A 57671-nucleotide genomic window follows, 5' to 3' on the forward strand; every position below is an offset into this window, starting at 1 on the left:
CCACCCTGGAGGCACTGACCGCCGCCCGCGCGCTGGGCGAGCCCTCGGCGGTCGTGGTCGGCGCCCCGGGTGCGGCCGAAGGTGCCAGGGACGTGCTGGCCGAGTACGGCGCGGCGAGGGTCTACGTCGCCGAATCGCCGGAGATCGACGAGTACCTGATCGCGCCCAAGGCCGAGGTGCTCGCGACGCTGGTGGCCGAGAGGTCCCCGGCGGCGGTGGTCATCCCCTCCTCGCCGGAGGGCAAGGAGATCGCCGGGCGGCTGGCGGTCAAGACCGGCTCGGGCTTCCTGACCGACGTGGTCGACATCGCTGCTGACGGCACCGCGACCCAGGTCGCCTTCGCCGGGGCGACGATCGTGCACTCGAAGGTGACCGTCGGCATCCCCATCTACACGGTGCGCGGCAACTCGGTCACCCCCACCCCGGCGCCGGCTGCCGCAGACGTGGAGCAGGTGCCGGTGCAGATCTCCGAGCAGGCCAAGGCCACCCGGGTGGTCGACCGGGTGGTGGAGCAGAAGAGCAGCCGCCCGGTGCTCACCGAGGCGGCGATCGTGGTCTCCGGTGGCCGCGGGGTGGCCTCGGCGGAGAACTTCTCGATCATCGAGGCCCTCGCCGACTCCCTGGGCGCGGCGGTCGGCGCCTCCCGCGCCGCGGTCGACTCCGGCTACTACCCGCACACCTTCCAGGTGGGGCAGACCGGCAAGACCGTCTCTCCGCAGCTCTACATCGCGGTGGGCATCTCCGGGGCGATCCAGCACCGGGCGGGTATGCAGACCTCGAAGATGATCGTGGCGGTCAACAAGGATCCCGAGGCGCCGATCTTCGAGCTGGCCGACTTCGGCGTGGTCGGCGACCTGAACACCGTCGTCCCCCAGGCCACCGAGCAGATCCAGGCCCGCAAGGGCTGAGCGAGGCGCCCGGCACGGTCCGCTGCCGTCGAGCGCCGTCCCCTCCCGGGGCGGCGCTCGACGGCTGTCCGGACCGGGAAGCCGCCGGGCCGTGCGGTGGTTGGCGCGGAGGTGGACGTGGACGGCTCCTCCGACCGGCCGGCGGCAGCGGGCGCCGGCGGGCGCGCGACTACATTGGCGAGGTGGCCGAGCTCGCGAGGTCACGCGGGAACACAGCATGACGGTCACGTGGCCGACGAGCGCCAGCGAGGAGGGCCGGTGACCGAGCTCGCGAGGTCACCCAGGGGCGCAGCACCCCAGGTCACGTGGCCGACGAGCGCCAGCAGGAGGGCCGGTGACCGAGCTCGCGAGGTCACCCAGGGGCGCAGCACCCCAGGTCACGTGGCCGACGAGCGCCAGCGAGGAGGGCCGGTGACCGAGCTCGCGAGGTCACCCAGGGGCGCAGCACCCCAGGTCACGTGGCCGACGAGCGCCAGCGAGGAGGGCAGGTGACCTACCTCGACCACGCGGCGACCACGCCGGTGCTCCCCGAGGTGGTGGCTGCGATGACCGAGCAGCTGGGCCGCGTGGGGAACGCCTCGTCGCTGCACGCCAGCGGCCGCGCCGCGCGCCGCGTCGCCGAGCAGTCGCGGGAGCGGCTGGCCGAGGCGCTCGGCGCCCGTCCGTCGGAGGTGCTGTTCACCGCCGGGGGGACCGAGGGCGACAACCTCGCCGTGAAGGGGCTCTTCTGGGCCCGTCGCGAGGTCGACTCGCGCCGACGGCGCATCGTGGCGAGCCCCGCCGAGCACCACGCCGTCCTGGACAGCGTCGAGTGGCTGGCCAAGCACGAGGGGGCCGACATCACCTGGCTCGCGGTCGAGCCGACCGGCCGGGTGGCCCCCGAGGCGCTGCGGACGGCCCTCGGCACGGCCGAGGACGTCGCGCTGGCCAGCGTCATGTGGGCCAACAACGAGGTCGGCACGGTCAGCGACCTGGCCGCCCTCGCCGAGGTCGCGCACGCCGTCGGCGTCCCGCTGCACACCGACGCCGTCCAGGCCGTCGGGCAGGTGCCGGTCGACTTCGGGGCCAGCGGGGTCGACGCGCTGAGCATGACCGGGCACAAGCTCGGCGGCCCGATGGCCGCCGGGGTGCTGCTGCTGCGCCGTGACACCGAGTGCATGCCGCTGCTGCACGGCGGCGGGCAGGAGCGTGACGTGCGCTCGGGGACGTTGGACGTCGCCGCGATCGTCGGGCTGCAGGTGGCCACGTGCACCGCCGTCGGCAGCCGGGAGGAACGCGCCGCGCGGCTGGCCGCGCTGCGCGACCGGCTGGTGGCGGGCGTGATGGCGCAGGTGCCGGACGTGCAGCTCAACGGTGCCCCGTTGGACGACGTCGTCGCCGGCGGGCCCGGCCGGCTGCCCGGCAACGCGCACCTGTCGTTCCCCGGTGCCGAGGGGGACGCGCTGCTCATGCTGCTCGACGCCCGCGGTGTGGAGTGCTCCACCGGGTCGGCCTGCAGCGCCGGCGTCGCCCGGCCCAGCCACGTGCTGCTCGCCGTCGGCGCCGATCCGGACCGCGCCCGCAGCTCGCTGCGGTTCTCCTTCGGGCACACCTCGGTCGAGGAGGACGTCGACGCGGTGCTCGACGTGATCGGCCCGGTGGTGGAGCGGGCCCGTCGTGCGGGGCTGGGCCGGGGCGACAAGGAGTGAGCACGGCAGCGAGGGGGGGCACCTCCCGCTTGCGGGGGACTGCGAGCGAGGAGCGCAACGACCGCGGAGCCCGGTGGAGGGCTGGCCGATGAGGCTGCTCGCCGCGATGAGCGGTGGCGTGGACTCGGCCGTGGCCGCGGCGCTGGCCGTCGACGCCGGGCACGACGTCACCGGCGTCCACCTCGCCCTCTCCCCGGACCGGCAGACCCTGCGCAGCGGCGCCCGCGGGTGCTGCAGCGTCGAGGACGCGCACGACGCCCGCCGGGTCGCCGACGAGCTCGGCATCCCGTTCTACGTCTGGGACCTGGCCGAGCGGTTCACCGAGGACGTCGTCGACGACTTCGTCGCCGAGTACGCCGCCGGGCGCACCCCCAACCCGTGCCTGCGCTGCAACGAGCGGGTCAAGTTCGCCGCGGTGCTGGACCGGGCGCAGGCCCTGGGCTTCGACGCCGTCGTCACCGGCCACCACGCGCGGCTGGTAGACGGCGAGCTGCGGCGCTCCGTGGACGCGGGCAAGGACCAGTCCTACGTGCTCGCCGTCCTGACCGCGCAGCAGCTGGCGGGTGCGGTCTTCCCGCTGGGGTCGATGACCAAGCAGCGGGTGCGCCAGATCGCCGCCGAGCGCGGGTTCGCCGTGGCGACCAAGGCCGACTCCCACGACATCTGCTTCATCCCCGACGGCGACACCCGCGGCTTCCTGGCCCGGCGCCTGGGAGAGCGGCCCGGGCCGGTCGTCGACGCGGCCACCGGCGCGACGGTGGGGGAGCACGCCGGCACGTACGGGTTCACCGTCGGGCAGCGCCGCGGTCTCGGCGCCGCGGTCGGCGACTCCCGACCGCGCTACGTGCTGGGCATCGAGCCGGTGACCCGCACGGTGACCATCGGCACCGCCGACCTCGCCGGGGTCGGCGAGGTCCGCACCGCCGCGCCCACCTGGACCGGCCCGGCGCCGCAGCTGCCGGCGCGCGCCGAGGTGCAGCTGCGCGCCCACGGCACGCCGGTGCCGTGCGAGGTCACGGCCGGGGACGGCGGCGGCCTGCGCCTGCTGCTCGACGAGCAGCAGCGCGGTGTGGCGCCGGGGCAGTCGGCGGTGCTCTACGCCCCCGACGCCGAACGCGGTGACCTGGTGCTCGGCCAGGGCACGGTGGTCGCCGCGAGCCGGCGCGTTCCCGCCTGAGAGAGGACCTCCTCCTCCCCACCCCTCGCAGGCTCGGGGACGCCCTGGAGGGGGCCGGTGCGACGCGACTACCGTCGCCGTCGTGGTCTCGCCGATCCACCCCTCCTCGCCGGTCGACCCGACCCCGCAGGAGGACACGCCCACGCCGACACCGTGGGGGCCGGCCACCGGCGTGGGCTCGTTGCCCGGCACCGACCCGGCCGAGGCACTGCGGCTGGTCACCGGCGAGCTGCCGGACTTCCCGCACCTGCCCGAGCTGCCCGCCCGCGGCGCCGGAGCCGACCTCATCGGCCGCACCGCCGCGCTGCTGGTCGACCTGGCCGTGGAGCTGACCCCCGCCGGCTGGCGGCTGGTCCCGCGGTCGGGCATGGACCAGCGCCGGGCCGCGGAGTTCCTCGCCCGCGACCTCGACGCCCTGTACGACGTCGCCGACGCCTACGAGGGGCTGTTCAAGGTGCAGGCCGCCGGGCCGTGGACGCTCGCGGCCGGGCTGGAGCGCACCCGGGGCGACCGCGCCGTCGTCGACGCCGGCGCCCGCCGCGACCTCGCGCAGTCGCTGACCGAGGGGCTCGCCGCGCACGTCGCCGCCGTGACCGCGCGGGTGCCCGGCGCGCGGGTGGTCGTGCAGCTCGACGAGCCCTCGGTGCCCGCCGTCCTGCAGGGCGCGCTGCCCACCGCCAGCGGCTGGGGGAAGCTGCCGGCGGTCGAGGCGTCGGTCGTCGAGCAGGAGCTGGCCGGCGTCGTGCGGGCGCTGCCCGCGCCGGTGGTGGTGCACTGCTGCACGAACCGCGCCCCGCTGGAGCTCTTCCGCTCGGCGGGGACGGACGCGGTGTCCTTCGACCTGGGGCTGGTGCAGGACCTCGACGCGATCGGCGCCGCCGTCGAGGCCGGCACCCACCTGCTGCCCGGCGTCGTCCCCGGCACCGACGCCGCCCTCCCGGCGCCGAAGGGGACCGCCTCGCGGGTGCAGGCGTGGTGGCGGGAGCTGGGCTTCGCGGCCGAGCAGCTCGCCGGGGAGGTGACCCTCACCCCGGCCTGCGGGCTGGCCGGCGCCACGGCCGGCTACGCCCGGACGGCGATGACCCACGTGCGCGAGGCGGCCCGCTACCTGCTGCCGGACTGACCCCCGACCGGGGGAAGGCCAGTTCGGCTGTCGGAACCGCCGGATACCGTTCCGCCGTGACCACCGAAGCCGACCTGGACGAGCCCCTGACCGACGCCCCGCAGGTGGCCGCCCCGGCCGACCGGGAGGACGTCACCGAGGTCTCCGACGAGGCGCGCACCCGGCACCGCGACCTCGCCGAGGAGCTCGACCGCTACGCGTTCGCCTACTACGTGCAGGACGCCCCGCTGGTCAGCGACGGGCAGTACGACTCGCTCATGGGCGAGCTCAAGGAGCTCGAGGCCGCCCATCCGGCCCTGGTGACCCCCGAGTCGCCGAGCCAGAAGGTCAACGGTGGCTACACCGCGACCTTCGCCCCGGTCCGGCACCTGGAGCGGATGCAGAGCCTGGACAACGCCTTCTCCGGCGACGAGCTCTCCGCCTGGGCGGCACGGGTGGAGCGGGAGGTGGGCTCCGGCGTCTGCTACCTGTGCGAGCTCAAGGTGGACGGCGTGGCGGTGGCCCTGCTGTACGAGGGCGGCCGGCTGGTCCGCGCGGCCACCCGCGGCGACGGCGTGACGGGGGAGGACGTCACGGCCAACGTCCGCACGATGGACGACGTCCCGCAGCAGCTGACCGGCGACGACGTCCCCCCGCTGCTCGAGGTGCGTGGGGAGATCTACTTCCCGGTCGCCGCCTTCGCCGAGCTGAACGCGGGGCTCGTCGAGGGCGGCAAGCCGCCGTTCGCCAACCCCCGCAACGCCGCCGCGGGCTCCCTCCGGCAGAAGGACCCCAAGGTCACCGCGTCCCGTCCGCTGCGCCTGGTGGTGCACGGCCTCGGAGCGCGGGAGGGGTTCACCCCCGAGCGGCAGTCCGAGGCCTACCGGCGGCTGCGGGAGCTCGGCCTGCCGGTCAGCGACCGGTTCGAGGTGGTCGACGACCTGGACGGGGTGTGGGCCTACATCGAGCGCTACCGCGAGCAGCGGCACTCGGTGGAGCACGAGATCGACGGCGTGGTGGTCAAGGTCGACGAGATCGCCCTGCAGCGCCGGCTGGGCTCGACCTCGCGGGCGCCGCGCTGGGCGATCGCCTTCAAGTACCCGCCGGAGGAGGCCACCACCAAGCTGCTCGACATCCGGGTCAACGTCGGGCGCACCGGCCGGGTGACGCCGTTCGCGTTCATGGAGCCGGTGAAGGTCGCCGGGTCGACGGTGCAGTTGGCCACGCTGCACAACGCCAGCGAGGTCGAGCGCAAGGGCGTGCTCATCGGCGACACCGTCGTCATCCGCAAGGCCGGCGACGTGATCCCCGAGGTGCTCGGCCCGGTGGTGGCCGCCCGCACCGGTGACGAACGGCGGTTCGTCATGCCCACCCACTGCCCCGAGTGCGGCACCGAGCTGCGGCCGGAGAAGGAGGGCGACGCCGACATCCGCTGCCCGAACGCCCGGTCCTGCCCGGCGCAGCTGCGGGAGCGGGTGTTCCACGTCGCCGGTCGCGGAGCCTTCGACATCGAGGCGCTCGGCTACGAGACGGCGATCGCGCTGCTGCAGGCCCACCTGATCGAGGACGAGGGGGACCTCTTCTCCCTCGACGAGGAGAAGCTCTCCCGGTCGGCGTTCTTCACGAAGAAGGACGCCGCCCTGACGGCCAACGCCCACAAGCTGTTGGCCAACCTGCAGACCCGCAAGGCCGTCCCGCTCTGGCGGGTGCTGGTCGCCCTCTCCATCCGGCACGTCGGGCCGACCGCGGCCCAGGCGCTGACCCGGGACTTCCGCTCGCTCGACCGGATCGCCGAGGCCTCCGAGGAGGAGCTGGCCGCCGCCGACGGCGTGGGCCCGACGATCGCCCGGTCGGTGAAGGACTGGTTCACCGTCGACTGGCACTGCGGCGTCGTGGAGAAGTGGCGGGCGGACGGGGTGCGGATGGCTGACGACGGTGAGGACGCCGGTCCCGGCCCGCTGACCGGGGTCACCGTCGTCGTCACCGGGTCGCTGCGCGACTTCAGCCGCGACCAGGCGATCGCCGCGATCCAGGAGCGTGGCGGGAAGGTGACCGGCTCGGTGAGCAAGAAGACCGGCTTCGTCGTCGTGGGTGACGACCCGGGCAGCAAGTACGACAAGGCGGTGCAGGTCAAGGCGCCGATCCTGGACGATGACGGCTTCCGGGTGCTGCTGGAGGAGGGCCCCGACGCCGCCCGCGCCGTGGCCACCGTCGGTGACGGCAGCAAGCTGGACGCGGCGGCCTCCGGTGGCCCAGCTCCCGACGGTGCGCCGACCGCCGGCGACGCCTGAAGGACCCTGAAGGGGGCCAGCGGAGTCAGCCCGGCCGCCGCCAGACCGACACGTGCGAGCGGCTCTCGTTCGTGAACGACCGGCGGTCCCAGCCGCCCCACCGCGCCTCGAGCTCCATCCCGGCCATCAGGTCGAGCTCGGCCGGCACACGTAGCGGAACGGGATCGAGGTGACGCGCCACCGCCCGTCAGTGAACACCTGGTGGTGGGAGACCAGGCCCTGCCCGGCGACGTCGTACTCGTCGAACCCCAGCGGCGTGGGTGACACGTGGAAGGGACGGGCGGACTCCCCGGGCGGCAGCCGCCGGAGGTCAGGGACGCCGACCTCGATGACGAACCGCCCACTGGGCTCCAGGTGCCTCGCGACGTCGGCGAAGCCGGCGACCTGCTTCTCCTGGGTCGTCAGGTTCAGGCTCGTGTCGAACACGAAGTAGGCGAGGGAGAAGGTCGCCCCCACCACGATGGCGGCGAAGTCGCCCGTCGTGACGGGGATCCGCTCGGCCCCGGCTTGGCCCGCAGCTGCGCCACCATGTCGGGGGACAGGTCGATGCTGTGCACGTGGATGCCGCGGTCGCGCAGCGGCAGTGCGATCCGGCCGGTTCCGATGCCGAGCTCCAGCGCGGCACCGCCGTCTGCCAGCTCGGCCAGCAGGTCCACCGCCGGACCGACTGCCGCCGGTTCGAACATCTCGGCTGCCGACTCGTCGTAGTGTTCCGCGATCCACCCAGCGAAGTGGTCGACGGCCATGTGGCCACTGTGCCGATGACCGGGCTCAGGTCGCCACGGGTTTCCGGTGCTCCGCCTGCCGTCCGGCTGTCATCGGCATGTCCAGCACCCACGTCTCAGTACGGCGGGGGTTCGGTGACGGCGGTCAGGCCGGTGGGTGTGGTGACCGTGAGCGTGCCGTCGGGGGCGAGGTCGTGTCGCCAGCCTGGTGCCTGGTGCTTCCCGCGGTGGTCGCCGGTGCAGTAGCCGGCGAGGTTGGCCGCGCGGGTCTCCCCGCCTGCTGCGTAGGGCCGGTTGTGGTCGAGCTCCCCGGCCTTGGGCACGCGGCGGCGGCACCCTGGAAACCGACAGCGCCGATCACGGGCACGGCCGTGGCGGTCCAGCGCCGCACCGGGCCGGTAGCCGTCGGTGGCCTGGGCCGCGTGCAGTCCGGGTCGGCCGGTCAGGTCGTGGGTGCAGGTCTCCGGATGGCGGCGGCAGGGGCGGGCGCCGCAGTGGGCGACCCGGCGCAGGCCGGGCAGCTCGGTGAGGGCCAGCATCGCGCCGGTGACGGCGTCGGCCAACACGATCCGGGGCCGGTCGGCCAGCCCACCCCCGGCGGTGGCGGTGAGCAGGTCGGCGAGGTCCTCGCGCTGGGTGTCTGCCGCGGCGGCGAGTGCGCCGAGGGCGTCGGTGGCGGCATCCACCTGCCCGGCAGGGCTGGCCCGCCACGCGGCCTCGTCGCCGGCCTCTGCCTGCTGCGCCGTGCGCACCGAGCGTCGGGCGTGGCCGAGCGCCATGCGGGCGGCGTGCACCGCCGCACCAGCGTCGTCCACGGCCCGATCGGCGGCCGCCCACCAGCCGCCCGCGGAGGAGGTCGCGGGCTCATCCGGCGGCGCCGCCCCGCCGACCGCTGCGGCCGGCGGCCTCGCCTCGCATGCGCCCGGCCCGCTGTCAGGGCCGCGGCCGTCCCCGCCATCGAGGTCGTCGAGGTCGTTGAGGTCGGGTTCTGGGCCGGTGTCCCACGGTGGCTGGTCGGCGGCGTTGCCGGGAGCGGGGTGGTCGCCGAAGCCGCGGCGCACCAACTCGGCCAGCCACCGGTCGAACTCCGCCGCGTCCAGCTCGGCGGCGGCCCGCTCGACCGGGGCGCCCTCGACATCGACCGGCTCGCCGTCGGTGGCCGTGGTGTCGTCGGCAACGTCGACGAGTGGCGTGGGGTCCAGGCCGGCGAAGGCGCGGGCCAGCTGGCGGACCATCTCCGCCGGCACCAGTTCCCCGTCCACCTCACCTGGGGCGTCACCGCCGAGCATCGTGGCCACCGAGGCGACGATGGTCAGCAGCACCCGCACCGGCGGCAGGTCGGTCTCACCCGGTCGCAGCACCAGGTCCAGCAGGGCGTCGACCATCTTCTGCCCGCGGGTGCGCACCGGCTCGCCGGGCTCGTTGACGATCGCCTCGGCGCACTGCACCAGCGCCGCGTACAGCGCCTTGGCCTCCGGCATGGTGCACACCACCGTCACCGCCGCCATGCCGTCGGCCCGTTCGGGGCGGATCGAGATGCCGCGTTCTTTGAGAGCCTGGGCCAGCCGCCGAGCGGCAGCGGTGGCGTCGCGCTGGGCCACCATCCGGCGGGCTTTGTCCCCGAGTTGGCTGGGCGTGGTCACCTGAGCACGCCGGGCCGCCCAGGCGAGCAGATCGGCCTCGATCTCGCCGCGCAGCACCTCGTCCTCGACGGCGGCGACCTTGTCGATCAGGTGCCACAGGTGCCCGGCGTGCAGCACCCCCGTCTCGAGGGCGACGAGGGTCGCGGGCAGCCGGTGCACCAGCGTCAGGGACCGCTGCAGCAGCTGCTCAGCTGCCGGCTGGGTGAGGTTGAGCGCGATCGCCAGCTCCGGCGTCGCCCACTCGCTGACCGGCCGCAGCACGTCCGCCCGCGCCGCCCACCGCTCGGCGCTCATCGCGCCGCGCTCACCCTGGGCCCGGTCGACCGAGGCCGGGCGGGTCGCGACGAACGCCGCCACCGCCCGGGCGCGCAGCGCGGTCTGCCGGGCGATCTCCCGATCGGCGGCCTGCACCGCCCCCAGCGGCCCCGACGCCCACCCCACCGTGGGCGCAGGTGCCTGCCGTGTCCCGGCCTGCGCCCCGTCGTCCATGAATTCGATCATGAGTTCGAACGACCGGCTGTGCAAGCCATCTGGAGGAGAATGCGCAGGTCATCGGCCTGAGGCAGGCGAAGGGCGCCGAGATGGACGACCGTGCGATCAGACGGGTGGCAGGTGCGCGACGCTGGCTGCGATGCCGGTCAGGTGGACGAGGCGCAGCAGCTCCGAGCGCCGGTAGGCCGGCCCGCCGGAGCGGCCGAGCACCACCGCGGTCTGCGGGCTGCCGAAGGAGGCGGCCATCATCTCGATGGCCATCTCCCGCCAGCGCTCGGGCAGCCAGTCCTCCTCGCTGGGCAGCAGCCGCGGCGCCGGCAGCGGCAGCCAGGGCAGCGTCATCCCGTCGAAGGTGGGCGCCGCGTCGGATGCGGCCAGCACCTCGCACGGCTGCTCCGCCGTCCCCCGGAGGACGACGGCCCAGCCGCTGTGGAAGACCCGCGGCAGCTCGGCGGCGAGCAGCTTCACCGCGAGGGTGGGCGAGACCGGTGTGGCCGCCCGGGCCAGCGCTTCGAGCAGCTCGAGCTCCCGGTGGGTGTCGAGGGGACCGGCGAAGGGCCGCAGCGACTCCACCTCCACGCCCGGCACCGCGGTGGCGGCGGTGATCAGGCTGTCGGGGAGGCGACCGGGTGGGAGGTCCACCACGATGTCGTCGACGGCGACGCCGCCGCCGCGCTCCAGGACGTCCACGGAGACGATGTCGATGCCGGCGGTGCCCAGCGAGGTGGCGACCGCGCCGAGGATGCCGGGCCGGTCGGGTACGACCAGCCGCAGGAGATGGGACACGGTTCCTCCGGGTTCGGGGTACGGGCCGATCTCCGTCGATCGCAGGCGACGCCAGCTTCTCGCATCGACCGCTCGCCGGTCGAGCCGTCCCCGCAGCACGGTGTGGACCTTCTCCGGCCGACCGGCGCCGCCGAGGCGCAACGTACAGTGGCCGGGTTGCAGACGTGGTGACGAGCGCCTCTCCGGCGCCGCGGAAGTGGAGTCCCGCCCCAGCATGAGCACCCCCGTCCCGAAGGACCCACCCGCCCGCCAGGACACCGCCGGACCGGGGCGTGACGGCACCGCCGGGCCCGGGCGTGACGGCACTGCCGGGCTCGGACGCGACGACGTCGCGCACCTGGCGCGACTGGCCCGGCTGGCGCTCAGCGACGAGGAGCTCGACCACTTCGCCGGCCAGCTCTCCGCCGTGCTCGACGCGGTGGCGCAGGTCGGCAAGGCCGACGTCGCCGACGTCCCGCCGACCACCCACGCTGTGCCGCTGACCGACGTCACGCGCCCCGACGTGGTCGCCCCGAGTCTGCCGCGGGACGTCGTCCTGGCGCAGGCCCCGGCGGCCGAGGACGACCGCTTCCGCGTGCCGCAGATCCTCGGGGAGGAGGAGTGAGCGTGGAGTTGACGAACGAGGACGCCGCCGAGCTCGGCCGCCGGCTGGCCGCCGGCGAGCTGAGCTCGGTCGAGCTCACCCGCGCCCACCTCGACCGCATCGCCGCCCGGGACGACGTCCTCGGGGCCTTCCTGCACGTCGACGCCGAGGCCGCGCTGGCTCGCGCCGCCGAGGTCGACGCCGCCCGCGCCGCCGGCGAGGAGCTCGGCCCGCTGGCCGGCCTGCCGGTCGCGCTCAAGGACGTCGTCGTCACCGAGGGCGTCCCCACCACCAGCGGCTCGCGGATCCTCGAGGGCTGGCGCCCGCCCTACGACGCGACCGTCGCGGCGAGGCTCAAGGACGCCGGCACGGTGCTGCTGGGCAAGACCAACATGGACGAGTTCGCGATGGGCTCCTCCACGGAGAACTCCGCCTACCGCACGGCGCGCAACCCGTGGGACCCCGACCGCGTCCCCGGCGGCTCCTCGGGCGGCTCCTCGGCGGCGGTCGCCGGCGGCCTGGCCCCGTGGGCGCTGGGCACCGACACCGGCGGCTCGATCCGCCAGCCGGCCGCGGTCACCGGGCTGGTCGGGCACAAGCCCACCTACGGCTCGGTCTCCCGCTACGGCCTGATCGCCTTCTCCTCGAGCCTGGACCAGGCCGGGCCGATGGCGCGCACCGTCCTCGACGCCGCCGTCCTGCACGAGGCGATCGGCGGGCACGACCGGCGCGACTCCACGAGCATCGACGCCCCGGTGCCGCCGCTGGCGCAGGCCGCGACCGAGGGAGCCCGCGGCGAGCTGTCCGGGCTGCGCGTCGGCATCGTCCGCGAGCTCGGCGGTGCGGGGCACACCGACGGCTACGAGGACGGCGTGCTGGCGCGCGTCCGGGAGGCGGTGGCGCTGCTGGAGGGCATGGGCGCCGAGGTCCGCGAGGTGTCCTGCCCGTCGTTCGACCTCGCGCTGGCGGCCTACTACCTGATCGCGCCGAGCGAGGCGTCGTCCAACCTGGCCCGCTTCGACGGCGTGCGCCACGGCCTGCGGGTCGGCGACGACGGCAGCCGCGACCTGGACACGGTCATGTCGCTGACCCGGGAGGAGGGCTTCGGACCCGAGGTCAAGCGCCGCATCATCCTGGGCACCTACGCGCTCTCGGCCGGCTACTACGAGGCGTACTACGGGCAGGCGCAGAAGGTCCGCACGCTGATCGGCCGGGACTTCTCGGCCGCCTTCGCCGACGTCGACGTGCTGGTCAGCCCGACCAGCCCGACCGTGGCCTGGCCGATCGGCGCCCGCGTCGACGACCCGCTGGCCATGTACGCCGCCGACCTGTGCACCCTGCCGGCCAGCCTGGCCGGGCTGCCGGCGATCTCGGTGCCGTGCGGCCTGTCCGAGGGCCTGCCGGTCGGCTTCCAGGTGATGGCGCCGGCGCTGGCCGACGACCGCTGCTACCGGGTCGCCGCCGCCGTCGAGGCCGCGCTGGACGCCGCCCGCGGTCACCGGCTGCTCGACGAGCTGGCGCAGCGGGCGCCGAGCGGGGCCCCGGCGTGACCGGGCCGCTCAAGGCCGCCTGGGCCCTCACCGCCTTCGTCGTCGTCGTCGGCCTGGTGCTGTGGCTGGTCACCGGCCGCGCCGTCTTCGCCGTCTTCATCGTCCTGGGCCTGCTGACCGCCCTCGGTGCTGTGCTGACCGGGCGTCCGCGGCCGGACGGCCGCAGCACCGGCCCGGAGGAGAGCCGCAGATGACCGCCAGCACCCACACCGGCGAGCGTCTCGTCGACTTCGGCGAGGTCCTCACCCGCTACGAGCCGGTCATCGGCCTGGAGACCCACGTCGAGCTGGGCACCGCCTCGAAGATGTTCTGCGGCTGCGCCACCACCTTCGGCGCCGAGCCGAACACCCAGACCTGCCCGGTGTGCCTGGGCCTGCCCGGCTCGCTGCCGGTGTCCAACGCCGCGGCGATCGAGGCGACCATCCGCATCGGGCTGGCCCTGGGCTGCCGGATCGCCCCCTGGAGCCGCTTCGCGCGGAAGAACTACTTCTACCCGGACATCCCCAAGGGCTACCAGACCAGCCAGTACGACGAGCCGCTGTGCACCGCCGGCCACCTCGACGTCGAGGTCGACGGCGAGACGTACCGGGTGGAGATCGAGCGGGTGCACCTCGAGGAGGACACCGGCAAGAACCTGCACGTCGGCGGGGCCACGGGGCGCATCCACGGCGCCTCGCACTCGCTGGTCGACTACAACCGGGCCGGCATCCCGCTGGTCGAGATCGTCACCCGGCCGATCCCGGGCACCGGGGCCAGGGCGCCCGAGGTGGCCCGCGCCTACGTCACCGAGCTGCGCGACATCCTCCTGGCGCTGGGCGTGTCCGAGGTGCGGATGGAGCAGGGCAACCTGCGCTGCGACGTCAACACCTCGCTCGCGCCGATCGGTAGCCTGGAGTGGGGTCTGCGCACCGAGACCAAGAACGTCAACTCGCTGCGGTCGGTGGAGCGCGCCGTCCGCTACGAGATGCGCCGGCAGGCCGCCGTCCTCGACGCCGGCGGGCGGGTGGTGCAGGAGACCCGGCACTTCCACGAGGACACCGGCACCACCTCACCCGGGCGGAGCAAGGAGGAGGCCACCGACTACCGGTACTTCCCCGAGCCCGACCTCGTCCCGGTGGCCCCGGACGCCCCGTGGGTGGAGCGGCTCGCCGCCGAGCTGCCGGAGCTGCCGGCGGCCCGCCGGGCGCGGCTGCGCGAGGAGTGGGGGCTGTCGGCCACGGAGATGGCCTGGATCGTCAACGCCGGCGCCGTCGACCTGGTGGCCGACACCGTGGCCGCCGGCGCCACCCCCGCCGACGCGCGCAAGTGGTGGCTCGGCGAGCTGGCCCGCCGGGCCAACGACGCCGGCGTCGAGCTGGCGCAGCTGCCGGTCACCCCGCGGCAGGTCGCCGAGCTCACCGGCCTGGTCGCCGCGGGGACGGTCAACGACCAGCTGGCCCGGCAGGCGCTCGACGGTGTGCTCGCCGGCGAGGGTGACCCGGCGCAGGTGGTCGAGGCCCGCGGCCTGGCGGTGATGGGGGAGTCCGACGAGCTGGTCGCCGCCGTCGAGGCCGCGATCGCCGGCGCTCCCGACGTCGTCGCCAAGGTCCGCGGCGGGAAGGTGGCCGCCCTCGGCGCGCTCGTCGGCCAGGTCATGAAGGCGACACGGGGCAAGGCCGACGCGCCGACCGTGAGGCGGATGCTCGAGGAGCGCGTGCTGTGACACCGCGGCCCCCCGCTCGCAGGGACCGCGATGTCGCTGTCACAGCGGGGAGTCCGACGCCCCGCCGGGCGGGAGGATGCGCAGCACGCGGTCGTCGTCCTCGGCCGGGGTGCCGACGCCGTCCCGGTTGGACGTGGTGATCCACAGCGCGCCGTCGGGGTCGACGACGACGGTGCGCAGCCGGCCGTAGCGGCCGTCGAGGAAGGACGTCGGCTCCACGGCGACCGCGCCGGCGCCGTCGAGCTGCACCACGTGCACCCGCTGCCCGTCGAGGGCGCCGAGGTACACCGTGTGCCCGGAGACGGCGCAGCCGCCCAGGCCGCCCTCGGCCGCCGGGAAGTCGACCACCGGCGCGGCGCTGTCCGGCCCCGGCGCGGGCCAGCCGTGGTCACCGCCCTCGCTGACGGCGTCGAGCTCGTCGGCGCCCGCGGCGGAGTCGTCGGTCGCGAACAGCGACTCGTCGCCGCCGAGACACAGCGCGGTCACGTCGGAGTGGCCGCGGCTGTACACCGGGCCGCCGTCCTCGACCGGCTGGCCGAAGACGTCGACGTGCAACACCTTGCCGGCCAGCGAGGCCGGATCCTGGGCCAGCGCCGGGTCGCCGGTGTCGCCGGTGCCCACGAACAGCGTGCCGTCGAGGTCGAAGGCCAGACCGCCGCCGTTGTGGGTCTGTCCGCGGGGGATGCCGGGGAGCACCGGGTTCGGCGTCCCCCCGAGGGGGAAACGGACCACCCGGTTGTCGGTGGACGTGGAGACGTAGGCGTAGAGCAGCCCGTCCTCGACGAAGGTGGGCGAGAGGGCCAGGCCCAGCAGCCCGCCGTCCCCGGTGCCGTCCACGCCGGGGACGGTCATCAGCTCCCGGACGGGTGAGCGGTCGGGGAAGACCTGCAGCAGCCGCCCGGAGTCGCGTTCCCCGACGACCGCGCTGCCGTCGGGCAGCACCACCAGCCCGGTCGGGACGGTCAGGCCGGACGCGACCACGTTCGGGTCGCCGGCCTGCTCGCCCGCGTTCGGCTGCGCGGGGTCGCCGGGGGAGGGCACCTGCGGGGTCTGCGTGGGCGGGGCGACCTCGGGTGGCGGGCCCTCGGGGACCGGCCGGAACGGGCCGGCGGGCTGGTAGCCGTCGCTGCCGCACCCGGCGAGGACGACGGCCAGCAGGGCGGCGCCGACCAGCCCGCGTCCCTGCACCCCGCGCCGCCGGCTCACCCCTGGAACAGTACGTGCGCCGGACGGCGAGGGGCCTAGGGTCGGGTCCGTGCCCCCCGAGATCCGCGGCTCGCAGGTCGTCGGCCCCGGCGAGACGCTGCACGTCCTCGTCCCCTCCGCCGGCCTGGCCGACGCGGTCGAGGCGGTGGCGCCCCGGGTGCGGGCGCACCGCCTCGCGCCGTCCGACGGCCCGCCGTCCGGCGAGGCGGCCCGGGCCCAGGTGTGGGTGCCCGCCGCGGGCACCGGCGTCCCGGAGTGGCTGCCGGACGCGCTGCCCCGGCTGCGGCTGGTCCAGCTGCAGAGCGCCGGCGCCGAGCGGTTCGCCGGCCGGCTGCCCGCCGGGGTCGTCCTGTGCAACGCCCGGGGAGCGCACACACCGGCGACGGCGGAGTGGGTGGTGACCGCCGTCCTGGCCGCGCAGCGGGGCATCCCCGACCTCGTCCGCGAGCAGGACGCCGGCCGCTGGAGCCCGGGCACGTACCGCTCCGTCGTCGGCGCCCGCGTGCTCGTCGTCGGCGCGGGGGACATCGGACGGGCCGTCGGCCGGGTGCTCGCCGACCTGGGCGCCGAGCCGACCTACGCCGCCCGCACCGCACGCGAGGGCGTGCACGGTACCGACGAGCTGCCGCGGCTGCTGCCCGACGCCGACGTGGTCGTGGTGCTGGTCCCGGTCACCGAGGAGACGACCGGCCTGGTCGACGCGGCGTTCCTCGCGGCGATGGCGGACGGCGCGCTGCTGGTCAACGCCGCCCGGGGCGTGGTGGTGGACACCGACGCGCTGCTGGCCGAGCTCCGGGCCGGACGGCTGCGCGCCGCGCTCGACGTCACCGACCCCGAGCCGCTGCCGGCCGGGCACCCGCTGTGGTCGGCGCCGGGGCTGCTGCTCACGCCGCACATCGCGGGCACCGTGCCGCAGAGCGAGGCGCGGGCGACCGCCGCGGTCACCGACCAACTGGCGCGGGTCCTCGCCGACGAGCCGCTGGCCAACGTCGTCGACGTCTACTGAGCGGTGGGGGCAGGGGTGGCCCCCTGCAGGGTCCCCGGCCCCGTCCCGGGTCCCGCCCCGAGCGTGCGAGGGGTGGGGAGGACGGGGTCCTTCTCCGAGCGGTGGGGAGCAGGGGGTCCTTTCTCAGGTGGGGCCGGGGGAGGGGATCCGGCCGCCGGAGAGCGCGGCCAGGCGGGGCAGGTCGCGGGCGCGCAGCACGGGCAGCCGCACCTCGGTGCCCCGGGTGGTCACCGCCCACAGGTCGCCGCGCTCGCCCACCCGGATGCCGGCCAGCTCGCTCCAGGACACCGTGCGCCGCCCGGCCAGCGAGCGGGCGGTCACGCCCTCGTCGCCGACGTCGACCCCCACGCGCAGCACCCAGGCGGCGACGAGGACGGGGACGAGCAGGAACACCGGGGTCCAGGGCGCGGCGGAGGCCAGCGGGACGACGCAGAGGGCGAACAGGCCGACCGGCAGCAGGGCCGTCCGGTTCATGCGCACGCGGGCAGGGGCAGCCACGTCCGACCATCCTCCCAGATCCCGCCGGCCGGGCCGCCGGGTCAGGCGCTGAGGCGGGCGAGCCGGGCGGCGGTGTCGCTGCCCGCGGCCGCGGTGTAGACGACCAGCTGCAGACCGGGGGTGTCGGCGGGGGTCAGCTGGTGGTGCTCGAGCAGCAGCGTCCCGACCCGCGGGTGCTCGAAGCGCCGCTCGCGGGAGCTGAACCGGTCCACGTCGTGGCTGGCCCAGCCGGCGCGGAAGTGCGGGCTGGCCGCCTCCAGCCGGGCGACGAGGTCGACGACGTCCGGGTCGGCCAGGCGCGGCCCCACCTCGGCGCGGAACTGGGTGAGGAAGCGCCGGCTGTCGGTGACCCAGTCGCCCAGCAGCTCGCGGACGGCGGGGTCGGTGAAGACCAGCCACAACAGGTTGCGGTCCGCGGGCGCGGCGGCGGCCACCCCTGGGTAGAGGCGCTCGTAGGCGCGGTTCCAGCCCACGATCGACCAGCTCGCGGTGATGGCGTAGGCGGGGGAGGAGCCCAGCGCGTCCAGCAGCCGCTGCACGTGGGCGGGCACGCCCCGGCCTTGCTGCAGGGCCCCGCCGCGAGCTTGCGAGTGGTGGGGGGCAGCGAGGTCCTTCAAGTACTCGTGCTCGGCCGGTGACATCCGCAGCGTGCGGGCCAGCGCGTCGACCACCTGCCGGGACGGCCGGATGTCGCGGCCCTGCTCCAACCACGTGTACCAGGTGTGGCTCACGCCGGACAGCAGCGCGACCTCCTCGCGGCGCAGGCCGGGGGTGCGGCGGGCGTCCCCGGCCGGCAGCCCCACCGCGCGGGGGTCGACCTGGCGGCGGCGGGAGCGCAGGAACTCGGCCAGCTCACGGCGTGCGGGGGAGGACACGGACGCTCCAGGGCGTGGTGGTGGTGACACGGTGGTGGTGTCGGTACCAGCATGGCCGCTCTCCTTGTGGCGCCCGGCCACCGGCCTACGATCGCCGGACGTGACGACCGTCGAGGAGCCCCGCAGCGCCACCGCAGACGTCAAGCCCCGCAGCCGCGAGGTGACCGACGGCATCACCCGGGCCCCGGCGCGGGCGATGCTGCGCGCCGTCGGCATGGGCGACGACGACTGGGACAAGCCGCAGATCGGCGTCGCGTCGTCCTGGAACGAGATCACCCCCTGCAACCTCTCCCTCGACCGGCTGGCCAAGCGGGCCAAGGAGGGGGTGTTCGCCGCCGGCGGCTACCCGCTGGAGTTCGGCACCATCTCGGTCTCCGACGGCATCTCCATGGGCCACGAGGGCATGCGCGCCTCGCTGGTCAGCCGCGAGGTCATCGCCGACTCGGTCGAGACGGTGGTGTTCGCCGAGCGGCTCGACGGCACGGTGCTGCTGGCCGGCTGCGACAAGTCCCTGCCCGGCATGCTCATGGCCGCCGCGCGCCTGGACCTGGCCAGCGTCTTCCTCTACTCGGGCTCGACGCTGCCGGGCCGGCTCGGCGACCGCGACGACCTGACGATCATCGACGTCTTCGAGGGCGTCGGCGCCTGCGCCCGGGGGCTGATCAGCCGGGCGGACCTCGACGCGATCGAGAAGGCCGCCTGCCCGGGCATGGGCTCCTGCGGGGGCATGTACACCGCCAACACCATGGCCAGCGTCGCCGAGGCGCTCGGCATGGCCCTGCCCGGAAGCGCCGCCCCGCCCGCGCCCGACAGCCGCCGCGACGCGTTCGCCGTCGCCTCGGGCGAGGCCGTGGTCACCCTGCTGCGCCAGGGCGTCACCGCCCGCCAGATCATGACGAAGCAGGCGTTCGAGAACGCGATCACCGTGGTCATGGCGCTGGGCGGCTCCACCAACGCCGTCCTGCACCTGCTGGCGATCGCGCACGAGGCGCGGGTCGAGCTGACCCTCGACGACTTCAACCGGATCGGCGACCGCACGCCGCACCTGGCCGACGTCAAGCCCTTCGGCCGGTTCGTCATGACCGACATCGACCGCGTCGGCGGCGTCCCGGTCGTGCTGCGCGCGCTGCTCGACGCCGGCCTGCTGCACGGCGACGCGCTCACCGTGACCGGCAAGACGATGGCCGAGAACCTCGCCGAGATCGCCCCGCCGGACCTCGACGGCACGATCGTCCACGCGATGACCGACCCGATCCACAAGACGGGTGGCCTGACGATCCTGCGCGGCTCGCTGGCGCCCGAGGGCGCGGTGGTGAAGTCGGCCGGCTTCGACCGCGACGTCTTCGAGGGCACCGCCCGCGTCTTCGACGGCGAGCAGGGCGCGATGGACGCCGTCACCGACGGCCGGCTCTCGGCCGGCGACGTCGTCGTCATCCGCTACGAGGGGCCCAGGGGCGGACCGGGCATGCGGGAGATGCTCGCCGTCACCGGCGCGATCAAGGGCGCGGGCCTCGGCAAGGACGTCCTGCTGCTCACCGACGGCCGCTTCTCCGGCGGGACGACGGGCCTGTGCATCGGCCACGTCGCGCCCGAGGCCACCGACGGCGGCCCGATCGCGCTGGTCCGGGACGGCGACCGGATTCGGCTGGACCTCACCACCCGCACCCTCGACCTGCTGGTCGACGACACCGAGCTGACCCGCCGCCGGGAGAGCTGGACGCCGCTGCCCCCGCGGTACACCACCGGCGTCCTCGGCAAGTACGCCAAGCTGGTGGGCTCGGCCGCGCAGGGGGCCATCTGCGGCTGAGGAAGGACCCCTTGCCCCCCACCGCTCGGAGAAGGACCCCGTCCTCCCCACCCCTCGCACGCTCGGGGCGGGACCCGGGACGGGGCCGGGGACCCTGCACGGGGCCGAGCCTCGGGACGGGGCCGGCGGCGGGGCCCGGCGAGGGGGCCGGGCGCGGGGCCGGCCCCCCGGACGGGTGAGGGCGGTCGCGCTGCGCTGTGGCCCCGAGCGGGCCCTGCCGATCCAGCGGGTGTGGACAGGGTCAGGTGGTGGCTCCTCGGGAGCGCCGTGCCGGCGGGAACCGCCTGCGCGGTGTCCGCCGGCACGTCCGGTCAGGGGTTCGTCGGCGACGTCGCGGTCGCCGCCCTCGGCGTGGCCGCGGCCGCGGTGCTCTGGTGCGCCGGACGGGGCGGGCAGGCCGGCTGGCGGGGGTGGCGGCTGCTCGCCGTCGCCCCGCTCCTGCCGGTCGTCGGGTTCGTCGCGGCCGCCGTCGTCGGCCCGACCGACCCGATGGAGCTGGTGGTGCTCCGCTGGCTGCCCACCGTCCCCGGCTACGGGATCGCCGTCGTGGGCATCCTGACCCTCGTCGACCGCGCGCGGCTGCGCGGCGGCGCCCGCGCGGGCGTGGAGCTGGCCCTGTTCGGCGGCGCCTGCCTGCTCGTGGTCCAGCTGCTCGTGCTCGGCCCCGACCGCAGCTGGGCCGACCTGCGCCCCGCCGAGGGCGCTCTCCTCGCCGCCGCGGTGCTCGTCACCTCGGCCACGATGGCCGCCGCGCTCCTCCTGCTGGGGGCCGTCGAGTGCCGCCGGCAGCCCACGGCGCTGGTGCTGCTCGCCGGCACGGTCCTGCTCACCGCCGGCCGCGCGCTGGGCACCTCCGCGCTGCTCGCCGGCAGCTCCGGCGCCGTCGACGCGAGCCGCTTCCTCGTCGTGGGCGGGCTGGCCCTGCTCGGCGCGGCCGTGCTGGTCGACCCCGGCCCCTGCCCGGAGGAGGCCGCCCGCCCCGGTCCGCGCACCGGCCGCTCCACCCGGCTGGGCCAGCTGCTGCCGCACCTGGCGATGGTCGTCGTCCTCGCCGGTCTCGCCCTCACCACGCTCCTGGGACAGCGCACCGGCCCGGTGCTCGTCCCCGGCGTGCTGCTGTGCGCCGTCCTGGCCGCGGTGCACCGGTGGCTGACCGCGCGCGAGGAGCAGCGGCTCGGCGCCCGGCTGCGCCGCAGCGAGGCCTGCTTCCGGTCCCTGGTCGCCGCCAGCAGCGACGCCGTGCTCGTCCTGGACGGCGACCTGCGGGTCACCTGGGCCTCGCCGACCCTCGGGACGACGCTCGGCGACCCCGCTCCCGCGGTGACCGGCCGCGACCTGCTCGAGCTGGTGCACCCCGAGGACGCGCTGCCGGTGGCCCGGGCCCTGCGCCCGGCCGTCACGGCCCCCCTCCCCGCCGCGTCCGCCGGCCTGCTGCGGCTGCGGCTGCCGCACGCCGACGGCACCTGGCGGCACCTGGAGGCCAGCGTCTCTGACCTGCGCGGCGATGCCGCGGTCGGCGCCGTCGTCCTGCACTGCCGGGACACCACCGAGCGCGTCGAGCGGGAGCGGGCGCTCGAGCAGGTCGCGTTCACCGACCCGCTCACCGGGCTGCCCAACCGGGCCGGCTGCGAACGGGTGCTCGAGCAGGCCCTGGCCGCCGGGGCCGCCCCGGCGGCCAGCCTGCTGCTCGTCGAGCTCGACGGCCTCGCCGAGGTGCGGGAGGACGCCGGCCGGGAGGTCGTCAGCACCGTGCTGGTCGAGGTGGGCCGGCGGCTGCGGGCGACCGTCCGCAGCGCGGAGCTGGTCGCCCGGGTCGGCGGCGGCGCGTTCGCCGTCCTGGCCGAGGGCGGGGCGCACGCCGTCGACCTGCTCGCCGACCGCTGCCTGTCGGTGCTCGAGCAGCCGCTGGACACCCGGGCCGGGGTCTTCGACCTCGCCGCCAACGTGGGCGTCGTCGCGCTGGAGGCCGGGCTGGGCGTCGGGGAGCTGCTGACCCGCGCCGAGCTGGCCGTCCGCGCGGCGGCGGCCTCGGGCACCGGCACGGCGCTGCGGTATCGGCCGGCGCTCGGCAGCGCGGCCGCCCGGCGGGCCCGGCTGCGCGACGACCTGCCCGGCGCCTGGCACCGCGGCGAGCTGTCGGTGCTCTTCCAGCCCGTGGTCTCGCTGGAGGAGCAGCGGGTCACCGGCGTCGAGGCGCTGCTGCGCTGGCGGCACCCCGAGCTCGGAGAGGTGCCGCCGGCGGAGTTCGTGCCGATCGCCGAGCGCGCCGGGGTGGTCGGCGAGCTGCAGCGGTGGGCCCTCGAGCGGGCCGCCGCCGTCGCGCTGACCCTGCCCTGCACCGGGGCGCCGCTGCAGCTGGGGGTGAACATCTCGGCCTCGCACGTCGCCGCCCGGACCCTGGTGGGGGACGTCGTCTCGGCGCTGCGGACCAGCGGGCTGCCCCCCGAGCGGCTGATCCTGGAGATCACCGAGGCGACGGTGCTGGCCGAGGGCGACCACGTGGCCGCCGACGTCGAGGCGCTGCGGCTCATGGGCGTGCACGTCGCGCTCGACGACTTCGGCACCGGGCACTCCTCGCTGGCGCACCTGACCCGGCTGCCGATCGACGTCCTCAAGCTCGACCGCTCCTTCGTGGCCCGCGTCGACCGGGACCCGAAGAGCCGCGCGCTGTGCGAGTCGGTCGTCACGATCGGGCGGGCGCTGGGCCTGGACGTGGTGGCCGAGGGGGTGGAGACCCCGGGCCAGCTCGGCGTCCTCCGGGGCGCCGGCTGCGGTTTCGCCCAGGGCTTCCTGCTGGCCCGACCGATGCCGGCGGGCGAGCTGACCGACCTGCTCTGCGACGGCGCCGGCCTGCTCTGGCCGGGGCTGGTCGGGAGCCACTGATGCCCGCCGGTCCGTCGCGGGGGCGGGCTCACGGCCCGGCAGCGGTACTGGTGCTGCTGGCGGCGCTGGCGGTCGCCGCCGCCGTCCTGGAGCTGACCGCGCACCCGCAGGTCCACCGCCTGGTGCCCGCCTGCCTGGCCCTCGGCTCCGGCGCCGCGGCGCTCGTCGTCGAGCGGTGCGCGGCCCGGCTGCCCGGTCGCTCCGGGCGGCCGTGGCGGGCGCTCGCCCTCGCCGCGGCGCTGCTGGCCGGAGGCCAGGTGCTGGCCACGCTGCGCGCCGCCGGCGCCGACCTCGCCGAGGGCGGCCTGGAGGACGTGCCGATGCTGCTGGCCGTGCCGATCGCGATCTCGGCCGCGGTCGCGCTGCCGCCTCCGCGCAGCACCCGGCGGCTGGGCTCGCGCGTCCTGCTGGACGCCGTCGTCGTCACCGGAGCCGTCGGCGTGCTGGGCCACCTGCTGCTGGCCGACCTGCTCGCCGGCGTCGACGGCGCGGCCGACGGGCTGATCTCCGCCGGCTACCCGGCCGTGGGCGCGGTGCTCTGCGGCGTCGGCCTGGTCACCGTGACCGCGGTGCGCAGCGTGCGCCGCCGGGCGGCCGGGTGGCTGCTGGCCGCCTTCGTGCTGATGGCCGTGGTCGCCGTGGGCGGCGCCCTCGGCCGCACCCTCGGCGGCACCACCCCGACCGTGGTCACCGAGCTGGCCTGGCTGGGGATGCTGGCCGCCGGGGTGCTCGGGGTGGGCGCCGACCCGGGAGAGCCGGCCGCGTCCGCCTCCGACCGCCCCACCCTGCCGCAGCGCGGCATCGTGCTGGCCTCCGGTGCCGCCTCCGGCGTCCTGCTGGTGCTCTTCGCCGTCGCGTCCTCCGGGCGGCCGCTGCCACCGGTGGAGGCGGGCGGAGGAGCGGCGCTGGTCGTCCTCACCTGCGCCCGCTCGGTGCTGTGGGCCGTCGACGGCTCCCGGCTCACCCGGCGCCTGCGGCGCGCCGAGGGCTACTTCCGCGCGCTGGTGGACAGCGGCGACGCCGTGACCGTCGTCCTGGACGGCGCCGGGCGGGTCGGCTGGGCCTCCGGACCGGTGGCGGCGCAGCTCGGGTGGAGCGAGGGCGAGCTGGCCGGGCGGCTGCTGCCCACCCTCCTGCACGACGGCGACCGCGACCTGGTCGTCCGGGTCTCGGCCGCGGTGCGCGCCGGCACCCCCCTCGCCGCGCTGCCGGCCACCGTGCGGCTGCGGACCCGCGACGGCGCCTGGCGGGACGTCGAGGTCTCCGGCGCCGCCCGGGCCGCAGCGAAGGGCACCGGCGGCGACGACGGGCTGGTCCTGCACCTGCGCGACGTCACCGACCGCAGCTGCACCCAGCGCGAGCTCGAACGGATGGCCTACACCGACTCCCTCACCGGGCTGGCCAACCGGGCGCGGTTCGCGGCCGCCCTCGCCGAGGTCTGCGCCGGGACGGAGCCGGGGTGCCTGCTGCTGGTCGACCTCGACGGCTTCAAGGCGGTCAACGACGTGGGCGGGCACGACGTCGGCGACCGGCTGCTGCGCGAGGTCGCCGGGCAGCTGCGCGCGGCTGCCCGGGACGACGACGTCGTCGCCCGCCTCGGCGGGGACGAGTTCGCCGTCCTCGTCCGCACGGGCCGGGCCGAGGCCACCGCGCTGGCCGAGCGGCTCGTGGCGCTGCTCGACCGCGACCACCGGCCGGCCGCGCCCGACGGGAGCACCCGCGGCAGCCTGGTCTTCCCCGTCTCCGGCAGCGTCGGGCTGGCCGAACTGGCGCCGGGCGGCGACCCGGCCGAGGTCCTGCGCCGGGCCGACCTGGCGCTGCGGACGGCCAAGGCCGCCGGCAAGAACTGCGTCCGCGCCACCGGCGAGGGGCTGGAGCAGGTGATCGACCGGCGGGCCGGGCTGGCCCGCGACCTGCCCGCCGCGATCGCCGGGGGCGGGCTGTCATTGGTGTTCCAGCCGGTCGTCGGCGTGGTGGAGCGCCGCGTCCTCGGCGTGGAGGCGCTGGTGCGCTGGCAGCACCCGGTGCTCGGCGCCGTCCCGCCGGAGGAGCTCATCGGCCTGGCCGAGGACGACGGCCTCGTCGTACCGCTGCAGCGCTGGGTGCTGGGCGCCGCGACCGCCGCCGTCGCCCCGCTGCTCGCCGAGGGGCACGACCTCAAGCTCGGCGTGAACGTCTCGGTCCGGCACCTGCAGGCCGGCTGCCTGGCCGCCGACGTCGCCCGCGCGCTGGCCGACTCCGGCGTGCCGGCGCACCGGCTGGTGCTGGAGATCGCCGAGTCGGTGCTCATGGGCGCCGAGGACCGGGCAGAGGGCGACCTCGCCGCCCTGCGCGCGGCCGGCTGCGTGCTGTCGCTGGACGACTTCGGCAAGGGCCCCTCCGTGCTGGCCCGGCTGGCCCGGCTACCGGTCGACGTGCTGAAGATGGACCGCGGGTTCGTCGCGCACGTCGAGGACGACCCGCGCGCCGCCGCCCTGGTCGCCAGCGTCGTCGACCTCGGCCGCACGCTGGGCCTGGACGTCGTGGCCGAGGGGGTGGAGACCCCGGGCCAGCTGGCCGTGCTGCGCCGGCTCGGCTGCCGCTTCCTGCAGGGCCACCTCCTCGGCCGCCCGGTGCCCGCCGGACAGCTGCGTGCCCTGCTGGCCGCCCCCGCGGCGCCGGTGCCCGCCGGCACCGGACTGCCGTCCCACGCCTGAACCGCCGGCTGTCCACCCAGTGGGACGTGGTGGTTGACGGCGGGGCCGGTCGAGGCGCACAGTGGCCCCGTGCGGTCGGCCTGCCTGCTCCTCGTAGTCGCCTAGCGCGTCGGTCCTCCCGATCGACGCGCTGACCCCTCTGTGCCCGCAGGCACGAGGGGTCTTTTCATGGGTGGGCCCGCTCCGGCAGCCGTCCCGCGCCGCACACCGCAGGGCCCCGACCGACGGCCCCGTCCAGGGCCACCAGCAGCAGGCAACCGCACAGAGAACAGGGCCAGGAGACGCCATGAACAGCACCACCCCGGGCGATTCCGCCACCCGCGAGGCGGCCACGTCGCTCGCCGGTGTCGAGACCACCGCGCGCTCGCTCGCGGAGGCCGCCGCCGAGCCGGTCACCGGCATCACCGGGGCGCAGAGCCTCGTCCGCTCGCTCGAGGCGGTCGGCGTCGAGGCGGTCTTCGGCATCCCCGGCGGGGCGATCCTGCCCGCCTACGACCCGCTGTTCGACTCGCGGGTGCGGCACGTGCTGGTCCGCCACGAGCAGGGCGCCGGCCACGCGGCCACCGGCTACGCCCAGGCCACCGGCCGGGTCGGCGTCTGCATGGCCACCTCCGGGCCGGGCGCGACCAACCTGGTGACCCCGCTGGCCGACGCGTACATGGACTCGGTCCCCGTCGTGGCGATCACCGGGCAGGTGCCCAGCGGCTCGATCGGCACCGACGCCTTCCAGGAGGCCGACATCCGCGGCATCACCATGCCGATCACCAAGCACAACTTCCTGGTCACCGACGCCGACGAGATCCCGCAGCGGATCGCCGAGGCCTTCCACCTGGCCGCCACCGGCCGCCCCGGCCCGGTCCTGGTCGACATCCCCAAGGACGTCCTCCAGGCCACCACCGACTTCTCCTGGCCGCCGCGGCTGGACCTGCCCGGCTACAAGCCCACCACCCGCCCGCACGGCAAGCAGGTCCGCGAGGCCGCCGCGTTGGTCGCCGCCGCCCGCCGGCCGGTGCTCTACGTCGGCGGCGGCGTGCTCAAGGCCCAGGCCACCGCGGAGCTGGCCGAGCTGGCCGAGCTCACCGGCGCCCCGGTGGTCACCACGCTGATGGCCCGCGGCGCGTTCCCCGACAGCAGCCCGCAGCACCTAGGCATGCCCGGCATGCACGGCACGGTCGCCGCGGTCACCGCCCTGCAGAAGTCCGACCTCATCGTCGCGCTCGGCGCCCGCTTCGACGACCGGGTCACCGGCCGGCTCTCCTCGTTCGCGCCCGAGGCGCGCGTGGTGCACGCCGACATCGACCCGGCCGAGATCGGCAAGAACCGCAAGGCCGACGTGCCGATCGTCGGCGACGCGCGCGAGACGATCGCCGAGCTGGTCGTCGCGCTGCGCGCCGAGCACGAGGCCGGCCGCACGCCCGACCTCACCGCCTGGTGGGCACAGCTGGACCGGTGGCGGGAGACCTACCCGCTCGGCTACGACTGGCCGGAGGACGGCGCACTGTCCCCGCAGTACGTCATCGAGCGGTTGGGCGCGATCGCCGGGCCGGACGCGGTCTACGCCGCCGGCGTCGGCCAGCACCAGATGTGGGCCGCGCAGTTCATCCGGTACGAGAAGCCGGGTACCTGGCTCAACAGCGGCGGGCTGGGCACCATGGGCTACGCCGTCCCCGCGGCCATGGGCGCCAAGTACGGCTGCCCCGACACCACCGTCTGGGCGATCGACGGCGACGGCTGCTTCCAGATGACCAACCAGGAGCTGGCCACCTGCGCCATCGAGGGCATCCCGGTCAAGGTCGCCGTCATCAACAACGGCAACCTCGGCATGGTCCGCCAGTGGCAGACCCTGTTCTACGAGGGCCGCTACTCCAACACCAAGCTGCACCCGGTGGGTGAGGACGGCCGGCCCAAGCCGGTGCGCATCCCCGACTTCGTGGCACTGGCCGAGGCGCTCGGCTGCGTGGGCCTGCGCTGCGAGAGCAGGGACGACGTCGACGCGGTGATCGAGAAGGCCATGGCGATCGACGACGCCCCGGTGGTCATCGACTTCGTGGTCGGCCACGACGCCCAGGTCTGGCCGATGGTCGCCGCGGGCGCCAGCAACGACGACATCATGGCCGCGCGCGACGTCCGCCCGGTCTTCGGCGAGGGGCAGGTGTGAGTCGAAGGACCCCCCTTCCTCCATCGCTCGCAAGCTCGCGACGGGCCCCTGAAGGAGGGCCGCCGCTGGTGACCATCCGTGGTGAAAGGAACCTTGGGTATGACCCGCCACACGCTCTCCGTCCTCGTCGAGAACAAGTCCGGCGTGCTCGCCCGGGTCTCGGCGCTGTTCAGCCGGCGCGGCTTCAACATCGAGTCGCTCGCCGTCGGCCCCACGGAGAACGCCGAGCTGTCGCGGATGACGATCGTCGTCGACGCCGACACCCAGCCGCTCGAGCAGATCACCAAGCAGCTGAACAAGCTGGTCGAGGTCATCAAGATCGTCGAGTTGGAGGCCGTCGCGGCGGTGCAGCGGGAGCTGCTCCTGGTGAAGGTCCGCGCCCCGATGGCCGACCGCACCCAGGTGCTGCAGACCGCCGACCTGTTCCGCGCCCGCGTCGTGGACGTCAACAACGACACCGTGACCCTGGAGGCCACGGGCACGCCGGACAAGCTCCAGGCGCTGCTCGCCGTCCTCGCCCCGCTCGGCATCAAGGAGATGGCCCAGTCGGGCACCGTCGCCCTGGGGCGGGGTCCGCGCGCCATGTCCGGCGCCGGTACCTTGCGCCCGGTCGAGCACACTGCCTGAACCCGAGACCCCCTCCGGGCCAAAGTGGCCACTTTGGCCCTCACCGCTACCGAAGGAGTGCACCACCGCATGGCCGCCGAGATCTTCTACGACGACGACGCCGACCTGTCCATCATCCAGGGGCGCGTCGTCGCCGTCATCGGCTACGGCAGCCAGGGCCACGCGCACGCCCTGTCGCTGCGCGACTCGGGGGTCGACGTCCGGGTCGGCCTGCCCGAGGGCTCGAAGAGCCGGGCCAAGGCCGAGGCCGAGGGCCTGCGGGTCGTGACCCCGGCCGAGGCGGCCGCCGAAGCCGACCTGGTCATGGTCCTGGCGCCAGACCACGTGCAGCGCAAGCTGTACGCCGAGTCGATCGAGCCCAACCTGCAGGACGGCGACGCGCTGTTCTTCGGCCACGGCTTCAACATCCGGTTCGGCTACGTCAAGCCCCCGGCCGGGGTGGACGTCGCCATGGTCGCCCCCAAGGGCCCCGGCCACCTGGTGCGCCGCGAGTTTGAGAACGGCAAGGGCGTGCCGTGCCTGGTCGCCGTCGAGCAGGACGCCAGCGGGCAGGCGCTGGCGCTCGCGCTGTCCTACGCCAAGGCCATCGGCGGCACCCGCGCCGGCGTCATCCGGACGACGTTCGCCGAGGAGACCGAGACCGACCTCTTCGGCGAGCAGGCGGTGCTCTGCGGCGGCGCCAGCGCGCTGATCACCGCGGGCTTCGAGACCCTCGTCGACGCCGGGTACCAGCCCGAGGTCGCCTACTTCGAGTGCCTGCACGAGCTCAAGCTGATCGTCGACCTGATGTACGAGGGTGGCATCGCCAAGCAGCGCTGGTCGGTGTCGGACACCGCCGAGTACGGCGACTACACCTCCGGGCCGAAGATCATCGACGAGCACGTCCGGCAGACGATGAAGGACGTGCTCGCCCGGATCAAGGACGGCTCCTGGGCGGCGGGGTTCATCGCCGACCAGGACGCCGGCGCGCCGGACTTCCAGCGCCGCCGGGCCGAGGCCGAGGCGCACCCGATCGAGGAGACCGGCCGCAGGCTGCGCGGCCTGATGAGCTGGGTGTCGGCGTCCGACGACTACGCCGGGACCGCCGCTCGCACCTGAGGAGTGACCGCTCCCTCGGCCCCGTCCCGAGGCTCCGGCCCCGTGAGGCGGCCGTCCGGCGACGGAGGCTCCCGTCGCCGTCCCGGCGGCGGGAGCGGGTGCGGCTGGGGACTACCGGGCGCCGAACCACCGCTTGGCGGCCGGCTGTACCAGCAGCACGACGATGCCGACCCCGACGGCGACGGAGAAGAGCGCCGAGAGGTCGAAGCGGCCCTGCGCCAGGGCGGCGACGAGCGAGAGCACCCCCAGGAGCACGGTGACCGTGCCGGCGGTCTTGAGCAGGACGCTGCTCCTGCCCTGGACCGCCTGGACCGCGCCCACGACGTTCAGCGCGGTGAGGCCCAGGTAGACCACGCCGATGACGGCGGCCAGGGGACCGAGCGCCCGCGTCACCGCGAAGGCCACGACCGCGTTGAGCAGGAGGAAGAAGGCGACGACGAAGCCGAGGACCGCCGCGGACAGCACCTGGGGCGGACGTCGTCCGGCCGGGCCGTGCTGCGGGTCGGACCCCTCCGGCGCCAGGGCGTCGGGTGCCCGGGCGGGCTCGGCGGGGAGCTCCCCGCCGGGCCGGTCCTGCCCGGCCGCGCCTGGGTCCGGTCCCGGACCGCTGGAGGTGGACATGGGCGGTTCCCTCCCGGGTGCGGGTCAGCGCCCGCGGCGGGCGCGGTGCGCGGCGAAGAAGGCGGCAGCCGGCTGCAGGGACAGCAGGACGACGATCGCCACCGCCGCCAGGAAGAACAGCAGGAAGAACACCACCTCGCCGCCGGCGGCCCCACCCGCCGAGGCGCCCGCGAGGACCGCGACGACGAAGAACCCGGTCACCGCGACGGCGATCGATCCGCCGACCAGCAGCAGCACCCGGCTGCGCCCGGTCAGCGCCCACACCGAGCCCCACACCGTGAGCACGGTCCAGACCAGGGCCAGCACCGCCAGGAAGACCAGGGCGCCCGTGACGGCCCCGGTGTCGACGTCGGCCACCGAGGGGTCGGACGCGGCCAGGTCGTCGAGGAGGGTCCCGACCACCGCACCGCCGGCGAGGAGGCTGACGGTCACCAGGACGCCGATCGCGCTGAAGACGAAGCCGAGCACCGCGGCCACGACGACCGGTGCGGGCCTGGCCGGCGCGGCGGCCGGCCCGTACTGGCCGTAGGGCCCGTACTGGCCGTAGCCGCCGTACTGGCCGTAGCCGGGCTGTGCGGCGTACTGCGGCGGCGGGTAGCCGGTCTGCTCTCCGGACGGCTGGCCCTGGGGCGCGGGCTGGTACTGCTGGCCACCCCCGTACGGCTGGCCGTACTGCGGAGGCTGGCCGTACTGCGGGGGCTGGCCGTACGGCTGCTCGGGCCGGCCGTACTGCTGACCGTGGCCCGAGCTCGCGCTGGCCCCGTGCTCGTCGTCGTGCGTGCTCATGGTCTCCTCCGTCGGCGCCGGCTCGCGCCGACTGTGCGGCCAGGATCTCGACCGGGGAGCGCCCGGGCAAGGGCACCCACCCCTCCGGTGGGGTGTCCCGGCGCCGCTGGGCAGCGGGGCGACGGGGGCTGGCCGGCTGCCGCCGCGGGTCCGTCCCTAGGCTGTGGTCCCGTGACCGTCCAGATGTCAGGGACCGTGCCCGTCGTCCTGATCGCCGAGGAACTCGCGCCGAGCGTGCTGGAGGTGCTCGGGCGCGACGTCGAGATCCGGCACGTGGACGGCGCCGACCGGGCCGCTCTGCTGCCTGCGCTGGCCGACGCCTCCGCCGTGCTGATCCGCAGCGCCACCCGGATCGACGCCGAGGCGCTGGCCGCCGCGCCCAGCCTCAAGGTGGTCGCCCGGGCCGGCATCGGGCTGGACAACGTCGACGTGGCCGCGGCGACCGAGCGCGGCGTCATGGTGGTCAACGCCCCGACGTCGAACATCGTCAGCGCGGCCGAGCACGCCGTGGCGCTGCTGCTGGCCGCCGCCCGGCACATCCCCGCCGCCGACGCGTCGCTGCGCGACGGGGCCTGGAAGCGCTCGACGTTCACCGGCGTCGAGGTCAGCGACAAGGTCGTCGGCGTCGTCGGGCTCGGCCGCATCGGGCAGCTGGTCGCCCAGCGGCTGGCCGCGTTCGGCGTCACCCTGCTCGCCTACGACCCCTACATCCAGCCGGGCCGGGCCGCGCAGCTCGGCGTCCGCACCGTGTCGCTGGAGGAGCTGCTCCGCGAGTCGGACTTCATCACCATCCACCTGCCCAAGACGCCGGAGACCGTCGGCCTCATCGGGGCCGCGGAGCTGGCCACCACCAAGCGCGGCGTGATCGTCGTCAACGCCGCCCGCGGCGGCCTGGTCGACGAGGAGGCGCTGGCCGAGGCGCTGCAGTCGGGCCAGGTGGGCGCGGCGGGCGTCGACGTCTACGCCTCCGAGCCGTGCACCGACAGCCCGCTGTTCAAGCTGCCCAACACCGTGGTCACCCCGCACCTGGGAGCCTCCACCACCGAGGCGCAGGACAAGGCCGGCAAGGCCGTGGCCCACTCGGTGCGCCTGGCCCTGCAGGGCGAGTTCGTGCCGGACGCGGTGAACGTCCAGGCCGGTGGCGTGGTCGCCGAGGACGTGCGGCCCGGCCTGCCGCTGGCCGAGAAGCTCGGCCGGGTGTTCACCGCCGTCGCCGGTGGGCTGGCGCAGTCGGTCACCGTCGACGTGCGCGGCAAGATCGCCGAGTTCGACGACTCGGTGCTCCAGCTCGCCGTCCTCAAGGGCGTCTTCTCCGACGTCGTCGAGGAGCAGGTCACCTACGTCAACGCCCCCCTGTTCGCCGAGCAGCGCGGGCTGGAGGTGGCGCTGACCGGCGACGTGGAGAGCCCCGACTACCGCAACCTCATCGCCGTGCGCGGCGTCATGGCCGACGGCACCGAGGTGACCGTCTCGGGCACCCTGTTCGGCAAGAACCAGGTGCCCAAGCTGGTCGAGGTCAACGGCTTCGACATGGACCTCGATGCCTCGGGCTACCTGCTGTTCTTCGTCTACACCGACCGGCCCGGCGTCGTCGGCACCGTGGGGGCCGCGCTGGGGGAGGCGGGCATCAACATCGCCGGCGCCCAGGTCAGCCGCACCACCCGCGGCGGTGAGGCGCTCATGGCGGTGACCGTCGACAGCCCGGTGCCGGCCGAGCTGCTCGGCGACATCGCCGGCCGGATCGGTGCCGGTGAGGCCCGCTCCGCGGACCTCACCGAGGGGTGACGTCGAGCGCAGCAGAGCCTGGCGCCGGAGCGCGCTGCGAGCCGGTTCCGCCGCCGCGGCGCCGGGCGTGTCCGCCGCGGATGCCACGGGAGGACGTCGCAGGGCCCGTGGAGGACCGTGTTCCGCGGATGGGCTGCTGCGGTGGTCCCGCCGCGCCACCGGGTCGTGCGGGGTGAGCACGACCTCGACGGCCGCGACGTCGAACAAGTGGCTGGTCCTGGTCGCGATGACCGGGTCCCTGTCGATGGTCGTGTTGGACCAGACGGTGGTCACGGTGGCGCTGCCGTCGATGAGCAGGGAGCTGCCCCTCAGTGCCACCGGCGAGCAGTGGGTGGTGAACGCCTACGTGTTGGCGCTCGCGACGTTGGTGGCGTTCGGCGGCAGGCTGGGGGACCTGTTCGGCGGGGTGCGCATCTTCCAGCTGGGGGTGCTGCTGTTCTTCCTCGCCTCGGCGGGATGCGGCCTCGCGCCCCGCGGCGACCTCGGCGAGCCCTGGCTGATCGCCTGCCGCGCCCTGCAGGGTGCCGGCGCCGCGTTGATGACACCGGTCTCGGCGGTCATCGTGATCGCCGCGTTCGGGGTGGCCGAGCGCGGTCGGGCCATGGCGGTGTACGCCGGCATCGGCCAGGTCTTCCTCGCCGTCGGACCGCTGGTCGGAGGGATCCTCACGCAGACCGTGTCGTGGCGAGCGGTGTTCTGGCTCAACGTGCCGGTCGGCCTGGCCGCGCTGGTCGTGGTCCACGTCGCCCGCCCCGAGAACGTGCGGCGCTCCGGCTCGATCGCCCCGGGGTCGGTGCTGCTGCTGATCGGCGGTCTCGGTGCGACCGTGCTGGCCGTGCAGCAGGCCAGCCGGTGGTCGTGGACCTCGCCGATCACCCTCGCCGTCCTGGCCGCCGGGCTGGTGCTGACCGCCGTCTTCGTCCGGACCCAGGCTGTCGTCCCGGACCCGCTGGTCGACGTCCGCCTGTTGCGCCGCAGGCCCTTCCTCGGCGATGTCGCCGTCAGCGGGCTCGTGCAGTTCGGGCTGCTCGCCGTCGTGCTCTACGGCTCGCTCTACCTGCAGGACCTGCTCCGGTTCCGTCCGGTGCGCACCGGGCTGGCCGTGCTCGCCCTGATCCTGCCGATCACCGTCGCTGCGCAGATCGGCGGCAGCTGGTACGACCGCTCCGGAGTGCGTCCACCGGTGCTCACCGGCCTGGTGTTCTCCGTCGTCGGCCTGCTGGCCTGGACCGCGGCGCTGCCACGGTTGACGTACTGGCTGCAGGTGCCCGGCATGGTCCTGACCGGCCTCGGGCTCGGGCTGACGATCTCGCCCACCACCACCGACTCCCTCGGCCGCGTGGCACCGGTCGAGCGCGCCCAGGCCTCCGGGCTGCTCCAGACGGTCCGCCAGCTCGGCGGGACGCTCGGCGTGGCCGTGATCGGCGCGGTCGTCCTGGGGCTCGAGCGGGCCGGTACCCGCTCACCGTCACCCCACCGGGCCGCGGACGCCATCGCCGTCGGCTTCGCGGCCAGCGCGGTCGCCTTCGCCGTCGCCGTGCTCGTCGGGTACGGGCTGCTGTCCCGCGAGCGCGTCACCCAGACCGGCGGCGGCGCGGACGACCACCGGAACCTCGGCCCACCCCAGCCGTCGACCGGCTCAGCAGCAGACCGGCCTCCACCCGGCCCAGCGGTGGGCTGACCGGGGCGAGCTCCGGCCTCCGTCAGGGCCGTCCCGCCTGTCCCCGCACCTCCACTCCGGGATGTCGTGCCGTGGGGACGGTCCTCGGTGGGCACTACTGTCTGCCGTCATGCGCCTGGCAGTGATCCCTGGAGACGGCATCGGCCCGGAGGTGGTCGCCGAGGGCCTCAAGGTCCTCCGGGAGGTGGCCCCCGACCTCGAGACCACCGCCTACGACCTGGGCGCCGCGCGGTGGCAGCGCACCGGTGAGCTGCTGCCGGACACGGTGCTCGGCGAACTGCGCCAGCACGACGCGATCCTGCTCGGCGCGGTCGGCGACCCGAGCGTCCCGCCGGGCATCCTCGAGCGCGGCCTGCTGCTGCGGCTGCGCTTCGAGCTCGACCACCACGTCAACCTGCGCCCGGCGCGGCTCTTCGACGGCGTGCCCAGCCCGCTGGCCGACCCGGGGTCGATCGACATGCTCTGCGTGCGCGAGGGCACCGAGGGGCCCTACGTCGGCAACGGCGGCGTCCTGCGCAGGGACACCCCGCACGAGGTGGCCACCGAGGTCAGCCTGAACACCGCGTTCGGCGTGGAGCGGGTCGTCCGCTACGCGTTCGAGCGCGCCGTGGCCCGGCCGCGCCGGCACCTCACGCTGATCCACAAGACCAACGTGCTCACCCACGCCGGGTCGCTGTGGTCGCGCACGGTCGAGGAGGTCGCCGCCGAGTTCCCCGAGGTCACCGTCGCCTACCAGCACGTCGACGCCGCGACGATGTTCTTCATCACCGACCCGGGCCGCTACGACGTCATCGTCACCGACAACCTCTTCGGCGACATCGTCACCGACGTCGCCGCGGCGGTCACCGGCGGCATCGGGCTGGCCGCCAGCGGCAACCTGGACGCCTCCGGCACCAACCCCAGCATGTTCGAGCCGGTGCACGGCTCGGCGCCGGACATCGCCGGCCGGGGCACGGCCGACCCGACCGCCACGGTGCTGTCGGTGGCCCTGCTGCTCGAGCACCTCGGCCGCGCCGACCAGGCGAAGAAGGTCGACGCGGCGGTCGCCTTCGACCTGTCCACCCGCGACCCGCAGGCGCCGGTCCGCACCCAGGAGGTCGGCGACCGCCTCGCTGCCCTCGCCGGCGGCTGAGGAGGACCCCGGCCCCTTGTAGGGTCCCGCCGCGAGCTTGCGAGTGGTGGGGAGCAAAGGGTCCTTGCTCCACCCTTCGCGAGCTCAGGGCGGGCCCCTGGACGGGGGCCGTTCCAGTACCTCACCAGGCTCGCGGCGAGCCTCCGGACGGGGCCGCCTCCGGGATGATCAGCTGAGGTGATCGTCGGGCGTCCTGGCTCAGCGTCGACCGTGAGCCAGGACGCGCCACGGTGAGCCAGGACGCGTTCCGGTGATCCCAGCTGATCGTGCGGCAGCGCCGGCGCGCTGAGGACCGTGGCGCGGGGTGCCGGGGACGGCGGTGCGCGTGCTTTACTCGACGGCGATGTACCGCACCGGCTCGATCACCATCGCCTAGCGCGCAGTCGCCTCCCCGACTGCGCGCAGACCTCCCGTACCCGGGGGGTCTTCTTCGTGTTCGGGGCGGTTCTCGCCTCCCGGGAGTTCCAGTGGACACCGACTTCCACGTCTTCGACACCACCCTGCGCGACGGCGCCCAGCGCGAGGGCGTCAGCTACTCCGTCGCCGACAAGCTGGCCGTCGCCCGGCTGCTCGACGAGATCGGGGTCGGGTTCATCGAAGGTGGGTGGCCCGGCGCGCTGCCCAAGGACACCGAGTTCTTCGCCCGCGCCCGCACCGAGCTCAAGCTCCGTCACGCCCAGCTCGTCGCGTTCGGCGCCACCCGCAAGGCCGGCGTCCGCGTCGAGGACGACCCCCAGGTGCGCGCCCTGCTCGACGCCGAGACGCCGGTGGTCTGCCTGGTGGCCAAGTCCGACGTCCGGCACGTGCGCGAGGCGCTGCGGACCACCCTCGAGGAGAACCTGGCGATGGTGGCCGACACGGTCGCGTTCTTCGTGGCGCACGGCCGCCGGGTGTTCCTCGACTGCGAGCACTTCTTCGACGGTCGCCGGGCCGACCCCGACTACGGCGTGCGGGTGCTCGATACCGCCTTCGCCGCCGGTGCGGAGGTGGGGGTCATGTGCGACACCAACGGCGGCATGCTGCCGATGGGCGTGGGCCGGGTCGTCGCCGACGTCCGCTCCCGGGTGGGCGGGAAGCTCGGCATCCACTGCCAGGACGACACCGGCTGCGCGGTCGCCAACTCGCTGGCCGCCGTCGAGGCAGGCGTCACCCATGTGCAGGGGACGGCGAACGGCTACGGCGAGCGCGCCGGCAACGCCGACACCTTCGCGCTGATCGGCAACCTGGTGACCAAGATGGGGCTGCCGGTCGTGCCGGGGGAGTGCCTGCCGGAGCTGCAGCGGGTCAGCCACGCGATCGCCGAGCTGGCCAACATCGCCCCCGACGAGCACCAGCCCTTCGTCGGCGCCTCGGCGTTCGCCCACAAGGCCGGCCTGCACGCCAGCGCGATCAAGGTGTGCCCGGAGCTCTACAACCACCTCGACCCGGCGGTCGTCGGCAACGACATGCGCATCCTGGTCACCGAGATGGCCGGCCGGGCCTCGGTCGAGCTCAAGGGCCGCGAGCTCGGCGTCGACCTCGACGGGCACGCCGACGTCATCGGCCGGGTGGTCGACCAGGTCAAGGTGCTCGAGGCCGGCGGCTGGTCGTTCGAGGCCGCCGACGCCTCCTTCGAGCTGCTGCTGCGCGCCCAGCTGCCCGACGCCCCGCCGCCGCTGTTCGAGCTGGAGAGCTACCGGACCTCGGTCGAGCACTCCCGCACCGGCGGAGTCGTCAGCGAGGCCACCGTCAAGGTGCACGTGGACGGTGAGCGCATCATCAGCACCGCCGAGGGCAACGGCCCGGTCAACGCGCTGGACAACGCGCTGCGGCAGGCGCTGGTCGGCCGCCACCCGCAGCTGGCCGACGTCGCGCTGGCCGACTACAAGGTGCGCATCCTCGGCTGGAAGGGCGGCACCAGCGCGACCACCCGGGTGCTCGTTGACACCACCGACGGGGTGGGGGAGTGGACCACGGTCGGTGTGCACGACAACATCGTCGAGGCCTCCTGGCACGCGCTGGTCGACGCGCTGACCTACGCCGTCCGCCATCGGTGAGCCGCGTTCCGGTCGCGGGGGCCCGGCCCCCTCCAGGGCCTCCCCGAGGGGAGCGAGGGGAGCCAGGAGGGGGTCCTTCCACCGACCGGGACGCGGGATGGAGCTCGGCGCAGGCCGGGGACGGTACCTGGCCGCGGTGTCGGCGGGTGGGCCGACCGTGTCAGCAGGAGTACTCGTCGAGGCGCCAGAGCATCGCCAGCGCCATGGCGGGCAGCATCAGCACGTGGCCGGCGGTGAACAGGAACGATCCGGAGACCGCCCCGGCCCAGTAGGGCGCCAGCAGGACGGCGAACGGCACGTACATCGCGGCCGACATCTCGGCGATCGCGACCCACGAGTGGCCGCGGAACCGCATCCACGCCCCCATCCCGAGGGCCATGTTGGTCGCCATGACGAACACGTGGACGTCGACGCGGTCGCCCAGCTCGGGCCAGAGGAGGTCCTCCAGCGGGCCGGGCACCACCATCCCGACGACCATCGCGACGACCATCTCGAGGTAGTGGCGGACGAGGTGCCAGGTGCGCCGCGCGCGGGGAGTGTGCCGGTGGGTGGGGGGCTGCGTGGTGGTCATGCGAGCAGCCTCGGCGCCGGCGGCGGCCCGGTCAGGTGCCGGAGGTCACGACCGGGGGTCACGGCCTGGGCACGACCTGCTCAGAGCAGGTCGAGGGCACGGGCCCGCAGCGCGGCCTGGGTCCGGTCCCGGGCGCCGAGCTTGCCGAGCACGTTCGTCACGTGGTTCTTGACCGTGCCCTCCGCGAGGAACAGGGCCGCGGCGATCTCGCGGTTGCTGTGCCCGTCGGCCAGCAGCTGCAGGACGTCGAGCTCGCGGTCGGACAGCGGCACCACCAGCGGCTGCGGGCGGGGCCGCGGGGCGTCGTCCAGCTGGGCGAAGCGGGCCACCACCTTGGCCGCGACCGAGGGCTGCAGCACCGACTCGCCGCGTGCGGCCGACAGCACCGCCTCGACCAGCCGGTCGGCGGAGACGTCCTTGAGCAGGTAGCCGAGCGCGCCGGCGCGCAGCGCGGCGAAGACGTCCTCGTCGTCGTCGAAGGTGGTCAGCGCCAGCACCCGCACCCCGGGCTGCTCCACCCGCAGCCGCCGGGTCGCGGCGATCCCGTCGAGCACCGGCATGTGCAGGTCCATGAGGACGACGTCCGGACGCAGCGCGGCTGCCCGCTCCAGTGCCTGCTGCCCGTCGCCGGCCTCCCCGGCCACCGCCACCTCGGGCCGCGCGTCCAGCAGCGTGACCAGCGCCTCGCGGAACAGCGCCTGGTCGTCGACGACGAGCACCCGGACGGCGCTCATCCGGGCACCTCGACCAGCAGCTCCGTGCCCGAGCCCGGGGCGGACGCCACGCTGACGCGCCCACCCACCCGGGCGGCGCGCTCGCGCAGCCCCAGCAGCCCGAAGGTCCGCCGGTCCCCGCCGTCCCCCGGTGCGGGCAGGCCGCGGCCGTCGTCCCGGACCGCCAGCCGCACCGTGCCGTCGGCGCCGTAGGTCAGCGTCACCCGGGCCCAGGACGCCCCGGCGTGCTTGCGGACGTTGGTCAGCCCCTCCTGGGCCGACCGGAACAGCGACTCCTCGGTCTCGGCGGGCAGCCGGCGCTGCGGCCCGAGCACCTCGAGCGTGGCGGGCACCCCCGTGGCCGACACCTCCGCGGTCAGCGCCTCCAGCGCGACCCGCAACGGCGGGGCGGACGCCGGCTCGCGCAGCGCCGCGACGGAGCGGCGCACCTCGGCCAGCGCCTCGCTCGCCTGCCGTTGCGCCTTGGCGAGGACCTCGTCGGCCCTCCCCGGGTCGGTCGGCAGGACGGCGCGGGCGGCCTGGACCTGCATCTGGACGACGGTGAGGTGGTGGCCGAGCCCGTCGTGGATGTCGCGGGCCAGCCGGTTGCGCTCCCGCGTGGTCGCCAGCTCCACGGCCTGGGCGGCGTGGTCGCGCAGCAGCTCGTTGGCCTCGGCCAGCTCGGCCCGTGCCCGCTGGGCCCGCTGCAGGAGCGCGGTGACGACGGCGGTGAACACGGCCGCGCCGAGCAGGCCCAGGGCGTTGCGGGCGAAGTCCGCCCACCCCATGCCGAGGTGCACCAGCGGGACGACGGCGGTGACTCCTGCGGCGGCTGGCAGCGGCATCAGCAGCACGCACTGGGCGACCAGCACCAGCAGCAGCAGGGTCGCCCCGACACCGGCTCCCGCGGCCCCGAAGAGCAGGACGCCGAGCGGCAGCTGCAAGCACACGTGGCCGGCCGTCAGCCAGTAACGGCGCGGCGCGGGCTGGCGGGCCAGCCACGGCTGCGCGGCGAGCGCGTGCGCGGCATAGGTCACCCCGAGGGCGACGGCGAGCAACGGGTGTGGGTCGTCGGTCGCCTCGGCCACGACGGTGAGCAGCGCGAGGCACGTCAGCACCGCGAGGGCGCGGTTCACGGGGCCACTGTGCGCTGGCGGTCGGGCACGGTCAACGAGGCCCGCACCAGAAGGCCGCACGGATCACAGGACCCCGAGTCTGCGGCGCAGCAGGCAGAACGGGTTGCCCTCGGGGTCGGCGAGCACGTGCCAGCTCTCCTCGCCGGTCTGCCCGACGTCGGCGCGGGTGGCCCCCAGGGCGAGCAGGCGCTCGAGCTCGGCGTCCTGGTCGCGGTCGGTGGCGTTGAGGTCGAGGTGCAACCGCGGCTTGCCCGGGGACGGGTCGGCCACGAGGTCGAACACCAGGGTCGGTGCGGGACCGCCGAAGCCGGCCTCGGGGCCGATCTCCACCGCGTCCTCCTCCCGCGACAGCACGCGGTAGCCCAGGACCTCGGCCCACCAGGCGGCCAGCGCCTCGGGGTCGCGGCTGTCGACGACGATCTCGCTCAGGCGGCAGGCCATGGCGAGCACCGTACGGGCGAACCGGTCTCCCCGGCGGTCAGTAGCCTCGGTGCGTGCGCATCGTCCGTTTCGCCGCGCCCTCGGGCATGTCCTTCGGCGTCCTCGACGGGGACGGCCAGGTCGCCCAGATCGAGGGCCACCCGTTCGGCACCATCTCCTTCACCGGCCAGCGGTTCCCCCAGGCCGACGTGCGGCTGCTGTCGCCGATCCTGCCGAGCAAGGTGGTCTGCGTCGGGAAGAACTACGCCGCCCACGTCCAGGAGATGGACACCGGTGATGCGCCGGAGGAGCCGCTGCTGTTCCTCAAGCCCTCGACGTCGGTGATCGGCCCGGGCGACGCGATCCGCATCCCGCCGGGCAGCACCAACGTGCACCACGAGGTGGAGCTCGCCGTCGTCGTCGGCGCCCGGGGCGCGCGGCACGTGAGCTCTGCACAGGCGTCCTCGAGCGTGTTCGGCTACACGATCGGCAACGACGTCACCGAGCGGGACATGCAGGCCGGCGACGGGCAGTGGACCCGCGCGAAGGGCTTCGACTCGTTCTGCCCCCTGGGCCCGTGGATCGAGACCGACCTCACCGCGCAGGGCAAGGACGCGGCGGACCTGGAGATCACCTGCACCGTGGACGGCGAGCTGCGCCAGTCCGGCCGCACCAGCCAGCTGCTGTTCGACGTCCCGACGCTGGTCTCCTACATCTCCGGCGTCATGACGCTGCTGCCCGGCGACGTGGTGCTCACCGGCACCCCGTCGGGCGTGGGGCCGATCCGGCCGGGCCAGCGGGTGGAGTGCACCATCGAGGGTCTGGGCACGCTGACCAACACCGTCGCCGGCACCGACACCGCCTCCACCGCCGGGGGTGCGCGGTGACGGTCCGGACCCGTTTCTGCCCCTCGCCGACCGGGCTGGTCCACGTCGGCGTCATGCGGACGGCGCTGTTCAACTGGGCGCACGCGCGGCACACCGGCGGCACCTTCGTCTTCCGCGTCGAGGACACCGACGCCGCCCGCGACTCCGAGCAGTCCTACCGCCACCTGCTCGACAGCCTGCGCTGGCTGGGCCTGGACTGGGACGAGGGCCCCGAGGTCGGCGGCCCGCACGGCCCGTACCGGCAGTCGCAGCGGCGCGAGGTCTACCGGGACGTCGCGGCGCGGCTGCTCCAGGCCGGGCACGCCTACGAGTCCTTCTCCACCCCCGAGGAGGTCGAGGCCAGGCGCCGCGCCGCCGGGCAGGACCCGAAGCTCGGCTACGACAACGCCGACCGGGACCTCACCGACGAGCAGGAGGCGGCGTACCGCGCCGAGGGTCGCCAGCCCGTGCTGCGGCTGCGCATGCCCGACGCGGACCTGGCCTGGACCGACCTCATCCGCGGGGACGTCCGCTTCGCCGCCGGGTCGGTCCCCGACTTCGTGCTGGTGCGCGGCAACGGCGTCCCGCTCTACCCCTTCACCAACCCGGTCGACGACGCGCTCATGGGCATCACCGACGTGCTGCGCGGCGAGGACCTGCTGTCCTCCACGCCGCGGCAGCTGGCCCTCTACGCCGCGCTGACCGACATCGGCGTCGCCGAGGGCCCGCCGCGCTTCGGCCACCTGCCGCTGGTCACCGGCGAGGGCAACCGGAAGCTGTCCAAGCGCGACCCGGAGTCGAACTTCGACGTCTACCGCGAGCGCGGCTTCCTGCCCGAGGGGCTGGTCAACTACCTCGCGCTGCTGGGGTGGTCGATCGCCGACGACCGCGACGTCTTCACCCCCGAGGAGCTGGTCCGCGCCTTCGACGTCACCCGGGTCAGCGCCAACCCGGCCCGCTTCGACGTCAAGAAGGCCGAGGCGATCAACGCCACCCACCTGCGCGCACTGCCGGTCGAGGACTTCGTCGCCCGGGTCGTGCCGTTCCTCGCCCGGGCCGGGCTGGTCGGCGACCCCCCGACGGCCGAGCAGGCGCGGGTGCTGCGGGCGATCGCGCCGCTGGTGCAGGAGCGCGTCGTGGTGCTCTCCGACGCCGTCGACCTGGTGCGCTTCCTGTTCACCGACGAGGTCGAGATCGACCCCGCGGCCGCGGGCAGGCAGCTGGCCGGCGCGGAGGCCGCCGAGGTGCTGGACGCCGCCACGACCGCGCTGCGCGAGCTGCCGGGGTGGACCGCGCCCGACGTCGAGGCCGCGCTCAAGGAGGCGCTCGTCGACGGCCTGGGCCGCAAGTTGCGGCAGGCGTTCGGGCCGGTGCGGGTCGCGGTCACCGGGCGCACCGTCTCCCCTCCGCTGTACGAGTCGATCGAGCTGCTCGGCCGCGACCGCACGCTGGCCCGGCTCGCGGCGGCCCGGGCGGCCGTCCCCGGGTGATCGGACGGCGACGTGATCGGACGGCGACGTGATCGGACGGCGATGACCACGGCGGTGCCCCCGGGCGGCACGGAACCGGCGGACGACGAGCCCTACACCGGGCCGCCGCCGACGGGCCCCTACGGCGCGCCGCCGTCCGTCCCGGGAGCGCCGCGCGGGGGGCACTCGCTGCCGGCTCCGGGTGCACCGGCCGGCCCGGTGCCGTGGCCGCTGGGGCCGGTGCCGCTGCAGCCGGGGCCGCACAGCTCTCCGCCGGGCGGCCCGCCGCCGGTGCCCGCGCCCCCGGGCTCCCCGCCGCCGGGGGTGCCGGGTGTCCCGCCGCCGGGGGTGCGCTGGGCGCCGCCGCCGGGCACGCCGCCCCACGACGTCCCGGTGGGTTTCCTGCAGGCGATGCGCTCGCGGGACTGGCGCTGGTGGCGGCCGCTGCTGGGCCTGCTGCTCCTCGCCGTCGTCTACACCGTGGCCGCCACGGTCGTGGTGCTCGTCGGCCTGCTCGCCGGGGCCTTCCCCGACCTGCAGTTCCTCGACCTGGTCGACCCCGCCGTCCTGCTGACCACCAACCTGTCGCTGATCGTCGCGATCCCGGTCGTGTGGCTGGCCTGGGTGGCCGCCCACGGCATGCGGCCGGGCTGGTCGTCGTCGGTGCTGGCGCGGCTGCGCTGGCGGCTGCTGCTGCCGTACACGCTGCTGTCGCTGCCCACGCTCGGCGTCGGCATCCTGCTGTCGGTCCTGGTCGGGTTCGTGGTCGACGGCGGCGAGGCGAGCGGGCCGACGCCGTCCTACGGATGGCTGGTGCTGGTGGTGCTGCTCACCACGCCGCTGCAGTCGGCGGCCGAGGAGTACGTCTTCCGCGGCTACCTCAGCCAGGCGGTCGCCGGCTGGGTCCGCGGCCCGCGGGCGGGCGCCGTCACCGCCGGCGTGCTGACCGCGGCGCTGTTCTCGGCCGCCCACGCCCCGCCCGACGTGTGGACCTTCGCCGACCGGTTCGCCTTCGGGTTGGCCGCCTCCGCCGTCGTCTGGCTGACCGGGGGGCTGGAGGCGGCGATCGTGCTGCACGCGGTCAACAACGTGCTGGTCTTCCTGCTCGCCGGCGGGCTGGGGGAGGGGGTGACCACCGACTCGGTCCCCGCGGGCACCGGGGTGCTGGTCGTCGCCCTCGACCTGCTGGCCATGGGCGCCTACGTGGCCCTGGTGGCCCGCTCCGGCGAGCGGCTGCGACCGGAGACCCGGACCGCCGCGCAGGACCTGCGACCACCGTCACCCCGGGGGGCGCCGGAGCCGCCTCCGGGCGTCGGGTATGGTGTTCTGCGGCGCCGCGAGGCGCAGCACCACCCTTGGGGTATGGGGTAATTGGCAGCCCGACGGATTCTGGCTCCGTTAGTCTAGGTTCGAGTCCTGGTACCCCAGCGAGGAGCTGTCGGTCCGCCGAACAGCGCTCCTCCGGCGCCATCGCACGGCCCCGTCGTCTAGCGGCCCAGGACGCCGCCCTCTCACGGCGGTAGCGAGGGTTCGAATCCCTTCGGGGCTACGCCCGCGAGGGCCCCCGGCCACCCGGCCGGGGGCCCTCGCCGTCCCGGGACCCGGTGCGCGGGCCCGGACCGGGGCGTGGCAGGATGGTGCACGCACGGCCCCGTCGTCTAGCGGCCCAGGACGCCGCCCTCTCACGGCGGTAGCGAGGGTTCGAATCCCTTCGGGGCTACGCCCGCGAGAGCCCCCGGCCACCCGGCCGGGGGCTCTCGTCGTCCCGGCACCCGGGTGGGCGGGGCTCGCCGGCCGGGGCTAGCGTCTGGTCGCCGCTCACGGACAGTGACGGGCGGCGGGAAGGCAGGACAGCACGTGATCCGGACGAGTCGCCGGCTGGCCGACGGCCGCGAGATCCTCTACTTCGACGCCGGGGACACCGTCCCCGAGCGGACGGCGGAGGACCGTCGCGACCTGCCGCCGGTCAGCACCCGCTCCCAGCTGCGGTGGGACCCCCTGCTCGGCGAGTGGGTGGTGCTGGCCTCGCACCGGCAGACGCGGACGTTCCTGCCGCCGGCCGACCTGTGCCCGCTGTGCCCGACCCGCCCCGGTCGGGAGCCGACGGAGATCCCCGAGGCCGACTACCAGGTCGTCGTCTTCGAGAACCGCTTCCCGTCCCTGGCGACCGGGGTCGACCGCGACGTCCCCCCGACCGCGCCCGGTGCCCCGCTGAGCGAGCTGCGGCCCGGCTTCGGCCGCTGCGAGGTGGTGGTGTTCACCAGCGAGCACGACCGCTCCTTCGCCACGCTGGGCCTCGACCGGGTGCGGCTGGTGGTCGACGTGTGGGCCGAGCGCACCGCGGAGCTGTCCGGGATCGACGGGGTCGAGCAGGTCTTCGTCTTCGAGAACTCCGGCGAGGAAATCGGGGTGACCCTCTCCCACCCGCACGGGCAGATCTACGCCTACCCGTTCGTGGCGCCGCGGGTGGAGAAGGTCCTGGCCTCGGTGCAGCGGTACCGGCGGGAGACCGGCGGGGACCTGTTCGCCGACGTGCTGGCCGCCGAGCGCGCCGGCCCGCGCGTGGTCGCCGCCAACGAGCACTGGACGGCGTTCGTGCCGGCCGCCGCCCGGTGGCCCTACGAGCTGCAGCTGTTCCCGCACCGGCAGGTGCCCGACCTGCCCGCGCTCACCGCCGAGGAGCGCGACGCGCTGGCCTGCGTCTACCTCGACGTCCTGGGCCGCTTCGCCCGCCGCTTCGACACCTCGATGCCCTACATCGCCTCCTGGAACCAGGCGCCGGTGCATCGTGGGCGGGAGGACTGGTGGCTGCACCTGCAGCTGTTCTCCCTGCGCCGCGCACCCGGGAAGCTGAAGTACCTGGCCGGTTCGGAGTCGGGGATGGGCGCCTTCATCAGCGACACCACGCCGGAGGACGTCGCCGAGCAGCTGCGGGCCCTCGCGTGAGCGAGGCCGAGCGGGCTCGTCAGGCGTTCCGGGAGGCGTTCGGCGGCGAGCCGGAGGGCGTCTGGGCCGCGCCGGGCCGGGTGAACGTCATCGGTGAGCACACCGACTACAACGAGGGCTTCGTGCTGCCGGTGGCGCTGCCGCACACCACCCGCGCCGCGGTCGCCCGCCGTCACGACGGGCTGGTCGCCCTGGTGTCGGCGCAGCACCCGGGGGAGCGGGTGCAGGCGCCGGTCGCCGAGCTGGCCCCCGGCCGGCCCGGTGGCTGGGCCGGCTACCCGGCGGGGGTGGTCGACGCGCTGCGGGACCGGGTGCCCGGCGGGGTCAGCGTGCTGGTCGACGGGGACGTGCCGGCGGGCATGGGGCTGTCGTCGTCGGCCGCGCTGTCGTGCTCGGTGGCGCTGGCGCTGCGCGACCTCGTCGCCCCCGACCTGCCCGTCCCCGCCCTGGTCGACGTCGCGCGGCGGGCGGAGAACGACTTCGTCGGGGCGCCCACCGGCATCCTCGACCAGTCCGCGGCGCTGCTGTGCACCGCCGGGCACGCCCTGTTCCTCGACACCCGCGACCGCAGCACCGAGCAGGTGCCCCTGGACCTGGCGGCCGCCGGGCTGGAGCTGCTCGTCGTCGACACGGGGACGACGCACGACCACGCGACCGGCGGCTACGGCGACCGCCGCCGCGAGTGCGAGCAGGCCGCCGAGCGGCTCGGGGTACGGGCGCTGCGCGACGTCCCGGACGTCGCCGCGCTGGCACCCCTGGACGACGGCACGCCCCAGGGCGCGGTGCTGCTGCGCCGGGCCCGGCACGTCGTCACCGAGGACGCCCGCGTGCTCGAGGTCGTCCGGATCCTGCGCGGGACCGCCGACCCCGCCGCGATCGGGCCGGTGCTCACCGCCGGGCACGCCTCGCTGCGCGACGACTTCCAGATCTCCACCGTCGAGCTCGACACCGCCGTGGACACCGCGCTGGCGGCCGGCGCCGCCGGCGCCCGCATGGTGGGCGGCGGCTTCGGCGGCAGCGCCGTGGTGCTGGTCGACGTCGACCGGACGCCGGCGGTGGCCGCGGCGATCGCCGACCGGTTCGTGCGGGAGGGGTACCGGGCGCCCCGGACCTCCGCCGTCGTGCCGTCCGCGGGGGCCCGCCGGCTCTCCTGAGACCCACTCCGGGGGCGGTCAGCCGAGCACCGTCACCGGCACCCGCTGCACCAGGTTGTTGGCCATGCCCTGCCGGTTCCACACCTGCTCGGTCGGCTGGGTGCCGCCGTCGGCGTCGGTGGCGCGGACCACCAGCTCGTGGCTGCCCGGCTCCGGCGTCCACGCCAGCGTCCACGCGCGCCAGGCGCAGGGGTGCGCCGGGTCGGCCGGGGCGAGGTCGGCGGTGGTCCAGGTCGCTGCGCCGTCGGTGCTGACCTCTACCCGGGTCACCGGCGCCCGGCCCGACCAGGCCCGGCCGGACAGCGCCACCGGACCGGCGCGCAGGAACCGCTCGCGGGTCATGAAGTCCGGCCACCCCGGGGGCGCCACCAGCGCGCGTGGCGCGATCCGGGTCACCGGCTCGCCGCTCTGCGCGGCGTGCACCTTCAGCCGGTAGGCGACCGCGTTCTGGAAGCCGCGGAACGGGCGGTCGAGCACCTCGATGCGGGTCAGCCACTTGACGTGTGCCATGCCGTACCAGCCCGGGACGAGCAGCCGCAGCGGGGCACCGTGCTGCGGCGGCAGCGGCGCGCCGTTCACGGCCCAGGCCAGCAGCACCTCGGGGCGCACCGCCTCGGCCAGCGGCAGACCGCGCGCGTAGTCCTGCTCGACGCCGCGCTCCACCCCGTGGTCGGCGCCGGTGAAGGCGACGTCGACCGCGCCCTCGGCGACGCCGGCCTCGGCCAGCAGCGGCGCCAGGGGGGTGCCGGTCCACTCCGCGCAGCCCACGGCCTCGAGCAGCCAGGGCTGGCTGACCGGCCGGGGCTCGTAGCGGGCGCGGCCGTTGCCGGCGCACTCGAGCAGCACCCGGGAGGTCACGGCGGGACGGCGGCGCAGGTCGTCGAGGGTGAGCCGCAGCGGGCGCGCGACGGCGCCGGTGACCTCCAGCCGCCAGGTGGCCGGGTCGACCGCCGGGATGTCGTAGTGGGTGAGCACGTAGTGCAGCCCGGGCGGGGTGACGTCGTAGCGGAGCGCCTCCAGCGGCATCCCGTGGTTGCGGGTGGCCAGCGCGAGCTCGTCGAGGCCGATGCCCTCGCCCGGTCCGGCGATGCGTGCGCGGCCGCGGCGGGGAGGCTCGGCGGCGGTCATGGCCGCAGTCTCCCCTCCGACGCCCCTGCACGTCCCCCCTTCGAGCCGATCACGGGGTTGTTGTCGGTGACACGCGACGACACACCGCAGGGGGACGCAACGATCCCATGATCAACGCCGGCTCAGGACCCCGGGGGGGCGGTCGTCCACGTCCGGGACCACGAGGACCTCGACGGCGGGGACGTGCTGCCCGGCCTGCGCCTGCCGGTCGCCGACCTGCTCGACTAGGGACGGCGGACCGACAGCGACACCAGCACCGGTCCCGACCGACGAGCCGAGGGCCCGGCCGCGCCGCACCCCGGCCGGTCTCCGACCCCCGACGCGCAGCTGCCGCAGCCGCCGTCCGGGCAGCCCACGGTGAGCTCGCGGGCGTCGAGCCGGCCCATCCGCAGCAGGTGCTCCACGGCGGCGTCGACGACGTCGCGGCGCAGGCCGGTCCGGGCGCAGACCTCGGTGCGCGAGCGCGCGCCGGACTCGAACGCGGTCAGCACCGAGCGCAGCGGGCCGGCGCTCTGTCCGCCCCGCGAGCTCGCCCGCTCGCTCACGTGAGCAGCCGCCCGACCTGGAAGACGGCGACCGCGACGGTCCAGGCGACGGTCAGCTGCAGCCCGACGCCGAAGGCGGCCCAGCGCACCCCGATCTCCCGGCGCTGCGCCGCGACCGTCGCCACGCACGGCGTGTAGGCGAGCAGGAAGACCAGGAAGGCCAGCACCGCCGCGGTGACCGCGCCGCCGGAGGAGGCGGCGAACGCCGCGTGCACGTGCGCCTGCAGCTGGTCGGGGGCGAGCCCGGCCGTGGGGTCGGCCGCGGCGTAGGTCTGCGCCCAGGAGGTGAGCACGGCCTCCTTGGCGACGAACCCCACGACGAGGGCGCCGACGGTGTGCCAGTCGCCGAAGCCGGCGGGTACGAACAGGTGCGCGACGACCCGGGAGGCGGCGGCGAACAGGCTGTCCTCGGGCGGCACCGCGCCGAACGACCCGCCGTGCACCGGGACCGCCTGCAGCAGCCAGACCAGGCTCACCGTCGCCACGATGATCCCGCCGGCCGTGCGCAGGAACGCCCGCACCCGCACCCAGGTCAGCGACGCGGTCAGCCGGAGGGTGGGCCGCTGGTAGGCCGGCAGGTCCAGGACCAGCGGCTCCTGCCCCACCGTCCGCCACAGCGTGCGGCGCAGCGCCAGGCCCACCCCGACGACGAACAGGATCGAGGTCAGGTACATCCCGAAGACGACGGTCCCGGCGGCCGACGGGAAGAACGTGGCGGCGACGAGCACGTAGACGGTGAGCCGGGCGCTGCACGAGGTGAACGGCACCAGCAGCGCGGTCATGATCCGGTGCCGTGCGTCGGGCAGGATGCGGGTCGCGCTGATCGCCGGCACGTTGCAGCCGAACCCGACGACCAGCGGCAGGAACGCATTGCCGGGCAGGCCGACCGCGCGCATCGCCCGGTCGGTGACCAGCGCCGCACGGGCCAGGTAGCCGGAGTCCTCCAGCAGCGCCAGCAGCGCGAACATGATCGCCATCAGCGGCACGAACGTCAGCAGCATCCCGACGCCGGCCACGAGACCGTCGAGCACCAGGCCCTCGGCCCAGCTGCCGGAGAGGCCGAGCAGGTCGAACAGCCCGCGGCCGGCCGCGGTCACCGGCCCGCTCACCAGGGTGCCCAGCGCGTCCTGCAGCGGCGCGGCGACGGTCGTGGTGGCCTCGAAGACGCCCCACATGACGAGCAGGAACAGCAGCGGGCCGAGCACCGGGGCGGTGACCCACCGGTCCACCCGGTCGGTCACGGTCGGCCGGGCCGGCCGCTCGGCCAGCGCCGTCATCAGGACGCCGTCGACCCAGTCGAAGCGCTCGTCGGCGACCGCCAGCGCGTCGTCGTCCGCGCCGTCCCGCTGACGGGCGCGAGCTGGCGGCGCCGGGGCGCGCAGCGCGTCGGCGACGACGGCCGCCAGCCGCTCCCGGCCGCTTCGCCGGCGCGGGTCGAGCTCGACGACCGGCACGCCCAGCGCGGCAGCCAGGGCGTCGGCGTCGACGGTGATGCCGCGCCGCTCGGCGACGTCGGACATGGTCAGCGCGACGACGAGCCGGCGGGACCGCTCCCGCAGCTGGGCGACGAGGTAGAGGCTGCGCGCCAGGTGCGCGGCGTCGGCGACCACCACGGCGAGGTCGGGGGCGCCCGCCGGGCCGGAGCCGGTGAACAGGTCGGCGGTGAACTGCTCGTCGGGGGAGGCGGGGTCGAGGCTGTAGGCGCCGGGCAGGTCGAGCAGGTCGACCTCGGCCGGGTGCCCGCAGCGGTCGGTGCCCACCCAGGAGCCCCGGCCGACCTCGACCGTGGTCCCCGGCCAGTTGCCGACCGTGCGCGACCCGCCGGTCAGCGAGTTGAACAGCGTGGACTTCCCGGCGTTCGGTGCACCGACCAGCGCGACCACCGGGACGCCCGGCCGGGCACCTCCGGCGGGAGCGTCCCCGTGGCAGCTCGGCGCACCCCTCCGGGGAGCCGCGGTGGACGGCCGGGCCAGGGTCACGCGCCCGCTCCTGCCGACAGGACCTCCAGGCGACGGGCGGTGTCGCGGTCCAGGCCGATCCGGGTCGCCCCGGTGGCGAGCAGCCGACCGCCGCCGGCGGTGCGGGCCAGCACCGTCACCGGTGCGCCCACGCGCAGCCCGACCCGGGCCAGGCGCAGGGCCGCCGCACGTGGCAGCCCGCCGAGGGCGAGGGTCCCCGAGGTGCCGATCGGTACCTCGGCGAGCGACCGGACCGGGGGAGGGGAGAGCGGCACGGCCCGACGGTAGCTCCGCGCGCACGGATAGGCGAGCCTCACCTACCTCGCGGTCAGCGGGCGGCGCGGGAGATGGCGCCGGCCGTCTCGAGCACCGCGCCCACGACCTCGGGGGTGGGGCGCCGCCCCAGCCGCTCGACCGGTCCGGAGACGGACACCGCGCCGAGCACCCCGCCCGCGGCGTCCCGCACCGGAGCCGACAGCGAGGCCACGCCCGGCTCGCGCTCGGCCACGCTGTGCGCCCAGCCCCGGCGGCGGACGTCGAGCAGCGTGCGGGCGGTGAAGCTGGCCGCCGGCAGCAGCGGGGTGACCTCGTCGGCGGGGGCGAAGGCGAGCAGCGCGTGCGCGGCCGACCCGGCGGTCATCGGCAGCCGGGCCCCGACCGGCACGGTGTCGCGCAGCCCGTGCGCGCGCTCGGCGGCGGCCACGCACACCCGGCTGGCGCCGTCGCGGACGTAGAACTGGGCGCTCTCCCCGCTGGCGTCGCGCAGCCCGACCAGGTGCCGGCCGGCGATCTCGGCCAGGTCGGCGACCCCGCGGCCCAGTTCGGCCAGCGCCGGACCGGGCGCCCACGCGCCGGCCGCGGTGCGCCGCACCAGGCGGTGTCCCTCCAGCGCCACGGCCAGCCGGTGGGCGGTGGCGCGGGGCAGCCCGGTGCGCTCGACCAGCTCGGCGAGCGTCGCGGGCTCAGCGGCGACGGCGCGGAGGATGGCCACCGCTTTGTCCAGCACGGCGACGGGGTTAGGCTGTCCCACGCAGCAATACTGGCATCCCACATCCTGGGATGACCAGCCAGCCGTCCGCGGGGACCGACCCAGGAGGACCAGCCGTGCCGAAGACCCTGGCGGAGAAGGTCTACGACGCCCACGTCGTGCGCAGTGCCGCGGGTGAGCCGGACCTGCTCTTCATCGACCTGCACCTCGTGCACGAGGTGACCAGCCCGCAGGCGTTCGACGGGCTCCGCGCGGCCGGGCGCACGGTCCGCCGTCCGGACCTGACGATGGCCACCGAGGACCACAACGTCCCCACGCTGGACATCCTCAAGCCGATCGCCGACCCGGTCAGCCGCGCGCAGGTCGAGGCGCTGCGCCGCAACGCCGCCGAGTTCGGCATCCGGCTGGCCCCGATGGGCGACCGCGACCAGGGCATCGTGCACGTCATCGGCCCGCAGCTGGGGCTGACCCAACCGGGCACGACCATCGTCTGCGGCGACAGCCACACCTCGACCCACGGCGCCTTCGGCGCGCTGGCCTTCGGCATCGGCACCAGCGAGGTCGAGCACGTGCTGGCCACGCAGACCCTGCCGCAGTACCGGCCCAGGCAGATGGCCGTGACGGTGGACGGCGAGCTGCCCGAGGGCGTCTCGGCGAAGGACGTCATCCTGGCCGTCATCGCCCGGATCGGCACCAACGGCGCCGCCGGCCACGTCATCGAGTACCGCGGCAGCGCGATCGAGGCGCTGTCGATGGAGGCCCGGATGACGATCTGCAACATGTCGATCGAGGCCGGCGCCCGCGCCGGGCTGATCGCCCCGGACCAGACCACCTTCGACTTCCTGCAGGGCCGGCCGCACGCTCCGCAGGGCGCCGACTGGGACGCCGCGGTCGAGTACTGGCGCACCCTGCGCACCGACGAGGGCGCCGTCTTCGACGCCGAGGTCGTGCTGGACGCCGCGGAGCTGTCCCCGTTCGTCACCTGGGGGACCAACCCCGGCCAGGGGCTGCCCATCTCCGCGCGGGTGCCCGACCCGGCCGACCTCACCGACGACAACGAGCGCCGCGCCGCCGAGCAGGCGCTGGCCTACATGGGCCTGACCCCCGGCACGCCGCTGCGGGAGATCGAGGTGGACACCGTCTTCCTGGGCTCGTGCACCAACGGCCGCATCGAGGACCTGCGGATCGCCGCCGAGCTGCTGCGCGGGAAGAAGATCGACGCCGACACGCGGATGCTCGTCGTCCCCGGGTCGGTCGGCGTCAAGGCGCAGGCCGAGGCCGAGGGCCTGGACCAGGTGTTCCTCGAGGCCGGCGCCGAGTGGCGCGGCGCGGGGTGCTCCATGTGCCTGGGCATGAACCCCGACCAGCTCCGGCCGGGGGAGCGGTCGGCGTCGACCAGCAACCGCAACTTCCAGGGCCGGCAGGGCAAGGGTGGACGCACCCACCTGGTCTCCCCGCCGGTCGCCGCCGCCACCGCGCTCACCGGCCGGCTCACCGCCCCCGCCGACCTGCAGCCCGCCGACCTGACCAGCGCTGGGGTGTGACCGCCGTGGACGCCTTCACCACCCATACCGGCACCGCCGCCCCGCTGCGCCGCAGCGCCGTCGACACCGACCAGATCATCCCGGCCGAGTACCTCAAGCGGATCACCCGCACCGGGTTCGAGGACGGGCTGTTCTCCGCCTGGCGGAAGAACGAGCCGGACTTCGTGCTCAACCAGCCCCAGCACGCCGACGCGTCGATCCTGGTCGCCGGCCCGGACTTCGGCACCGGCTCGTCGCGCGAGCACGCCGTCTGGGCGCTGATGGACGGCGGCTTCCGGGTGGTCATCAGCTCCCGGTTCGCCGACATCTTCCGCAACAACTCGACCAAGTCCGGGCTGCTCACCGTCGTCCTGCCGCAGGCCGAGGTCGAGGCGCTGTGGCAGGCGGTCGAGGTCGACCCGGCGACGCCGGTGACCGTCGACCTGCAGGCGGAGACCGTGAGCTACGGCGAGGTGACGGTGCCGTTCGAGGTCGAGGACTACACCCGCTGGCGGCTGCTCGAGGGCCTCGACGACGTCGGCCTCACCGAACGGCACCTGGCCGACGTCGAGGCCTACGAGGCCCGCCGGCAGCCCTGGCTGCCCAAGGCGCTCCCGGCCAGGTGACGAACTGGCACCGCAACCCTCCAAGGCCCCGCGCCGAGCGTCGGATGGCCCCGTCCGGAGGCTCGCCCCGAGCGTGCGAGGGGTGAGGGGGACGGGGTCCTTCTGGGGGAAGGGTGGTCCTTCAGCGGGGGCCGAGGACGGCCGCGTCGTCGGCGTCGGCCGAGAAGTCCCGGTAGTAGTCGGCGGCCAGTGCACCCGGCCGCCCGCCGAGGGCCCACACGCTGCCCTTGGCCGCCGGCGGCTGGACCCCGGCGACACCGGCCCAGCCGACCCCCAGGGCCACCAGCACCGACGGGATCGCCCCGCCCTGGCTGCACACGACGGTGACCCCGGGCTCCTGCCGGGCCGAGAGCAGCCGCTCGACGACGGCGAGGGCAGCCTGCGGGTCGGCCGCGAACTCCTCCTCGCCGAGCTCGGGCAGGTCCGCCACGGTCAGCCCCAGCCGCTCGGCCAGCGGCTCCACGGTCTGCCGGCAGCGGGTGCGCCGCGCCGTGAGCAGCTCGGTCGGCCGGAACAGCGGCAGCACCTCGGCCAGCCGGTGCGCCTGCCGGCGACCCTTGCCGTCCAGCGGCCGCAGCTCGTCGGGGCCGTCCCACTCCGACTTGTTGCCCGCCCGGCCGTGCCGCACCAGCAGCAGCGCCGGCTCGCGGGGGACGTCGGTGCGGGCCAGGTCGGCCAGCACCGCCCGGTCGGCCTCGTGGCTGACCAGCGTGCCCGCCTCCGCCAGCGGCAGCCAACGCAGCCGGTCGACCTCGTCGTTGGGTGCGAACCGGCCGCCGACCACGCGCATCAGCCAGTAGTCGACCCGCTTGGTGCCCTCCGCGACCTCGTACTCGGTACGCACGCTGCGCCGTCCCACGACGACGTCCAGCCCGGTCTCCTCGACCACCTCGCGGACGGCGGCGGTCAGCACGTGCTCGTCGGTGTCGAGCTTGCCCTTGGGCAGTGACCAGTCGTCGTAGCGGGGGCGGTGCACCAGCGCCGTCTCGAGACCGCCGCCGGCCGCGGGGCGCCACAGGGCGCCGCCGGCGGCGCGGACCAGGTGGCCCTCGTCAGCCGGCCCGCGCTCAGCCAACCTGGTCACCGGCCGCCGCCATCAGCCCGGCCTGGTGGTCGCGCTCGCCGGTGCGCGTCCAGCAGGCGTCGCCGCCCAGCTCCCAGCAGCGCACCCCGGGGGCCATCGCCGCGTCGAACACCGCCTGCAGCTGCCGCTGGGCGGTCTCGTCGCAGACCCGCAGCAGCACCTCGACCCGGCGGTCGAGGTTGCGGTGCATGAGGTCGGCGCTGCCGATCCACCACTCGCCGTCCCCGTCGCCCGCGAACCACATCGCCCGCGAGTGCTCCAGGAAGCGGCCGACGATCGACCGCACCCGGATGTTCTCCGACAGGCCGGGGACGCCGGGGCGCAGCGAGCAGATGCCGCGGATGAGCAGCTCCACCGGGACGCCCGCCGTCGAGGCCTCGTACAGGGCGTCGATGACCTGCTCGTCCACCAGGGAGTTCACCTTGATCCGGATGCCGGAGGGCCGGCCCTCCCGGGCGTGCCGCGCCTCCCGGTGGATCTTCTCGACCAGGCCGGTGCGGATCCCGTGCGGCGCCACCATCAGCCGGCGGTAGGTCGTCTGCCGCGAGTAGCCGGTCAGCGTGTTGAACAGGTCGGTCAGGTCGGCGCCCACCCGCGGGTCGGCGGTGAGGATGCCGAGGTCCTCGTAGAGACGGGCGGTCTTCGGGTTGTAGTTGCCCGTGCCGATGTGGCAGTAGCGGCGGATGACGCCGCTCTCCCGGCGCACCACCAGCGCCGTCTTGCAGTGGGTCTTCAGGCCCACCAGCCCGTAGACGACGTGGCAGCCGGCCCGCTCCAGCGAGCGGGCCCAGCTGATGTTGGCCTCCTCGTCGAAGCGCGCCTTGATCTCGACGAGGACGACGACCTGCTTGCCGGCCTCCGCCGCGTCGATGAGCGCGTTGACGATGGGGGAGTCGCCCGAGGTGCGGTACAGCGTCTGCTTGATCGCCAGCACGTTCGCGTCGGCGGCGGCCTGCTCGATGAACCGTTGCACGCTCGTGGCGAACGAGTGGTACGGGTGGTGCACCAGCACGTCGCCCTCGCGCAGGGTGGCGAAGACGCTCATGGGCGTCTCCCCCTCGCTCAACCGCGGGTGGGTGGCCGGCACGAACGGCTCGTCCTTGAGCTCGGGGCGGTCGAGGTCGTAGAGCGCCCACAGCGCCGCCAGGTCCAACAGGCCGGGCACGTGGACGACGTCCTCCTTGTCCACCTCCAGCTCGGAGACCAGCACCTGGAGGACCTGCGGGTCCATCGGCTCGGCCACCTCCAGGCGCACCGCCGGGCCGAAGCGGCGGCGGGCCAGCTCGCGCTCGAGCGCCTGCAGCAGGTCCTCGTCGCGGTCCTCCTCCACCTCCAGGTCGGCGTTGCGGGTGACCCGGAACAGGTGGTGGTCGATGACGTCGAGCCCGGGGAACAGCTGCTGCAGGTGGGCGGCGATGAGGTCCTCGAGCGGCAGGAACCTCGCCTGGGAGGTCGTGTCGAGCGGCCCGCCCGCTCCTACGGGCACGAACCGCGGCACGTTGTTGGGCACCTTGAGCCGGGCGAAGCGCGGCGCCCCGGTGTCGGGGTCGCGCACCTGGACCGCCAGGTTCAGCGACAGCCCGCTGATGTAGGGGAACGGGTGCGCGGGGTCGACCGCGAGCGGGGTGAGCACGGGAAACACCTGGTCGCGGAAGTAGTCCCGCAGCCGCGCGGCCTCGCCGTCCCCGACCTCGTCCCAGTGCACGATCCGGATCCCGGCTTCCTCCAGCCGCGGGGTGATGTCCTTGGTGAAGACGTCGGCGTGCCGGTGCGCCAGGTCGCGGGTCCGCTCGCTCACCCGGGCCAGCTGCTCGCGGATGGTCAGCCCGTCGGGGGAGCGGACGGTGAGGCCGGTGCTCTGCCGCCGCTTGAGGCCGGCGATGCGGACCATGAAGAACTCGTCGAGGTTGCTGGCGAAGATGGCGAGGAACTTCACCCGTTCCAGCAGCGGCAGCGAGTCGTCCTCCGCGAGCTCGAGGACCCGGGTGTTGAAGTCCAGCCAGGACAGCTCGCGGTTGATGTACCGGTCGGCGGGAGCGCCGGTTCGGGTGGAGACCACGCGCTCATCGTGCCGTAGAAGCCGATCCCCCGGATCCCGTCGAGGACGACGATGTGCCGACCGCGGTCAGCAGCGCGGCGGTGTGCCGGCCGATCCCGAGCCGCAGGGCGGCGCGGAGGTCGTCGGGGGTGTCGACGTCGCGGGCCAGGCCCGGCCAGGTCCCGGTGAGGGGGACGGCGCCGCCGGCCCGGTGCCGCCCGGCCGACCCGGCACCGAAGGCGGGGGCGAGGTCGGTGCCGGCCGCGGTGAGCAGCGTCGTCCCGGTGCCCTGCGCGTCGGCGACGAAGCACCGACCGCGTCCCCCACCCACCCGCGCCTCGGCGGCGGCCAGGGCGTCGGTCAGCTCCTCCGGGCGCAGCGCCGGGAGGTCGGAGGACAGCGCCGCGACAGCGGCGCTGCCGGTGGCGCGGGCACCGTGGGCCAGCGCCGGGTTCAGCCCGCGGTCGGGCTCGTCGGGCACCGTGCGGGCACCGAGGCCGGTGACGACCGCCCCGGCCGCGGGGTCGTCGGTCACCACCAGGACGTCGGCGACCGCGGAGGAGGCCAACGCGGCGGCGACCGTGTCGGCCAGCAGGGCCAGCACCAGCCGGGCGTGCGCGATCCCCGGCGGCCCGCCGAGCGCGTCGGTGAGGGGGGTCAGGCGGGTCTTGGCCACCGGCAACCGCTTCGCCGGGACCACGACCGACCACGCACGCACGGTCACAATGTCAGCACACCACCCCGGGCGGGCGGTGCGGACGCCGGACCCGGTACGCCACCGCGGCCGGCGCGCCCCGATCATGGACCCGGCGCGCCCCGATCATGGACACGGCCCGATCATGGACGCGGCCACCACGGCCCGGCAGGGGCCGGACGAGCAGGAGGGAGGGAGCCGGTGACGCAGGACGGGTCCCCGGACGCCGGGAGGACGCGCCGCGCCGGGGCGGCGCTGTCGCGGTGGCGC

48 protein-coding genes, 3 tRNA genes and 1 pseudogene (2 of these 52 cut by a window edge) are annotated in these 57671 nt (G+C 75.4%); 31 read left to right on the forward strand and 21 right to left on the reverse strand.

Going from position 1 to position 57671, the window contains the following annotated elements; genetic code table 11:
• The 5 genes from DQ238_RS05265 to ligA all read left to right on the forward strand — a co-directional run.
• On the forward strand, window positions 1-908 hold the 3' portion of the coding sequence (locus tag DQ238_RS05265) for an electron transfer flavoprotein subunit alpha/FixB family protein (RefSeq protein WP_113780247.1). It extends 58 nt beyond the left edge of the window; only the last 908 of its 966 coding nucleotides appear in the window; its start codon lies off the left edge, out of view; the stop codon is at window positions 906-908.
• A gap of 488 nt (window positions 909-1396) precedes the next feature.
• Window positions 1397-2596 carry a cysteine desulfurase family protein gene (locus DQ238_RS05270; protein ID WP_113780248.1) on the forward strand — a complete coding sequence of 400 codons (1200 nt, stop codon included), beginning with the start codon at window positions 1397-1399 and terminating at the stop codon, window positions 2594-2596.
• 88 nt (window positions 2597-2684) lie between these two features.
• The gene (mnmA, locus tag DQ238_RS05275) at window positions 2685-3773 is read left to right on the forward strand and encodes a tRNA 2-thiouridine(34) synthase MnmA (protein ID WP_113780386.1); all 1089 of its coding nucleotides are present in this window, start codon (window positions 2685-2687) and stop codon (window positions 3771-3773) included.
• Window positions 3774-3855: 82 nt separating this feature from the next.
• Window positions 3856-4896, forward strand: a complete 1041-nt coding sequence (locus DQ238_RS05280) for a methionine synthase (RefSeq protein WP_113780249.1) — start codon at window positions 3856-3858, stop codon at window positions 4894-4896.
• Between the two features lie 56 nt (window positions 4897-4952).
• Window positions 4953-7166 (forward strand): NAD-dependent DNA ligase LigA, encoded by a 2214-nt coding sequence (gene ligA, locus DQ238_RS05285; protein WP_233495725.1) that lies wholly within the window; start codon window positions 4953-4955, stop codon window positions 7164-7166.
• A gap of 126 nt (window positions 7167-7292) precedes the next feature.
• Here the strand turns inward: ligA and DQ238_RS23045 are convergent, their stop codons facing one another.
• From DQ238_RS23045 to DQ238_RS05300, 4 genes are all read right to left on the reverse strand, one after another.
• Window positions 7293-7592, reverse strand: a complete 300-nt coding sequence (locus DQ238_RS23045) for a hypothetical protein (protein WP_199506150.1) — start codon at window positions 7590-7592, stop codon at window positions 7293-7295.
• The gene (locus DQ238_RS23050; protein ID WP_199506151.1) at window positions 7574-7912 is read right to left on the reverse strand and encodes a class I SAM-dependent methyltransferase; all 339 of its coding nucleotides are present in this window, start codon (window positions 7910-7912) and stop codon (window positions 7574-7576) included. The genes DQ238_RS23045 and DQ238_RS23050 overlap by 19 nt, the downstream gene beginning before the upstream one ends.
• Before the next feature lie 95 nt (window positions 7913-8007).
• The gene (locus DQ238_RS05295; RefSeq protein WP_113780250.1) at window positions 8008-10023 is read right to left on the reverse strand and encodes an HNH endonuclease signature motif containing protein; all 2016 of its coding nucleotides are present in this window, start codon (window positions 10021-10023) and stop codon (window positions 8008-8010) included.
• 108 nt (window positions 10024-10131) lie between these two features.
• Window positions 10132-10812, reverse strand: a complete 681-nt coding sequence (locus DQ238_RS05300) for an ACT domain-containing protein (protein ID WP_113780251.1) — start codon at window positions 10810-10812, stop codon at window positions 10132-10134.
• Between the two features lie 310 nt (window positions 10813-11122).
• Between DQ238_RS05300 and gatC the strand changes: the two are divergent.
• From gatC to gatB, 4 genes and pseudogenes are all read left to right on the forward strand, one after another.
• A pseudogene (gene gatC / locus DQ238_RS05305) lies at window positions 11123-11416 on the forward strand (Asp-tRNA(Asn)/Glu-tRNA(Gln) amidotransferase subunit GatC); the annotation flags it as partial.
• A gap of 2 nt (window positions 11417-11418) precedes the next feature.
• Complete coding sequence (gene gatA, locus DQ238_RS05310) at window positions 11419-12945, forward strand: Asp-tRNA(Asn)/Glu-tRNA(Gln) amidotransferase subunit GatA (protein WP_199506152.1); 1527 nt, start codon at window positions 11419-11421, stop codon at window positions 12943-12945.
• Complete coding sequence (locus DQ238_RS05315) at window positions 12942-13139, forward strand: hypothetical protein (protein ID WP_113780253.1); 198 nt, start codon at window positions 12942-12944, stop codon at window positions 13137-13139. The genes gatA and DQ238_RS05315 overlap by 4 nt, the downstream gene beginning before the upstream one ends.
• Window positions 13136-14647, forward strand: coding sequence for an Asp-tRNA(Asn)/Glu-tRNA(Gln) amidotransferase subunit GatB (gene gatB / locus DQ238_RS05320; RefSeq protein ID WP_113780254.1), 1512 nt, complete (start codon window positions 13136-13138; stop codon window positions 14645-14647). The genes DQ238_RS05315 and gatB overlap by 4 nt, the downstream gene beginning before the upstream one ends.
• Before the next feature lie 39 nt (window positions 14648-14686).
• Here gatB and DQ238_RS05325 read toward each other — a convergent pair whose 3' ends face one another.
• On the reverse strand, window positions 14687-15853 hold the full coding sequence (locus DQ238_RS05325; RefSeq protein ID WP_113780255.1) for a sorbosone dehydrogenase family protein: 1167 nt from the start codon (window positions 15851-15853) through the stop codon (window positions 14687-14689).
• A 49-nt stretch (window positions 15854-15902) separates the two neighbouring features.
• Here DQ238_RS05325 and DQ238_RS05330 point away from each other — a divergent pair, with 49 nt between their 5' ends.
• Window positions 15903-16859: a 2-hydroxyacid dehydrogenase gene (locus DQ238_RS05330; protein ID WP_113780256.1), complete on the forward strand. Its 957-nt coding sequence runs from the start codon at window positions 15903-15905 to the stop codon at window positions 16857-16859.
• A 123-nt stretch (window positions 16860-16982) separates the two neighbouring features.
• Here DQ238_RS05330 and DQ238_RS05335 read toward each other — a convergent pair whose 3' ends face one another.
• On the reverse strand, window positions 16983-17357 hold the full coding sequence (locus DQ238_RS05335) for a PH domain-containing protein (RefSeq protein ID WP_233495726.1): 375 nt from the start codon (window positions 17355-17357) through the stop codon (window positions 16983-16985).
• A gap of 41 nt (window positions 17358-17398) precedes the next feature.
• A complete protein-coding gene (locus DQ238_RS05340; protein ID WP_233495727.1) occupies window positions 17399-18232 on the reverse strand; it encodes a helix-turn-helix transcriptional regulator in 834 nt (277 codons plus the stop codon).
• Window positions 18233-18332: 100 nt separating this feature from the next.
• On the opposite strand from DQ238_RS05340, the gene ilvD reads away from it, so the two are divergent.
• The 6 genes from ilvD to ilvC all read left to right on the forward strand — a co-directional run bounded on the left by ilvD (window position 18333) and on the right by ilvC (window position 29501).
• Window positions 18333-20039 (forward strand): dihydroxy-acid dehydratase, encoded by a 1707-nt coding sequence (gene ilvD / locus DQ238_RS05345; protein WP_113780259.1) that lies wholly within the window; start codon window positions 18333-18335, stop codon window positions 20037-20039.
• Window positions 20040-20306: 267 nt separating this feature from the next.
• Window positions 20307-22922, forward strand: a complete 2616-nt coding sequence (locus DQ238_RS05350) for a bifunctional diguanylate cyclase/phosphodiesterase (RefSeq protein WP_113780260.1) — start codon at window positions 20307-20309, stop codon at window positions 22920-22922.
• Window positions 22922-25618 (forward strand): bifunctional diguanylate cyclase/phosphodiesterase, encoded by a 2697-nt coding sequence (locus DQ238_RS05355; RefSeq protein WP_147263008.1) that lies wholly within the window; start codon window positions 22922-22924, stop codon window positions 25616-25618. The genes DQ238_RS05350 and DQ238_RS05355 overlap by 1 nt, the downstream gene beginning before the upstream one ends.
• A 286-nt stretch (window positions 25619-25904) precedes the next feature.
• Window positions 25905-27776, forward strand: coding sequence for an acetolactate synthase large subunit (locus DQ238_RS05360; RefSeq protein WP_113780262.1), 1872 nt, complete (start codon window positions 25905-25907; stop codon window positions 27774-27776).
• A 99-nt stretch (window positions 27777-27875) separates the two neighbouring features.
• Entirely contained in the window at window positions 27876-28403 is a 528-nt protein-coding gene (ilvN, locus tag DQ238_RS05365; RefSeq protein ID WP_113780263.1) for an acetolactate synthase small subunit, read from the forward strand.
• 69 nt (window positions 28404-28472) lie between these two features.
• The gene (gene ilvC, locus DQ238_RS05370) at window positions 28473-29501 is read left to right on the forward strand and encodes a ketol-acid reductoisomerase (protein ID WP_113780264.1); all 1029 of its coding nucleotides are present in this window, start codon (window positions 28473-28475) and stop codon (window positions 29499-29501) included.
• A gap of 111 nt (window positions 29502-29612) precedes the next feature.
• On the opposite strand, the gene DQ238_RS05375 is transcribed toward ilvC, so the two are convergent.
• The gene (locus DQ238_RS05375; protein ID WP_113780265.1) at window positions 29613-30122 is read right to left on the reverse strand and encodes a hypothetical protein; all 510 of its coding nucleotides are present in this window, start codon (window positions 30120-30122) and stop codon (window positions 29613-29615) included.
• A 24-nt stretch (window positions 30123-30146) separates the two neighbouring features.
• On the reverse strand, window positions 30147-30908 hold the full coding sequence (locus DQ238_RS05380; protein ID WP_113780266.1) for a hypothetical protein: 762 nt from the start codon (window positions 30906-30908) through the stop codon (window positions 30147-30149).
• Between the two features lie 171 nt (window positions 30909-31079).
• Between DQ238_RS05380 and serA the strand changes: the two genes are divergently transcribed.
• From serA to cimA, 4 genes are all read left to right on the forward strand, one after another.
• Window positions 31080-32693 carry a phosphoglycerate dehydrogenase gene (gene serA, locus DQ238_RS05385; RefSeq protein ID WP_233495728.1) on the forward strand — a complete coding sequence of 538 codons (1614 nt, stop codon included), beginning with the start codon at window positions 31080-31082 and terminating at the stop codon, window positions 32691-32693.
• A gap of 172 nt (window positions 32694-32865) precedes the next feature.
• Window positions 32866-34374, forward strand: a complete 1509-nt coding sequence (locus tag DQ238_RS05390; protein ID WP_113780267.1) for an MFS transporter — start codon at window positions 32866-32868, stop codon at window positions 34372-34374.
• A 109-nt stretch (window positions 34375-34483) separates the two neighbouring features.
• On the forward strand, window positions 34484-35506 hold the full coding sequence (locus tag DQ238_RS05395; protein ID WP_113780268.1) for a 3-isopropylmalate dehydrogenase: 1023 nt from the start codon (window positions 34484-34486) through the stop codon (window positions 35504-35506).
• Between the two features lie 467 nt (window positions 35507-35973).
• On the forward strand, window positions 35974-37542 hold the full coding sequence (gene cimA / locus DQ238_RS05400; protein WP_113780269.1) for a citramalate synthase: 1569 nt from the start codon (window positions 35974-35976) through the stop codon (window positions 37540-37542).
• Window positions 37543-37702: 160 nt separating this feature from the next.
• On the opposite strand, the gene DQ238_RS05405 is transcribed toward cimA, so the two are convergent.
• The 4 genes from DQ238_RS05405 to DQ238_RS05420 form a co-directional block, all read right to left on the reverse strand.
• Window positions 37703-38113 carry a hypothetical protein gene (locus tag DQ238_RS05405; RefSeq protein ID WP_113780270.1) on the reverse strand — a complete coding sequence of 137 codons (411 nt, stop codon included), beginning with the start codon at window positions 38111-38113 and terminating at the stop codon, window positions 37703-37705.
• Window positions 38114-38193: 80 nt separating this feature from the next.
• Window positions 38194-38847: a response regulator transcription factor gene (locus DQ238_RS05410; protein WP_113780271.1), complete on the reverse strand. Its 654-nt coding sequence runs from the start codon at window positions 38845-38847 to the stop codon at window positions 38194-38196.
• Window positions 38844-39962, reverse strand: coding sequence for a sensor histidine kinase (locus DQ238_RS05415; RefSeq protein WP_113780272.1), 1119 nt, complete (start codon window positions 39960-39962; stop codon window positions 38844-38846). Before DQ238_RS05415 ends, DQ238_RS05410 begins: the two co-directional genes overlap by 4 nt.
• 63 nt (window positions 39963-40025) lie before the next feature.
• On the reverse strand, window positions 40026-40403 hold the full coding sequence (locus tag DQ238_RS05420) for a VOC family protein (protein WP_113780389.1): 378 nt from the start codon (window positions 40401-40403) through the stop codon (window positions 40026-40028).
• A 53-nt stretch (window positions 40404-40456) separates the two neighbouring features.
• Here DQ238_RS05420 and DQ238_RS05425 point away from each other — a divergent pair, with 53 nt between their 5' ends.
• The 8 genes from DQ238_RS05425 to galK all read left to right on the forward strand — a co-directional run bounded on the left by DQ238_RS05425 (window position 40457) and on the right by galK (window position 46817).
• Window positions 40457-41269: a fumarylacetoacetate hydrolase family protein gene (locus tag DQ238_RS05425; RefSeq protein ID WP_113780273.1), complete on the forward strand. Its 813-nt coding sequence runs from the start codon at window positions 40457-40459 to the stop codon at window positions 41267-41269.
• Window positions 41266-42738: a glutamate--tRNA ligase gene (gltX, locus tag DQ238_RS05430; protein WP_113780274.1), complete on the forward strand. Its 1473-nt coding sequence runs from the start codon at window positions 41266-41268 to the stop codon at window positions 42736-42738. Before DQ238_RS05425 ends, gltX begins: the two co-directional genes overlap by 4 nt.
• 42 nt (window positions 42739-42780) lie before the next feature.
• Window positions 42781-44088 (forward strand): CPBP family intramembrane glutamic endopeptidase, encoded by a 1308-nt coding sequence (locus DQ238_RS05435; RefSeq protein WP_113780275.1) that lies wholly within the window; start codon window positions 42781-42783, stop codon window positions 44086-44088.
• A tRNA-Gln gene (locus DQ238_RS05440) sits at window positions 44074-44145 on the forward strand. The genes DQ238_RS05435 and DQ238_RS05440 overlap by 15 nt, the downstream gene beginning before the upstream one ends.
• Before the next feature lie 48 nt (window positions 44146-44193).
• Window positions 44194-44266, forward strand: a tRNA-Glu gene (locus tag DQ238_RS05445).
• Window positions 44267-44364: 98 nt separating this feature from the next.
• A tRNA-Glu gene (locus DQ238_RS05450) sits at window positions 44365-44437 on the forward strand.
• Between the two features lie 137 nt (window positions 44438-44574).
• On the forward strand, window positions 44575-45663 hold the full coding sequence (gene galT, locus DQ238_RS05455; RefSeq protein ID WP_113780276.1) for a galactose-1-phosphate uridylyltransferase: 1089 nt from the start codon (window positions 44575-44577) through the stop codon (window positions 45661-45663).
• Window positions 45660-46817: a galactokinase gene (gene galK / locus DQ238_RS05460; RefSeq protein WP_113780277.1), complete on the forward strand. Its 1158-nt coding sequence runs from the start codon at window positions 45660-45662 to the stop codon at window positions 46815-46817. Before galT ends, galK begins: the two co-directional genes overlap by 4 nt.
• Before the next feature lie 18 nt (window positions 46818-46835).
• Here the strand turns inward: galK and DQ238_RS05465 are convergent, their stop codons facing one another.
• The 5 genes from DQ238_RS05465 to DQ238_RS05485 all read right to left on the reverse strand — a co-directional run bounded on the left by DQ238_RS05465 (window position 46836) and on the right by DQ238_RS05485 (window position 51478).
• Entirely contained in the window at window positions 46836-47945 is a 1110-nt protein-coding gene (locus tag DQ238_RS05465) for a sulfite oxidase (protein WP_113780278.1), read from the reverse strand.
• A gap of 224 nt (window positions 47946-48169) precedes the next feature.
• A complete protein-coding gene (locus DQ238_RS05470; RefSeq protein ID WP_113780279.1) occupies window positions 48170-48490 on the reverse strand; it encodes a FeoC-like transcriptional regulator in 321 nt (106 codons plus the stop codon).
• Window positions 48487-50469, reverse strand: coding sequence for a ferrous iron transporter B (locus tag DQ238_RS05475; protein ID WP_199506153.1), 1983 nt, complete (start codon window positions 50467-50469; stop codon window positions 48487-48489). The genes DQ238_RS05470 and DQ238_RS05475 overlap by 4 nt, the downstream gene beginning before the upstream one ends.
• Complete coding sequence (locus tag DQ238_RS05480) at window positions 50466-50723, reverse strand: FeoA family protein (protein ID WP_158550717.1); 258 nt, start codon at window positions 50721-50723, stop codon at window positions 50466-50468. Before DQ238_RS05480 ends, DQ238_RS05475 begins: the two co-directional genes overlap by 4 nt.
• A 53-nt stretch (window positions 50724-50776) precedes the next feature.
• Entirely contained in the window at window positions 50777-51478 is a 702-nt protein-coding gene (locus DQ238_RS05485; RefSeq protein ID WP_113780282.1) for an IclR family transcriptional regulator, read from the reverse strand.
• Window positions 51479-51552: 74 nt separating this feature from the next.
• On the opposite strand from DQ238_RS05485, the gene leuC reads away from it, so the two are divergent.
• Both leuC and leuD read left to right on the forward strand, forming a co-directional pair.
• Window positions 51553-52980 carry a 3-isopropylmalate dehydratase large subunit gene (gene leuC, locus DQ238_RS05490; protein WP_113780283.1) on the forward strand — a complete coding sequence of 476 codons (1428 nt, stop codon included), beginning with the start codon at window positions 51553-51555 and terminating at the stop codon, window positions 52978-52980.
• Window positions 52981-52985: 5 nt separating this feature from the next.
• A complete protein-coding gene (gene leuD / locus DQ238_RS05495; protein ID WP_113780390.1) occupies window positions 52986-53585 on the forward strand; it encodes a 3-isopropylmalate dehydratase small subunit in 600 nt (199 codons plus the stop codon).
• Between the two features lie 121 nt (window positions 53586-53706).
• Here the strand turns inward: leuD and DQ238_RS05500 are convergent, their stop codons facing one another.
• The 3 genes from DQ238_RS05500 to cofC are packed head-to-tail and all read right to left on the reverse strand — an operon-like array spanning window position 53707 to window position 57431.
• Window positions 53707-54669: an NUDIX hydrolase gene (locus tag DQ238_RS05500; RefSeq protein ID WP_233495730.1), complete on the reverse strand. Its 963-nt coding sequence runs from the start codon at window positions 54667-54669 to the stop codon at window positions 53707-53709.
• A complete protein-coding gene (locus DQ238_RS05505) occupies window positions 54653-56728 on the reverse strand; it encodes an RNA degradosome polyphosphate kinase (protein WP_113780284.1) in 2076 nt (691 codons plus the stop codon). The genes DQ238_RS05500 and DQ238_RS05505 overlap by 17 nt, the downstream gene beginning before the upstream one ends.
• Before the next feature lie 4 nt (window positions 56729-56732).
• Window positions 56733-57431: a 2-phospho-L-lactate guanylyltransferase gene (gene cofC, locus DQ238_RS05510; RefSeq protein WP_233495731.1), complete on the reverse strand. Its 699-nt coding sequence runs from the start codon at window positions 57429-57431 to the stop codon at window positions 56733-56735.
• 171 nt (window positions 57432-57602) lie between these two features.
• On the opposite strand from cofC, the gene DQ238_RS05515 reads away from it, so the two are divergent.
• On the forward strand, window positions 57603-57671 hold the beginning of the coding sequence (locus DQ238_RS05515; protein WP_113780286.1) for a 1-acyl-sn-glycerol-3-phosphate acyltransferase. Its footprint extends 747 nt past the window's final position; only the first 69 of its 816 coding nucleotides appear in the window; its start codon is at window positions 57603-57605; the stop codon falls past the right edge of the window.

This window comes from Geodermatophilus sp. TF02-6 (assembly GCF_003319115.1).
GTDB lineage: Bacteria > Actinomycetota > Actinomycetes > Mycobacteriales > Geodermatophilaceae > Geodermatophilus.

Coding starts and splice junctions, on each gene's coding strand:
- ilvN (WP_113780263.1), top strand. CDS start 27,876: ATGACCCGCCACACGCTCTCCGTCCTCGTCGAGAACAAGTCCGGCGTG.
- DQ238_RS05355 (WP_147263008.1), top strand. CDS start 22,922: ATGCCCGCCGGTCCGTCGCGGGGGCGGGCTCACGGCCCGGCAGCGGTA.
- mnmA (WP_113780386.1), top strand. CDS start 2,685: ATGAGGCTGCTCGCCGCGATGAGCGGTGGCGTGGACTCGGCCGTGGCC.
- DQ238_RS05295 (WP_113780250.1), bottom strand. CDS start 10,023: ATGGACGACGGGGCGCAGGCCGGGACACGGCAGGCACCTGCGCCCACG.
- DQ238_RS05380 (WP_113780266.1), bottom strand. CDS start 30,908: ATGAGCACGCACGACGACGAGCACGGGGCCAGCGCGAGCTCGGGCCAC.
- DQ238_RS05410 (WP_113780271.1), bottom strand. CDS start 38,847: ATGAGCGCCGTCCGGGTGCTCGTCGTCGACGACCAGGCGCTGTTCCGC.
- DQ238_RS05375 (WP_113780265.1), bottom strand. CDS start 30,122: ATGTCCACCTCCAGCGGTCCGGGACCGGACCCAGGCGCGGCCGGGCAG.
- DQ238_RS05395 (WP_113780268.1), top strand. CDS start 34,484: ATGCGCCTGGCAGTGATCCCTGGAGACGGCATCGGCCCGGAGGTGGTC.
- DQ238_RS05435 (WP_113780275.1), top strand. CDS start 42,781: ATGACCACGGCGGTGCCCCCGGGCGGCACGGAACCGGCGGACGACGAG.
- DQ238_RS23050 (WP_199506151.1), bottom strand. CDS start 7,912: ATGGCCGTCGACCACTTCGCTGGGTGGATCGCGGAACACTACGACGAG.
- DQ238_RS05405 (WP_113780270.1), bottom strand. CDS start 38,113: ATGACCACCACGCAGCCCCCCACCCACCGGCACACTCCCCGCGCGCGG.
- DQ238_RS05465 (WP_113780278.1), bottom strand. CDS start 47,945: ATGACCGCCGCCGAGCCTCCCCGCCGCGGCCGCGCACGCATCGCCGGA.
- DQ238_RS05420 (WP_113780389.1), bottom strand. CDS start 40,403: ATGGCCTGCCGCCTGAGCGAGATCGTCGTCGACAGCCGCGACCCCGAG.
- DQ238_RS05360 (WP_113780262.1), top strand. CDS start 25,905: ATGAACAGCACCACCCCGGGCGATTCCGCCACCCGCGAGGCGGCCACG.
- ilvC (WP_113780264.1), top strand. CDS start 28,473: ATGGCCGCCGAGATCTTCTACGACGACGACGCCGACCTGTCCATCATC.
- gatB (WP_113780254.1), top strand. CDS start 13,136: ATGACCGCCAGCACCCACACCGGCGAGCGTCTCGTCGACTTCGGCGAG.